Below are 57,177 nucleotides of genomic sequence, written 5' to 3'. Positions count from 1 at the left end.
GCCGAGCCAGGCCATCAGCTCCGCCGTGATCCGGCGCGAGGTGCGCACCGAGACGCCGAGCTTGCGGGCCACCACCTCGTCGGTGTGGCCCTGGGCGAGCAGGCTGAGCACCGCCATCGCCTGCGGGTTGAGGCCCTCGGCCCCCTTGGCCGGGGCCTTTCCGAACGGGGCGGCGTTCTCCCAGACGTACTCGAACAGCGCGCAGAGCGCGGAGACCAGTCCGGGACCGGACAGCACCAGGGCCCCCACGCTGGTGTCGTCCGGATCGGTGGGCACGACGGCGACCTTGCGGTCGAATATCACCAGGCGCATCGGGAGCGACGGGGCGACCCGCACCCGGGCGCCCCGCTCGGTGAGCCAGTCCAGGTGGGAGATGGTGCCGCCGTCGTTGGCGGCGCTCTCCAGGTAGATGCTGCGCATCTGCACGCCGCGGTCGAAGACCTCCTGGTCGGCGACCTGCCCGGCTCTGCGGGCGGCCGGCGACTGTCCGCCGCCGGTCGCGAAGCCCATGATCTCGCTGGTGCAGGAGTGCGAGAGCTCCTCCAGCCGCAGCCGGATCTGGTCGACGCCCTCCAACTGCTCGACGCCCAGGCCCCGTTCACCCTTGCGGTTCTCCGCGTACTGGGCGACGAGCTTGGCGGCCTCCAGCCTGCTCTGGGCGATCTGGCGCTGCCGCTCGGCGAGTTCGGCCTCCTGGCGGCCGATCAGCATGGCCAGGCTGACCTCGGGGTTGACCAGGAGGAGGTGCCCGGGCTCCAGTTCGGAGTGCCTGATCAGGGTGAGCCGGGCCAGCCCGTCCAGGGCGTCCCGGACCCGTTGTTCGGGCCAGTCGAGGTCCTGCGCCACCGCCGCGATGCCGAGTTCGGGACGGGTCAGCACCGTCCGGTACACGGCCTCGGCGTCGGGATCCAGTCCTAACACTGACAGCACCGCCTGCCCCCCCGATGTTTCGAGCCTGATGACGCCACGTCATTGCCGGATCTCGGGGGCATGCTACGACACCCTGCCCACAACCACCCGCCGTTTCGGGGCCATGCCCTTTCCTGCGGACTTCGCGCGGGTCCACCCACGAGAGGATTTGACATGTATATCACTGTCGGACGTCTGGTTCGGGGTAAGGTCGGACCGGAACAGGTCACGCCCGACAAACTCGTCGAACTGCTTCGGAAGGCCGCCCAGCCGGCCGACGGACTGGAGCACGTTTACGTCGAGATCGACCCCCTCGGTGCCGATCTTGTCTTCTTTCTCGGCCCGCCCAAATCCGGAGAGTTGGATTCCGCCGCGCAACGGATCACCCGCCGTTGCCTACGTGACGCGCCTGAACTGCGCGGATGGCGGCTGGCGGCCGAATTCAGCGACGACCGGCTGCCGTTGTTGGAGGAGTGACCCGCGGTGCCGGCGCTGTGCAGGGTGCTGCCAGGGCAGGACCCTGACATGGAGAACTGTGGCACGGAACGTGTGTGCGAGACAGACTTGGTCATGCCGAAGGGGGCCGGAACCCCCTTCCGGAGGATTCGAGAGCCGGTCCCGCGCGGTCATTCACCGCGGGAATTGAACCAGGCACAGCACTCATCCGTATCACCTGTCTCGCCGCCGCCGATTTAACGGCCCGCGGCTCCATTGTCACCGGGGGTTCATCATGAGCAGCATCACCGTTGTCGCCGCCCGTACCGCCGCCGTCCTCGGCCTGCTGGTCGCCGGCGTCGCCCTCACCGCGCCGGTCGCCGGCGCCGTCACTGCGGCGGCTGCCCCGGTCGCCAAGGGCGCCGGTTCCGTGCACGGTGACGACATCATCTGGGACGGCCCGGTCGGCAAGGGCGCCGGTTCCGTGCACGGCGACGACATCATCTGGGACTGACATCCCGTCACCCGGCGCGAAGGGGCCCGAAGCCCTTTCGCCGGATTCGGGATCCGGGTCCGCCCCGCATTCAGCGCGGAAGCCGGATCCGGCAGAGCGCTCATCCGTTCCAGCCGATTCGCCGCCGTCGATTCCACGGCCCGCGACTCCATTTGTCACCGGGGGTTCATCATGAGCAGCATCACCGTTGTCGCCGCCCGCGCCGCCGCCGTCCCGGCCGCCACGGGCACCGGTTCCGTGCGGGGCGACGACATCATCTGGGACTGACGTCCCGTCACTCACTCCACTGCGAAGGGGGACGGGCGATGCCCATCATCAGAACGCCGCAGGAGTTCAACGAGGATGAACTCTTCGTCGACCTGCGGGCGATGTTCGACTACCCGCTGTACCTCAAGTGCGAGGGCTTCAACTTCGCCGGCTCCGTCAAGCTCAAGGCGGCCCTCAGCATGGTCGACGCCGCCGAGCGCGACGGGCGGCTGAACGAGGGCTCCATCCTGGTGGAGTCCTCCTCGGGGAACCTCGGGATGGCGCTGAGCATGATCGCCTCCGTCCGGGGCTATCAGTTCATCTGCGTCGTCGACCCACGTACCAATCTGTCCACGCGTCAGCTCATCGAAACACTCGGCGGCAAGGTGCACATGATCACCGAGCCCTCGCCGGAGACCGGGTTCCTGGGTGCCCGGCTCGACTACGTCCGTGAGCTGTGCGCTTCCTCGCCGCGCTACGTCTGGCTGAACCAGCACGCCAACCCGGACAACTGGCGGGCCCACTACCGCACCACGGCTCCGGCGATCCTCCGGCAGTTCCCGGACCTGGAAATGCTGTTCATCGGCGCCGGCACCACCGGCACGCTGATGGGCTGCGCCCGTTACTTCAAGGAGCACCGGCCCGCCACCCGGATCGTCGCGGTGGACAGCGTCGGCTCCGTCACCTTCGGCGGCGAGCCCGGACCGCGGATGCTCCCCGGCCTCGGCGCCGGCGTCCGGCCCGCCCTGCTGGACGAGACGTTCGTCGACGACGTGGTGCACGTGCCCGAGATCGACACCGTCCGCACCTGTCACCGGCTCGCCCGCGGCGGCTTCCTGTTCGGCGGCTCCACCGGCACGGTGGTCAGCGGAGCGGCGGCCTGGCTGGCGGAGCACCGGGCCGGCCGGGACGACGTCGTCGCCGTCGCCGTCTCGCCCGACCTGGGTGACCGCTACCTCGACACCATCTACCAGAGCGCGTGGGTGCGCGACATCTACGGCGTCGACGCACTGGATGCGGTCGAACGCCTGGCGCCGCCCAACGCCATTGCCACGGGGGTAAGATGACGATGCGTCATATCGCGCGTCTTTTTGAAGCAGTGCATCCCGAAGAACTGCCGCTGTCCGATGCCCAGCGCGAGATGTGGTTCGCCCAGCAGCTCGACCCGGGCAACCCGGTGTTCACCATGGCGGACTGCCTGGAGCTGACCGGCCCGCTGGACCACGGCCGGCTGCGCGCCGCCTGGCAGCGCGTGCAGGACCGCACCGAGTGCCTGCGGGTGCGCTTCGCCGAGCGCGACGGCCAACCGGTGCAGATCGTCGAGCCACCCCGTGAGCGTCCCCTCCCCGTGCTCGACCTGACCGGCGAGTCCGACCCGCTGGCCGCCGCTGAAACGTTTCTGGAGACCGACCGGCAGCTGCCGTCCACCCTCGGCCCCGACTCCCTCGCTGCCACCCTGCTGCTGATCGGCCCCGAACTGGCCTGGCTGTACGTCAAGGCCAACCACATCCTGCTGGACGGCTTCAGCCGCACCCTGGTCTACCGCCGGCTCGCCGCCGAGTACGACCTGCCCGACGCCGAGCCCGCCACCGACCCGACCCTGGCCGAACTGCTCGCCGAGGAGCGCGACTACCTCGCCTCCCCCACCCACGACCGCGACCGCGCCTACTGGGCCGAGCGGCTGGCCGACGGCATTGAACCCACCGTGCTCTCCGGCCACCTCGGTTCGCCCGCCCGCGCCACCCTGCGCAGCACCGGCCTCATCCCGGCCGACACCGTCACCAGGCTGCAGGACGCCGCCTGGGCCGAGCGGGTCACCTGGCAGACCCTGCTCATCGGCGCCACCGCCGGCTGCCTGGCCCAGCTCTGCGGCACCGACCGGGTCGTCCTGACCCTGCCGGTCGCCGCCCGGACCACCCCGCTCGCCCAGTCCGTCCCCGGCATGCGCGCCAACTTCCTGCCGCTGCCGGTCTCCGCCCACCCCGCGCTCGGCCGCGACGGCCTGCTCACCCAGGTCGCCGCCGCTCTGCGCGGCACGCTGCGCCACCAGCGCCACCGGCACGACGCGATCCGCCGCGAGCTCGGACTCACCGGCGACGCCGGCCGCACCTTCGGCCCGACCGTCAACGTGCTGCAGACCGGCGGCGAGTTCGCCCTCGGCGACTGCCGCGCCGAGGTCCGCAACCTGTCCACCGGCCCCGTCCCGGACCTCCAGATCCTCTTCCTGGACAACGGCACGGAGGGCTGCGAACTGCGGGTCGACGGCGACGCCGACCGCTACCCGCAGGACCGGCTGGACCTCTTCCGCGACGCCCTGCTCGGCTACCTCGCCGAGTTCGCCACCGTCTCCACCGAACTGCCCGTCGGCCGGATCACCGCGCTGCCCGAGCCCGAGCGCGAGCGCGTCCTGGTCGAGTGGAACAGCTACGGGCAGCAGCCCGAGGTCTTCACCGACGTGCTGCCCCGGATCCGCGCCCTCGCCCTGGCCCGGCCGGACGCCGTCGCCGTCCAGGACGACGCCGGCCGACTCGAGTACGCCGAACTGGTCGCCCGGGCCAGCGCCCTCTCCCGCCGGCTGCTCGCCGCCGGCGCCGGACCGGACCGGCTGGTGGCGATCGCCGCCGCCCCCGGCACCGGCTTCGTGACCGCCGTCCTCGGCGTGCTCGGTGCCGGCGCCGCCTGGCTGCCGCTGGACGTCCAGGCCCCGGCCGCCCGCGGCGCCGCCCTGGTCGAGGCCGCCGGCGCCGCCGTCCTGCTGCACGGCGCGGACCAGCGGCCCTACGTCGACACCCTGCTCGGCGCCCTGCCGGAGCACCCCGCCGTCCTCACCCTCGACGACACCCGCGACGAGCAGCTGCTGCCACCCGCCGGCGGCCCCGCCGAACTGGCCTACGTCATCTACACCTCGGGCTCCACCGGCCGCCCCAAGGGCGCCATGGTGCACCGCGACGGCATGGTCAACCACCTGCTCGCCAAGCACGCCGACCTGGAGCTGTCCGAGGCCGACACCGTGGTGCACAACGCCCCGGTCACCTTCGACATCTCGGTCTGGCAGATGCTCAGCCCGCTGGTCGCGGGGGGCCGGCTGCGGGTGGTCTCCCGCGAACTCGCCGCCGACCCGGGCGCGCTGTTCACCCTCGCCGACGCCGAGGGCGTCACCGTGCTGGAGGTCGTCCCCTCGCTGCTGCGCGCCGCCCTGGACGCCTGGGAGGCCGGCGCCGCGCTGCCCGGACTCGCCGCGCTGCGGCGGCTGGTGGTCACCGGCGAGGCGCTGCCCGCCGACCTGGCCCGGCGCTGGTTCGCGCTGCGCCCCGGCATCCCGCTGGTCAACGCCTTCGGCCCGACCGAGTGCTCGGACGACGTCACCCACGCCGTGATCGGCTCCCCGGCCGAACTGGACTCGGTGCGCGCCCCGATCGGCCGCCCGGTCCGCGACACCCGGCTCTACGTGCTCGGCGACTCGCTGCAGCCCGTCCCGGCCGGCCAGCCCGGCGAACTGTACGTGGGCGGGCGCGGCGTCGGCCGCGGCTACCTGAACGACCCGCGGCGCACCGCCGGCGCCTTCGTGGCCGACCCGTACGCGCAGGCCCCCGGCGCCCGGATGTACCGCACCGGCGACCGGGTGGTGCACCGGGCCGACGGCCAGCTGGAGTTCCTGGAGCGGGTCGACCACCAGGTCAAGATCCGCGGCCACCGGATCGAGCCCGGCGAGGTCGAGGCCGCGCTGCGCGCCGTGCCCGGCGTGGCCGACGCGGTGGTCACCGTCGCCCGGGACCCGTCCGGCGGCACCCGGCTGGTCGCCCACCTGACCGGCGGCGCCGACCCGGCCGGCGTCCGCGCCGACCTGGCCCGCACGCTGCCCGACTACATGGTCCCGGCCGTCCTGGTGCCGCTGACCGCGCTGCCGCTGACCCCCAACGGCAAGGTGGACCGCAAGGCCCTGCCGCAGCCGGACTTCAGCGCGCTGCGCCGCGAGCGGCGGGCCCCGGCCACCGAGCGCGAGGCGCTGCTGTGCGCGCTGTTCGCCGAGGTGCTGGAGCTCGACGAGGTCGGCGCCGACGAGGACTTCTTCCAGCTCGGCGGGCACTCGCTGCTGGCCGGCCGGGTGGTCACCGGGCTGCGCGCCCGGCTCGGCGTCGAACTGCCGATCCGCGTCCTGTTCGAGGCGCCCACCCCGTGCGCGCTGGCCCTCGCCCTGGACGGCGCCGAGGCGGCCCGGGAGAAGCTGGTGGCCGGCCCCCGGCCGGAGCCGATCCCGCTCTCCCCGGGGCAGCAACGGCTCTGGTTCCTCTCCCAGTTGGACGCCGCCGGCGCCACCTACCACCTCTCGCACGCGGTCCGGCTGACCGGCCCGCTGGAGCGGGCGGCCCTCGCCGAGGCGCTGGCCGACGTGGTGGCCCGGCACGAGAGCCTGCGCACCGTCTTCCCCGCCGAGGACGGCCGCCCGCACCAGCGGGTGCTGCCGGTCGGCGAGGCCGGCCCCGAGCTGCCGGTGGTGCCCTTCTCCGGCCGTCCGGCCGAGGAGCTGGACGCCGAGCTGGCCGCCCGGGCCGGCGCGCCCTTCGACCTGGCCGCCGAACCGCCGCTGCGCGCGGTGCTGTTCGAGACCGGCGTCGAGGAGCACGTGCTGCTGCTGGTGCAGCACCACATCGCGGCCGACGGCTGGTCGGTGCGCCCGCTGGTCGGCGACCTCCAGGCCGCCTACCGGGCCCGGCTGGCCGGCGGCGCGCCGGAGTGGGCCGAACTGCCCGTCCAGTACGCCGACTACACGCTCTGGCAGCGCCGACTGCTCGGCGAGCCGGACGATCCCGCCAGTCTGATGAACCGCCAGCTTGACTACTGGGCAAGCCAGTTGGCCGACCTGCCGGAAGAGCTGGCACTGCCCGTCGACTTCCCCCGCCCGGCGGTGCCCAGCTACCGGGGCGCCACCGTGCCGCTGCGGCTGGACGCCGAGGCGCACCGCACCCTGACCGCGCTGGCCCGCGAGGCCGGCGCCAGCCCGTTCATGGTGGTGCAGGCGGCGCTGGCCGTCCTGCTCGGCAAGCTCGGCGCCGGCACCGACATCCCGCTCGGCACCCCGGTCGCCGGCCGCACCGACGACGCCCTGGACGACCTGGTCGGCTTCTTCGTCAACACCCTGGTGCTGCGCACCGACCTGGGCGGCGACCCGACCTTCCGCACCCTGGTCGGCCGGGCCCGGGAGACCGTCCTCGCCGCCCTGGCCCACCAGGACGTGCCCTTCGAGAAGCTGGTCGACCGGCTCGGGGCCGGCCGCTCGCTGGCCCGCCAGCCGCTCTTCCAGGTGATGCTGGCCTTCCAGAACAACACCGGGGCCCGCCCCGAACTGCCCGGGATCACCGCCGAGGTGAGCCCGGTCGGCAACGGCACCGCCAAGTTCGACCTGGCCTTCGAACTCGTCGAGCAGTACGGCGGATCGGGCGAGCCGGACGGCCTCACCGGCACCCTGGAGTACAGCACCGACCTGTTCACCGAGCGGACGGCACAGGGCCTGGCGGACCGCCTGGCCCACCTGCTCCGGCTGCTCACCGGCGAGCCCGACCGGCCGCTCAGCGGCCTGGACGCCCTGCTGCCCGAGGAGCGCGAGCGGCTGCTCGGCTCCTGGAGCGGGGCCGCCACCCCGACCACCGTCGGCGCGGTCCGGCTGCCGGAGCTGTTCCAGGCCCAGGCCCGGCGCGCGCCCGAGCGGCCCGCGCTGCGCTGGTTCGAGGACGGCGCCGTGCGCGCCGAACTCGGCTACGGCGAGCTGAACGAGCGCGCCAACCGGCTCGCCCACCACCTGATCGCCCTGGGCGCGGGCCCCGGACGGATCGTCGCCCTGGCGCTGCCGCGCACGGTCGACGCGGTCGTCGCGGTGCTCGCGGTCCTCAAGACGGGCGCGGCCTACCTGCCCGTCGACCCGGCGTACCCGCGCGAGCGGATCGCCTACCTGCTGGAGGACTCCGCTCCGCTGGCGGTGCTCAGCCACGGCTCGGTGGCCGGCCGCCTTCCCGAACAGCCCGGACGCCTTCCCGGACGGCAGAGCGCACCCGTGCTGCTGCTGGACGACCCGGCGACCACCGCCGCGATCGCCGGCGCCCCGGCGCACGACCCGGGCGACGCCGAGCGGACCGCCCCGCTGGGGCCCGACCACCCGGCGTACGTCATCTACACCTCCGGCTCCACCGGCCGCCCCAAGGGCGTGCTGGTACCGCACCGGGCGGTGGCCGCGCTGGCCGCCGAGCACGACCGCTTCGGCGTCGGCGCGGGCACCCGGCTGCTGCAGTTCGCCTCCTTCAGCTTCGACGCCGCCGCCTGGGAGCTGCTCACCGCGCTGCTGAGCGGCGCCGTCCTGGTGCTGGCCGCCGAGGCGGACCGGGCCCCCGGCGAGCCGCTCGCCCGGCTGGTCGCCGAGGCCGGCGTCGAGGTGGTCTGCCTGCCGCCGACGGTGCTCGCCGCCTGGCCGGTCGGGCTGCCGATGCCCGAGGGGCTGACCCTCATCACGGCCGGCGAGGCCTGCCCGCCCGAGCTGGTCGAACGCTGGTCCGCGGGCCGGCGGATGCTCAACGCGTACGGTCCGACCGAGACCACGGTCTGCGCCACCGTCAGCGAACCACTGGCCGGAGCGGTCAAGCCGCCGATCGGCCGACCGCTGGCCGGCGCCCGGGTGTACGTGCTGGACGAGGCGCTGCGCCCCGTCCCGCCGGGCGTGATCGGCGAGCTGTACGTGGCCGGCGCCGGGGTGGCCCTCGGCTACCTGCACCGGCCGGAGCTCACCGCCCAGCGCTTCACCGCCGACCCGTACGGCGGGGCCGACGACCGTATGTACCGCACCGGTGACCTGGTGCGTTGGACGGCCGACGGCCAGCTGGACTACGTCGGCCGGGTCGACGAGCAGGTCAAGCTGCGCGGCTTCCGGATCGAACTCGGCGAGATCGAGACGGCGCTGCTCGCCCAGCCGGGCGTCGAGCAGGCCGCCGCGGTGGTCCGCGAGGACCGCCCCGGCGACAAGCGGCTGGTCGCCTACGTGACCCCGGCCGGCCTGCCGGTCGGCGAGCTGCGGGCGGCGCTCGCAGCAGAGCTGCCCGACTACCTGGTGCCCTCCGCGTTCGTCCCGCTGGAGACCCTGCCGCTGACCGGCAACGGCAAGCTGGACCGCCGCGCGCTGCCCGCGCCCGACTACGCCGCCGCCTCCACCGGCCGGGCCCCCGCCGACGCCCGGGAGGCCGCGTTCTGCGCGGTCTTCGCCGAGGTGCTCGGACTGCCCGAGGTCGGCGCCGACGACGGGTTCTTCGACCTGGGCGGCGACAGCATCGTCTCCATCCAGCTGGTCAGCCGGGCCCGCGCGGCCGGGCTGGTGGTCACCGCGCAGGACGTCTTCACCCACCGGACCCCGGCGGCGCTGGCCGTGGTGGCCCGCGACGGCGACGGCGAGGGGGTGCCGGCCACCGTCGGCACCGAGGACGGCGTCGGCCCGATGGGCCAGCTGCCGATCGGGCACTGGCTGCGCGAACTCGGCGGGCCGGTGGACGGCTTCCACCAGGCCGTGTTGGTCCGCACCCCGGCCGACGCCACCCGGGAGTCGCTGACCGCCGCCCTGCAGGCCCTGCTGGACCACCACGACGGGCTGCGGATGCGGCTGCTGCCGGACTGGTCGCTGCTGATCTCCGAGCCCGGCACGGTGGACGCCGCCGCCCTGCTGCGGGTCGTCGACGGCCCGGCTCCCGACTGGCCCGCCGAGGCGGTCGCCGCCCGCGAGCGGCTGGCGCCGTGGGAGGGCGTGATGGTCCAGGCGCTCTGGCACCGGGGCACCCACGAGCTGCTGCTCACCCTGCACCACCTGGTGGTGGACGGGGTGTCCTGGCGGGTGCTGCTGCCCGACCTGGCCCACGCCCACGGGGCCGTCCGGGCCGGCGAGCCGGTGCGGCTGCAGCCGGTCGGCACCTCGCTGCGGCACTGGTCCGGGCTGCTGGAGCGCACCGCCGGCGAGCCCGGGACACGCGCCCAACTCGACTGGTGGCGCGCCGAGTCGGCCGAGGACGGCGCCCCGCTGGGGCACCGGGCCGCCGACCCGTCGGTGGACACCGTCGCCACCGCCCGTACGCTGCACCGCGTCCTGGACACCGACACCACGGCGGCGCTGCTCACCGAGGTCACCGGGGCGTTCCACGCCGAGGTGAACGACGTGCTGCTGACCGCCCTGGCGCTCGCCGTCGCGCACTGGCGGCGGCGCACCGGGCGGCCGGAGGGGCCGGTACCGGTCGAGCTGGAGGGCCACGGGCGCGAGGAGTTCGCCCCCGGGGTGGACCTCTCCCGCACGGTCGGCTGGTTCACCACCGCCTACCCGCTGCGGCTGGACCCGGGCGCGGTGGACCTGGCGGAGGCACTGGCCGGCGGTCCCGCCGCCGGGCACAGCCTCAAGCTGGTCAAGGAGCACCTGCGGATGGTGCCCGCGCACGGGCTCGGCTGGGGCCTGCTGCGGTATTTGGACAAGCACAGCCTGGACGGGGAGAGCGCCAAGGAGCTGTCCGCCGCCGCCCGGCCGCAGCTCGGCTTCAACTACCTGGGCCGGCTGCCCGCCCCCACCGGCGAGGACTGGTCGCTGACCGGGCAGTCCGCCGCCCTGGCCGCCGGGGCCGACCCGGGGATGCCGCTGCCGCACGTCCTGGACGTCAACGCGGTGACCGAGGACGGACCGGACGGACCGCGGCTCAGCGCCCGCTGGACCTGGGCCGGCCAGGCCCTGGCGCAGGCCGACGCCGAGGACCTCGCCGAGGGCTGGTTCGCCGCCCTGCGGGCCCTGGTACGGCACACCCGGGAGCCCGGGGCCGGCGGCTGGACGCCGTCCGACCTCGACCTGGTGGCACTCAGCCAGGACGAGATCGACGAATTCGAGGACGAGATGGACGACTGGGGGGACGAGCTGTGACCACGGCCTCGGCCGAGCCCCGCACCGGGCGACGACCCGGGCGGAGCTCCAATCTGAGCGACATCCTGCCGGTGGCGCCACTGCAGGAAGGACTGATGTTCCACGCGCAGTACCACCGCGAGGAACTCGACGTCTACACCGTGCAGTTGGTGCTGGACCTGGCCGGCGAACTGGACCCGGCGCGGCTGCGCGGCGCGGTCGCCGCCCTGCTGGAGCGCCACCCCAACCTGCGGGCGGCCTTCCGCTACCGCAAGAGCGGCGACCCGGTGCAGGTCGTGCCGCGCGAAGTCCCGCTCGACTGGCGGGAGGCCGACCTGCGGGCCGTCCCCGCCGCCGCCCAGGAGGCCGAGAGCGAGGAGCTCTGCCGGCGCGACCGGCTGCGCCCCTTCGACCTGGCCCGCCCGCCGCTGCTGCGCTTCAGCCTGCTGCGGCTGGCCGACCGGCAGCACCGGCTGGTGCTGACCTCCCACCAGATCGTCTTCGACGGCTGGTCCATGCCCATCGTGGTGCGCGAACTGTTCGCCTGCTACGCCGACGGCGGCGTCTCGCTGCCCCGCCCCGCCCCGTACAAGTCCTACCTGGCCCACCTGGCCCGGCAGGACCGCGCGGCGGCCGAGGCAGCCTGGACGGCCGCGCTGGACGGCTTCACCGAGCCCACCCGGCTGACCGGCGCGACCGGCTCCCCGGAAGCCCGCAGGGGCATGCCCGGCGAGCACGCCGTGGAGCTGGACGAGCGGGAGTTCGCCGCGCTCACCGGCTGGGCCCGCAGCCGGGGCCTGACCGTCAACACCGTGGTGCAGGGCGCCTGGGCGACCGTCCTGGGCACCCTGACCGGGCTGCGCGACATCGTCTTCGGCGGCACCGTCTCCGGCCGCCCGCCGGAGCTGCCCGGGGTCGAGGGCATGGTCGGGCTCTTCATCAACACCCTGCCCGTCCGGGTCGACCTGGACCCCGCGCAGAGCTTCACCGAGCTGCTGTCCGCCCTCCAGGACCGCCAGTCCCTGCTGCTCCCGCACCAGCACCTCGGCCTCAACACCATCCAGCGCATCGCCGGGGTCGGGGACCTCTTCGACAGCGTGCTGGTCTTCGAGAACTACCCGCTCGACCCGAAGGCGCTGGCCGGCGAGGTCGCCGGGCTGCGGCTCACCGGCCTGCGGGCCGGCGACGCCAACCACTACCCGCTCAGCCTGATGGCCCTGCCCGGCGAGCGGCTGCGGCTCCAAGTCGGCTACGACACCGCCCGGTTCACCCCGGCCGAGGCCGCCGTCGTCACCGAGCGGCTGCTGCACGTGCTGCGCACCGCCCAGGCCGAACCGGACCGCCCGCTCGGGCAGCTGGACCTGCTGCTGCCCGGCGAGCGCACCCGGCTGGCCGTCCCCGCCCCGGAGCCGGCCGAGGCCGATCCGTGGACGGACGTGGTGGCGCGGGTCCAGGAGTTCGCCCGCACCACCCCCGCCGCGATCGCCGTCTCCGACGGCACCGAGCGGCTGACCTACCGCGAGCTGGCCGGCCGGGCCGGCGCCCTCTCCCGGGCGCTGGTCGCCGCGGGCGCCGCGACCGGACCGGTCGGCGTCCTGGCCCAGCCCGGCTGCGGCTTCGTCACCGCCGTGCTCGGCGTGCTCGGTGCGGGCGCCGCCTGGCTGCCGCTGGACGTCGCCGCCCCGGTCAGGCGCGGCGCCGTGCTGGCCGGCGAGGCGCACATCAGCGCCCTGCTGGCCGGCCCCGGCGAGCGGGCCATGGCCGCCGAACTGCTGGCCGAGGCCGGGCTGGACGTCCCGGTGCTGGAGCTGGGCACGGACGCCGCCAAGCGGCTGCCCGCCCCGCGCGGCGCCGGCGACGACCTGGCGTACGTCATCTTCACCTCGGGTTCCACCGGCCGCCCCAAGGGCGCCATGGTGCACCGGGCGGGCATGGTCAACCACCTGTTCGCCAAGATCGCCGACCTGGAGCTGGACGGGCACACCGTGCTGGTCCACAACGCCCCGGTCACCTTCGACATCTCGGTCTGGCAGATGCTCTCCGCGTTGGTCGTCGGCGGGCGGCTGCGGGTCACCGGCCGCGAACTCGCCGCAGACCCCCGGGCACTGTTCGGCCTGGTCGCCCCCGAGGGCGTCACCGTGCTGGAGGTCGTCCCCTCGCTGCTGCGCACCGCCCTGGACAGCTGGGACGACGGCGCCGAGCCGCCCGTCCTGGACGGGCTGCGCAAGCTGGTCGTCACCGGCGAGGCGCTGCCCGCCGACCTGGCGCACCGCTGGTTCGCCCGCTACCCGGCGATCCCGCTGGTCAACGCGTACGGGCCGACCGAGTGCTCGGACGACGTCACCCACGCCGTGATCGGCTCCCCGGCCGAACTGGACTCGGTGCGCGCCCCGATCGGCCGGGCGGTGCGCGGCACCGGCCTGTACGTCCTGGACCACGCGCTGCGCCCCGTCCCGGACGGCGTCCCCGGCGAGCTGTACGTGGGCGGGCGCGGCGTCGGCCGCGGCTACCTCGACCAGCCCGGCCGCACCGCCGCGGTGTTCGTCGCCGACCCGTTCAGCCCGCTGCCGGGCGCCCGGATGTACCGCACCGGCGACCGGGTGATCCGGCGGCCGGACGGCCGGCTGGAGTTCCTGGAGCGGGTCGACCACCAGGTCAAGATCCGCGGCCACCGGATCGAGCCCGGCGAGGTCGAGGCCGCGCTGCGCTCGATCGACCGGATCGGCGACGCCGTGGTGGTGGTCCGCCGCGGCGGGGCCGGTGACGCCCGGCTGGTCGGCTACGTCACCGGCGACCTCGACCCGGCCTGGGGCCGGGCGGCGGCCGCCGCGATCCTGCCCGAGTACATGGTGCCCTCGGCCCTGGTGGTGCTGGACGCCCTGCCGCTGACCCCCAACGGCAAGGTGGACCGCACGGCGCTGCCCGAGGCCGACCTCGCCGCCTCGACCGGCCGCGGCCCGCGCACCCCCCAGGAGGAGGTGCTGTGCGCCGCCTTCGCCGAGGTGCTCGACCTGCCGAAGGTCGGCATCGACGAGGACTTCTTCCAGCTCGGCGGCCACTCGCTGCTCGCCACCCGGCTGGTCAGCCGGGTGCGCACGCTGCTCGGCGCCGAACTGGCGATCCGCACCCTGTTCGAGGCCCCCACGGTGGCCTCGCTGGCCGGCCGGCTCACCCAGGACGCCGTCCGCCCCGCGCTGACCGCCGGGCGGCGCCCGGACCTGCTGCCGCTGTCGTACGCCCAGCAGCGGCTCTGGTTCCTGGACCGGCTGGAGGGCCCCTCCGCCACCTACAACCTGCCCTGGACGCTGCGGCTGCGCGGACCACTGGACCGCGCCGCGCTGACCGCCGCGCTCACCGACGTGGTCGAGCGGCACGAGAGCCTGCGCACCGTCTTCCCGGACCGCGACGGGCTGCCGTACCAGCGCGTCCTGTCGGTCGGACAGGCCGCCGTCGAACTGCCGGTCCGCGAGCTGCCCGTCCGCGAGCCGGCCTCGGCCGAACCGCTCGAGGCCGAACTCGCCAGGGCCGCCGAGGAGTTCGCCGCCGACGGCTTCGACCTGGCGAACCGCCCGCCGATCCGCGCCACCCTGCTCGCGGCCGGCCCCGAGGACCACCTGCTGGTCGTGGTGATCCACCACATCGCCGGCGACGGCTGGTCCAACGGCCCGCTCGCCCGGGACCTCTCCACCGCCTACGCCGCCCGGCTGGCCGGCCGCGCGCCCGCCTGGACGCCGCTGCCGGTGCAGTACGCCGACTACGCGCTCTGGCAGCGCGAACTGCTCGGCGCGGAGGGCGACCACGAGTCCCTCGTCGCCCGCCAGATCGCCTACTGGAAGGAACAGTTGGCCGGGCTCCCGGACGAGCTCCAGCTGCCGGTGGAGAACGCCCGCCGGGCCACCGCCGGTTACCGCGGCGCCGGCGTCCGCTTCGCCGTCCCGGCCGAGCTGCACCAACGGGCGGTCGCCCTGGCCCGGCAGAGCGGGGCCAGCCTGTTCATGGTGCTCCAGGCCGCGCTGGCCACCCTGTACGGCCGACTCGGTGCGGGTGAGGACATCCCGCTCGGCACCCCGATCGCCGGCCGCACCGACGACGCCCTGGACGACCTGGTCGGGATGTTCGTCAACACCCTGGTGCTGCGCACCGACCTGGGCGGCGACCCGACCTTCCGCGAACTGCTGGACCGGGTCAAGGCCACCGACCTGGCCGCCTACGCCCACCAGGACCTGCCGTTCGAGAAGCTGGTCGACGCCCTCGGCCCCGAGCGCGCCCCGGCCCGCAACCCGCTGTTCCAGACCCTGCTGGCGCTGCACAACAACGCCGCCGCCCGGCTGGAGCTGCCCGGCATCACCGCGGAGGCGGGCGCGGCCGAGCTGGGCGTGGCCCGGCTCGACCTCAGTTTCGAGCTCGCCGAGCAGTCCGGGCCGGACGGCCCCGCCGGCCTGACCGGCCGGCTGGAGTACAGCACCGACCTGTTCAGCGCGGCCGGCGCCCAGCGCCTCGCCGACCGGCTGGTGCACCTGCTGGGCGCCCTGGTCGACCAGCCGGACCGGCCGATCAGCGCCGCCCCGGTGCTGCTGCCCGGCGAACAGCGGGAGCTGACGGCCGCCGGGAGCGGTGCCGACGCCCTGGGCGACGGGCAGTCGCTGGCCGCCCTGCTGGAGGCCACCGCGGACGCCCACCCGGACGCCATCGCGCTCGACTTCGCCGACCAGCGGCTCGACTTCGCCGAGCTGCACCGGCGCGCCAACCGGCTCGCCCGCACCCTGGTCGCCCGGGGCGCGGCCCCGGACGAGCTGGTGGCGATCGCGCTGCCGCGCTCGGTCGACCTGGTGGTGACGGCGCTCGCGGTGATCAAGTCCGGAGCCGCCTACCTGCCGATCGACCCGTCCTACCCGGCCGACCGGATCGCCGGGATGGTCAAGGACGCCCGGCCGGTGCTGACCGTCACCACGGCTGAGGCGGCCGCCGCCGTCCCCGGCCTGGACGCCGGCCCGCTCCTCCTCCTGGACGACCCGGCCACCCGTACCGCCCAGGCCGCCCTGGACGCGGACCACCTGCGCCCGGCCGAACTGGCCGCACCGGTACGGCCCGCGCACGCCGCGTACGTCATCTACACCTCGGGCTCCACCGGCCGCCCCAAGGGCGTCGTGGTGCCGCGCGGCGCGCTGCTCAACCACCTGCTGGACCTGGCGGGCCGGCTCGACCTCACCCCGGGTCGCACCCTGCTGGCCGTCACCACCTTCGGCTTCGACATCGCCAACCTGGAGCTGCTGGCCCCGCTGCTCGGCGGCGCCCGACTGGTGGTCGCCCCGCTGGAGACGGTCCGCGACCCGGACCTGCTCGCCGGACTGATCGGCAGCAGCCGACCGGACGTCCTCCAGGCCACCCCGACACTGTGGCACGCACTGGTCACCACCCGGCCGCAGTCCCTGGCCGGGCTGCACGTCCTGACCGGCGGCGAGGCGCTGTCCCCGACCCTGGCCACGGCGCTGACCGGCGCCGCCGCGAAGGTCAGCAACCTGTACGGCCCGACCGAGGCCACCATCTGGTCGCTGGCCGCGGACGTCCCGCCCGGCCACACCGGCACCCCGCCGATCGGCCGCCCGCTGGCCGGCAACCAGGTCCGGCTGCTGGACGCCGCGCTGCGCCCGGTGCCACCGGGGGTCGTCGGAGAGCTGTACCTGTCCGGCACCGGCCTCGCCCGGGGCTACCTGGACCGCCCCGGCCTGACCGCCGAACGCTTCACGGCCGACCCGTACGGGCCGCCCGGCTCCCGGACGTACCGCACCGGGGACCTCGCCCGCTGGCGGCCGGACGGCTCGGTCGACTACCTCGGCCGGGTCGACCACCAGGTGAAGATTCGCGGCTTCCGGATCGAACTCGGCGAGATCGAGGCAGTGCTGACCGACCATCCGCTGGTCGAACGGGCCGCCGTGATCGACCGGGAGGATTCCCCCGGCGAACGCCGGCTGGTCGCCTACCTGGTGCCCGCCGGCCCCGAACGGCCCGAACCCGCCGCGCTACGGGCCCACTTGGCGGCCGCGCTGCCGGAGTACATGCTCCCGGCCGCCTACGTCCCGCTGGAAGCCCTGCCGCTCACCCCGAACGCCAAGGTGGACCGCAAGGCGCTGCCCGCGCCCGGGGCCGACGACCGGGCGGTGGCCCGCTCGGACGGCCGCGCCCCCAGCGGGCCGGTGGAACTCGCGCTCGGCCGGGTGTTCGCCGAGGTGCTCGGCCTGGACCGGGTCGGGGCCGAGGACGGCTTCTTCGAGCTGGGCGGCGACAGCCTGAAGTCCATCCAGCTGGTCAGCCGGGCCCGCGCGGCCGGGCTGTCGCTCACCCCCGCCGACGTCTTCGCGCACCGCACCGTGGCCGGGCTGGCCCTGGTGGCCGGCACGGTCGACGGCACCGGTGTGCCCGAGGACCCGTTCGCGCCCGTCCTGGCCGTCCGCCCGACCGGCACCGGCCGGCCGCTGTTCTGCGTGCACGGTGCCGTCGGACTCGGCTGGCCTTTCCTGACCCTCGCCGCGGAAATTGACACGGACATTCCCGTGTACGCATTCCAGGCGGCTGGGGTACGCTCCTCGGAAAAGGCCCCGGAGTCCGTCCGGGAAATCGCCGGAAAATATCTCGGCGAAATGCTGGAAATCCAGCCGCAGGGGCCCTATCGTATTCTCGGCTGGTCGTTCGGAGGGGTCGTCGCCCACGAGATCGCCGTCCAGTTGCAGGCCCGCGGCGAACAGGTCGAACTGCTCGCGGACCTGGACGGCTACCCCGGCAGCGGCTCGCCGGCCGAGGACGCGCCGGCCGGGGACGCGCCGGACGACGCGACCGTCCTGGCCGAACTGCTCGAACGGGCCGGCCTCCCCGGCGACGGCCCGGCCGACCTCACCGCCGCCCGCAAGCGCCTCGCCGAAGCCGGCAACGCACTCGCGGAGCTGGACGAGACCGAGCTGGTCAGGCTGCTCGGGGTGATCCGCACCCACAGCCTGCTGGGCGACGCCCACCGGCCCGGCCGCTACCAGGGCGACCTGCTGCTGTTCACGGCCACCCGCGGCCTCGCTCCCGGCGACCCGGACGCCGAGTCCTGGCGGGAGCACGTGACCGGCGACATCCTCCGGCACCCGGTCGACAGCGACCACGACTCGATGCTCGAACCGGCGCCGGCCGCATTCATCGGAAAGACCCTGACGGCCGTCCTGACCTAAAGGCGGCCGCCCCGGAAACCACCCCGGGGGCACTGCGCCCGAAAACCGGACGATTTCCGGGAATTCCGAAAGGACCGAGAAATCATGAGTAATCCGTTCGACGACGAGCAGGGCACCTTCCTCGTCCTCGCCAACCACGAGAACCAGCACAGCCTCTGGCCCGCCTTCGCGGAGGTCCCGGCCGGCTGGCGGACCGTCAAGGGCGCGAGCACCCGGCAGGAGGCGCTGGACCACATCGAGCGCACCTGGACCGACCTGCGCCCGCAGAGCCTGATCGACGCCACCGCCTGATCGACGCCACCGCCTGAGCACCGCACCCGCCCGGGCACCGCACCCGCCCGGGCACCGCACCCGCACCACCCACCCAACACCCGAGGAGCACCCCATGAGCACCGTCGCCATCTCCGAGCCCAAGGTCCGCGAGATCGTCGCCGACTGCCTCGACCTCGAGCTCGACGAGCTGACCCTCACCGACCACTTCATCGACCACTACGGCGCCGACTCGCTGAACGCCATCGAGGTCCTCGCCCGCCTGGAGAAGGAGTTCCACGTCACCATCCCCCAGGAGGAGCTGCCCAACATGGTCAACCTGGCCGCCGTGCTGGAGGTCCTCTCCCGGGCGACCGCCCGATGAGCGGGCGGAGCGATCGAGCCATCAAGAGGCGCGCGTGGGCGCATGCCCCCGCCGAGCGTAGGGAGGCGGGCGCATGAGCACCCCGCAGCGCGTGGTGGTGACCGGTATCGGCGTCCTGTCGAGCATCGGCAACGGCGTCGAGGACTTCACCTCGGCCCTGCGCGAGGGCCGCTGCGGCGCCGGTCCGATCACCAGCTTCGACACCACGGGCTTCCTGCGCACCAACGGCCACGAGGTCGACGGCTTCGAACCGGAGCAGTGGATCCACCGCCTCGACATCGAACAGCTCGGCCGCGCCACCCAGTTCGCCGTCGCGGCGGCCCGGATGGCCGTCCAGGACGCCGGCCTCGACGAGCAGGAGCTCGCCGGACTGCGCGCCCAGGTCACCATCGGCACCACCGACGGCGAGGCCCCCGAGCTGGACAAGCTGATGGCGGAGTCGGTCGCGGAGGGGCCGGAGCACCCGGCCGACCAGCTGGTGGCCGGCCGTCTGCCGGCCCACCAGCTGGCCCTGGCGATCGCCCGGGAGCTGCGGCTCCCCCGGGTCGTCCCGGCCGTCCTCGGCACCGCCTGCGCGGCCGGCAACTACGCGATCGGCGACGGCTTCGACGCGGTGCGCACCGGCGAGGCGGACATCGCCGTCGTCGGCGGCGCGGACGCGCTCTGCCGCCGCACCTTCGCCGGGTTCAGCCGGCTCGGCCTGGTCTCCTCCGACGTCTGCCGTCCCTTCGACGCCGACCGCGAGGGACTGCTCACGGCCGAGGGCGCGGGGGTCCTCGTCCTGGAGACGCTCGAGTCCGCCCGGCGCCGCGGCGCCCGGATCTACGCCGAACTGCTCGGCTACGGGCTCAACTGCGACGCCCACCACCCGACCGCGCCCGACCAGTCGAGCGTCGCCCGCTGCATGGAGCTGGCGCTCGCCGACGCCGGGGTCAAGGCGGCCGAGGTGGACCTCGTCTCCGCCCACGGCACCGGCACCCCCACCAACGACATCACCGAGACCCGCGCGATCCGCGAGGTCTTCGGCGACACCCCGCCGCGCACCGTCGCCCTCAAGGCGATGCTCGGCCACTCGATGGGCGCGGCGAGCGCGCTCGGTGCGGCCGCCGCGGCGCTCGCGCTGACCCACGGGTTCATCCCGCCCACCGTCAACCACCGCACCACCGACCCCCAGTGCCAGATCGACTGCGTGCCCAACCACTCCGTCCCCGCGGACCTCCGGGTGGTGGTCAACAACGGACTGGCTTTCGGCGGCAACAACGCCTCCGTCGTCCTGGGGCGCCACGAGGAGGAGTCCAGCCGATGAGCGAGCGCAGCGAGCGAACCGTCAAGTGGAGCGCGTGGGCGAATGCCCCCCGCCGAGCGCAGCGAGGTGGGCGCATGAGCGAGCGCAGCGAGGTGGGCGCATGAGCTCCACGACGATCCACCGGGACCGGCCGCTGATCACCGCGTGGTCCGCCGTCTCCCCGTTCGGCCTCGGCCGCGACGCGTTCGCGGCCGGGGTCGGCCGGGGGGAACCGGCCCACGAGGTCCCCGACTTCGACACCCGCAAGGTGCTCGGGAAGGCCGGCACCCGCACCTTCGACCGGGCCACCGGCCTGGCCGTCACCGCCGTCCGCGAACTCCTCGGCGAGGCCGAGGCCGCGCGGAACCCGATCGCCACCGGCGGTGGCACCGCCCTCGTCCTCGGCACCACCCTCGGCAGCGCCCAGAGCGCCGCCGGGTTCAGCCGGGCCTCCTTCGAGGGCGACAAGCCCTACGACGTGCCCGCCCAGCTGATGCCCAACGTGCTGATGAACGGCCCGGCCGCGGCCACCGCCATCCGCTTCGACCTCAAGGGCCCCAACACCACCCTGGCCGGCGGCGCCGCCGGCGGCCTGCTCGCCCTCGGCTACGCCCGCCGTCTGCTGGCGGCCGGCCGCGCCGAGCGCGCCGTGGTCGGCGCGGTGGAGGAGCAGTCCGAGACCCGCGAGTGGCTGGCCGGCGACCACCACCAGCCGATCGGCGAGGGCAGCGCCGTGCTGCTGCTGGAGACCGAGCGGACGCTGCCGCCCGGCCGCCGGGTGCTGGCCGAACTGCTCGCCCTGGACGTCCGGTTGGACATCGACGACGACCCCTCGACGGCCCTGGCCGCCACCGTCCGCGACGCCCTCGCCCAGGCCGACGCGACGCCCGACCAGGTCTGGGCCGCGGCCGTCACCGGGCAGCCGGCCGAGGCACAGCTCGCCGCACTGGTCGGCACCGAGGCCGTCAGCCGGATCCGCACGGCTGAACTCCTCGGCGACACCGGCTCCGCGGGCACCGTCTTCTCCCTCGCCACCGTCCTGTCCCTGGCCGAGCACGACCCCGCGGCCGCCGGCCGCCTCGCCGTGATCGCCTCGCTCGACCACCAGGGCCTGGCCGCCTGCGCCGTCCTGCGCCTCACCGGCGGTGGCCGATGAGCACCCCCGGCATCGCCCTGATCAGCGGCGGCTCGCGCGGCATCGGCAAGGCGGCCGCCCTGCGGCTGGCCGCCGAGGGCCACGCGATCAGCTTCTGCTACCAGTCCGACCAGCAGGCCGCCGACCTCCTGGCCAAGGAACTCGACGCCCTCGGTGTCGGCGTCCTGGCCGCGAAGGTCGACGTCACCGACGCCGCCGCGGTCCGCGCCTGGGTCACCCGCACCGAACAGGAACTCGGCCCGATCACCGTCGCGATCGCCAGCGCCGGTATCACCAAGGACAAGCCCCTGCTGCTGATGGCCGACGAGGACTGGCGGAGCGTCACCGACACCAACCTGAACGGCACCGCCAACCTCTGCCGCGCGGTGGCCTTCCCGATGGTCAAGCGCCGCAGCGGCTCGATCATCACCCTCTCCTCGGTCTCCGGCGTCTACGGCAACCCCGGCCAGAGCAACTACGCGGCCTCCAAGGCCGGCATCATCGCGCTCACCCGCGCCCTGGCCAAGGAGGTCGGCCGGTACGGGGTCCGGGTCAACGCCGTCGCCCCCGGCATGATCGAGACCGACATGACCTCGGTGCTCACCGACAGCCAGCGCACCGACGCCCTCAAGCACATCCCGCTCGGCCGCTTCGGCACGGCGGACGAGGTGGCCGACTCGGTCGCCTTCCTGGCGGGCCCGCAATCCGCCTACCTCACCGGCTCGGTCCTGCAGATCGACGGCGGAATCGTCCTGTGACCGGACGTACCAGATGCACCGGACACACCAGATGCACCAGACGCGCCGGACGAACCAGACGCACCGTCAACTTCGACTAGGAGAAACGACCATGACCATTCCCGCCGTGCGCACCTTCGACAACCACACCCCGCTGGTCGACACCGAGCTGCTCCCCGGCCGCGGCAGCGGCGTCAACGCCGCCCACCGGATGTACGAGCACCTCATCGGCATCTGGGCCACCGGCGTCATCGAGGCCGCCCACGACCTCGGCGCCTTCACCGCCCTGATCGGCGCCCCCGCCACCGCCGGCGAGCTGTCCACCCGCCTGGGCACCGACCTGCGCGCCACCCGCGTCCTGCTCGACGGCCTGGCCGCCTACGACGTGGTCGAGCGCAGCCGCGCGGCGGACGGCCAGGCCGTCTACACCCTGCCACCGGAGATGCACGACATCTTCGCCCCCGAGGGCCTGTACAGCCTGGTCGGCAAGATCCGGCACGACCGCAACGTCGCGTGGGGCGCCTGGCGCAACCTCGCCGGCAACGTCCGCACCGGTGCCCGCAACTCCGAGGGATCCCAGCAGCTCAACCAGATCTCCGAGGAGGACTACACCTCCCTCGTCCGCGGCATCAACTTCTGGGCCCCGCCGATCGCCGCCACCCTCGCCACCGCCCTGCGCGAGCAGGGCTGGACCGACGGCGCCGGCCGCACCCTGCTGGACGTCGGCTGCGGCACCGGCATCTACAGCCAGCTGCTGCTCCAGGAGTTCAGCGGCCTCAACGCCCGTGCCCTGGACGCCGAGCGGATCATCCCGATCGCCAACGCCCAGGCCCACCGCCTCGGCGTCGCCGAGCGCTTCAACCCCGAGGTCGTCGACTTCTGGGCGGACGACTGGGGCACCGGCGTCGACGTCGCCCTGTTCGTCAACATCTTCCACCTCCAGACCCCCGAGTCGGCCCGCGAGCTCCTGCTCCGCTCCGCCAAGGCGCTCACCGAGGACGGCGTCATCGCCATCGCCGACCACATCGTCGACGAGGACAGCACCGACGGGAACACCCAGAACCGGTTCTTCCGCCTCTTCGCCGCCTCCATGCTCGCCACCGGCGGCGGCGACGCCTTCACCGTGCAGGACTACGACCAGTGGCTCGCCGACGCCGGCCTGCGCCGCGTCGCCCTGCTCGACACCCCCATGCACCGCCTGCTGCTCGTCAAGCACGCCTGACGGGCCGGCCCCCGCACCCACCCACCCCTCGACGGCCCCGACGCCCCGCGTCGGGGCCGTCGGGGTTCCCCGCACCCGGAGGCCCAGATGCCCGAGCAGCCCGTCCTCTTCCGCACCGACCGCACCGACCTCACCCCCGAGGAGATCGCCACCCTCACCGTGCTCCTGCTCCGAGGAGCCCGCACCACCGCCCCCGCCCCCCGGCCGACCCGCCGCACCGTCCGCTGGCACGACGTCTCCCTCCGCCCCCCGATCCCCACCACCTCCTGGCAGATCGTCGCCTGACGCCGCCCCGCCCCCACCCGTCGCCGCCCCGCCCCGCCGGAGCGGCGACCTCTGCTTCCGGTCCGTCAGCCGCGCGAAAGGCGTTCGGTGAGGCGGGACTTGGCGGCGGGCCACTCGTCGGTGAGCATCGAGAAGTAGGCGGTGTCGCGCCAGGTGCCGGTGGGGCGGCGGCGGTGGCGCCGGTGGACGCCCTCGAACTGGGCGCCGAGCCGCAGGACGGCGTTGCGGGAGCGGTCGTTGGTGGCGTCGGTCTTCCAGTAGACGCGGCCCATGCCGAGGTCCTCGAAGGCGTGGGTGAGCAGCAGCAGCTTGGCCTCGGTGTTGACCGCGGTGCGCCAGTGGGAGCGGGCGTAGAAGGTGGCGCCGATCTCGAGGGACTCGTTGTGGGTGTCGAGGTCGTGGTAGCCGGTGATGCCGATGGCGGTGCCGCTGGTGAGTTCGACGGCGGCGAAGTAGACGCACTCGCCGGTGGCGGCCTCGGCGATGCGGGCGTCGAGGTCCCGGCCGAGTTCCTCCTCGGTGGCGGGCGGGAGGGACATGGTCCAGCGCCAGACCTCGGGGTCGGGGCCGACGGTGGCCCAGAGGTCGGCGGTGTGGCGGCGCTCCAGCGGCTCCAGGCGGATGTGCCGGCCGGTGAGGGTAACGGGGACGGGCTGCTTCGCGGTCATGGTCCGAACGTAGCGCCACTCTGCACTAGAGGCAATGCATGTATGCACTAGTTCAATAGTCGGGACGCGGGGCGTCACGGCCGGGAGGCGGGGCACAACGAAGGGCCCCGCGGGACGGGTGCGTCCTGCGGGGCCCTTCGCGAAGAGCGGGCTCGGCGAGCGGTCAGATGAACGAGTTGATCTGGATCGTCTCGTCCCGGCCGGGGCCGACGCCGATGGCGGAGATCGGCGCGCCCGACATCTCCTCCAGTGCCTTCACGTAGGCCTGGGCGTTCTTCGGCAGCTCGGCGAAGGTCTTCGCCTTGCTGATGTCCTCGGTCCAGCCCGGCAGCGTCTCGTAGATCGGCTTGGCGTGGTGGAAGTCGGACTGGTTGTAGGGGAGTTCCTCGACCCGGCGGCCGTCGATCTCGTACGCGACGCAGACCGGGATCTGCTCCCAGCCGGTCAGCACGTCGAGCTTGGTGAGGAAGAAGTCGGTGAGGCCGTTGACCCGGGTCGCGTAGCGGGCGATGACGGCGTCGAACCAGCCGCAGCGGCGGTCGCGGCCGGTGGTCACGCCGCGCTCGCCGCCGATGCGGCGCAGCGCCTCGCCGTCCTCGTCGAGCAGCTCGGTCGGGAACGGGCCGGAGCCGACACGGGTGGTGTAGGCCTTGAGGATGCCGATGACCCGGTCGATCTTGGTGGGGCCGATGCCGGCGCCGGTGCAGGCGCCGCCCGCGGTCGGGTTCGACGAGGTCACGAAGGGGTACGTGCCGTGGTCGACGTCGAGCAGGGTGCCCTGGCCGCCCTCCAGCAGGACGACCTTGTCGGCCTTGAGGGCCTCGTCCAGGACGAGGGTGGTGTCGGCGAGGAAGGGCTTGATCTTCTCCGCGTAGCCCAGGTACTCCTCGACCACCAGGTCGGCCGGGATGGCGCGGCGGTTGTAGAGCTTGACCAGGATCTGGTTCTTGTCGTGCAGCGCCGCTTCGATCTTCTGGCGCAGGATCGACTCGTCGAAGAGGTCCTGGACCCGGATGCCCACGCGGTTGATCTTGTCCGCGTAGGTCGGGCCGATGCCGCGGCCGGTGGTGCCGATCCGGCGCTTGCCGAGGAAGCGCTCGGCGACCTTGTCGATGGTGCGGTGGTACGGGGTGATCAGGTGGGCGTTGCCCGAGACCAGGAGCTTGGAGGTGTCGATGCCGCGCTCGTTCAGGCCGTTGAGCTCGGAGAGCAGCACGCCCGGGTCGATGACGACGCCGTTGCCGATCACCGGCGTCACGTTCGGGCTGAGGATGCCGGAGGGGAGCAGGTGCAGGGCGTACTTCTGGTCGCCGATGACCACCGTGTGACCGGCGTTGTTGCCACCCTGGTAGCGGACGACGTAGTCGACGGAACCGCCGAGGAGGTCGGTGGCCTTCCCCTTGCCCTCGTCCCCCCACTGAGCGCCAACGAGCACGAGTGCCGGCACAGGCGTACACCCCTTCCGGTTGGGGCATCCTGCGTAGGCCGCAGTCTGCCCCGAGATAGACGAAGCCCCTGGCGCAATGGCGCAAGGGGCTCTTGCACCGAGAGATTACCTGAGGAAGGACCGGTCGTGTCGTCCCTGTCCACGCCTGCTACCGGCGGTCCCGAGCCCCTTCTGCTGCTGCTCGACCCGGTGGCCCGGCAGACCGACGGGGAGTCGGTGCGGATCGCGAAGGACGTGTTGTGCGGGGGTGCGGACGTCAAGGTGGCCTATCCGGAGAGCCCGTCCGAACTCGACCGGATGCTTTCGCACCGGGGTCGGCGGCGACCGGTGGTGATCGGTTCCGACCTCGCCCTGCAGCGGGTGCTGCAGGCCCTGCACCGGCAGCGTGAGCTGGGTGCCGATCCGGTGGGGATGGTTCCGGTCGGCCGGGCGGAGGAGCTGGCTACGGCCCGCGCGCTCGGCGTGCCGGGGGAGCCGGTACGGGCGGCGCGGGCGGTGCTGTCGGGTGCGCCGCGGACCTTCGACCTGCTGGTGGACGACGGCGGCGGGGTGGCGCTGGGCGGGGTGCGGATCATCGGTGGCGGCGGGCGCCGTCCGGGGGGCCGTTCGGGTGGCTGGCGTTCGCTATGGGCGAAACTGGCTGCGGCCGAGCAGGCGAACGCACTCACCCCGGAGCCCGTCGACCACAGCCCCCGGATCCGGGTCGAGGCGGACGGCCGGCTGCTCGCCGACGTGCACCGCCCGGTCCGGCTGGTGCAGCTGACCCTGACGGGCGCCGGGGGCGCGGCCGGCGCGGGCGTGCTGGAGGTGGTGGTCCGCGCCCCCGGCGCACTGGTGCGGGCGCGCGCGGCGAGCGTCTCGGTGGTCGGGCGCGGCTTCGGCTACGAGGCGGACGGCCACCCGGTCGGCCCGGTCCGCGCCCGCACCTGGACGGTGCACCCGGACGCCTGGGGCCTGCTGCTGCCCGCGGCGGAACACCGGCGGCCGCCCGCCGCGTGAACGCCCGCCGAACGCCGGGTGAGCAGGCTCACGTTCGGGACCGCCCGCCGAGCACCGTTCCGCACACGGAAAGCCCCAACGGGCGCGAACCGCAAGGCCAACCGCCGTCCGCCGGAATTCCCCCACCCGAATTCCCCGCCCCGTAAGGGGTTTTGTCTACGCGCGTTACTTCGCGATCGCCGTCCTGACCGGACCTCCCGGGTTCCGGAAGCCCTGGTCAACTGCCCTAGACTCGAAGGCGTGCCACGTGGTGACGGAAGACTCAACCACGATCTTCTTCCCGGTGAGAAAGGCCCCCAGGACGCGTGTGGCGTCTTCGGTGTCTGGGCTCCCGGCGAGGAGGTCGCCAAGCTCACGTTCTTCGGCCTTTACGCCCTGCAGCACCGCGGTCAGGAATCCGCGGGCATCGCAGTGAGCAATGGCTCCCAGATTCTCGTCTTCAAGGACATGGGGCTCGTGTCCCAGGTCTTCGACGAGGCCTCGCTGGGGTCGTTGCACGGGCATATCGCCGTCGGACACGCCCGCTACTCGACCACCGGGTCCTCGGTCTGGGAGAACGCCCAGCCGACCTTCCGGGCGACCGTTCACGGTTCGCTGGCCCTCGGGCACAACGGAAACCTGGTGAACACCGCCGAACTGGCGGCCATGGTCGCCGAACTGCCCGGTGAGGAGCACGTCTCGCGCTCCGGCCGGACGGCCGCGACCAACGACACCGACCTGGTGACCGCCCTGCTGGCCGGCCACCCGGACCTCTCCATCGAGGAGACGGCCAAGGTCGTGCTGCCGAAGGTCAAGGGCGCCTTCTCGCTCGTCTTCATGGACGAGCACACCCTCTACGCCGCCCGCGACCCCCAGGGCATCCGCCCGCTGGTGCTCGGCCGGCTGGAGCGCGGCTGGGTGGTCGCCTCCGAGACGGCGGCGCTGGACATCTGCGGCGCCTCCTTCATCCGCGAGGTCGAGCCCGGCGAGCTGATCGCCATCGACGAGAACGGCATGCGCACCTCGCGGTTCGCCGAGGCCAAGCCCAAGGGCTGCGTCTTCGAGTACGTGTACCTGGCCCGCCCCGACACCTCCATCGCCGGCCGCAACGTGCACCTCTCCCGGGTGGAGATGGGCCGTCGGCTGGCCGCGGAGGCGCCCGTCGAGGCGGACCTGGTGATAGCCACGCCCGAGTCCGGCACCCCCGCCGCGATCGGGTACGCCGAGGCCAGCGGCATCCCGTACGGCTCGGGCCTGGTGAAGAACGCCTACGTGGGCCGCACCTTCATCCAGCCCAGCCAGACGATCCGCCAGCTCGGCATCCGGCTCAAGCTGAACCCGCTGCGCGAGGTCATCGCCGGCAAGCGCCTGGTGGTCGTGGACGACTCGATCGTGCGCGGCAACACCCAGCGCGCGCTGGTGAAGATGCTGCGCGAGGCGGGCGCCGCCGAGGTGCACATCCGGATCTCCTCGCCGCCGGTGAAGTGGCCCTGCTTCTTCGGCATCGACTTCGCCACCCGCGCGGAGCTGATCGCCAACGGCATGACCATCGAGGAGATCGGCCGCACGCTCGGGGCCGACTCGCTCTCGTACATCTCGATCGACGGCATGATCGAGGCCACCAAGCAGCCCAAGGACAAGCTCTGCCGGGCCTGTTTCGACGGCGAGTACCCGATGGAGCTGCCGGACCCGGCGCTGCTCGGCAAGCTCCTGCTGGAGGCCGAGATCAAGGGCGGCCAGCAGCAGCCCGCCGTCCGCGGCAAGCCGACCAGCGGCAGCGACCTGGACGGCGTCCAGTCGCTGCTCGGCGGGGCGGGCGCGGCCGACGCGCTGCGCCGCCCGTAACGAACGCACGGTGGGGTCCCGCGAACCGGGGCCCCACCGCTGTCTCCGGACCACCCCCACCTGACCCGAAAGGGCCGCACGCAGTGACCAGCAACCAGAACGGCGCCACCTACGCCGCCGCCGGTGTCGACATCGAGGCGGGCGACCGCGCCGTCGAGCTCATGAAGCAGTGGGTGAAGAAGGCCAACCGCCCCGAGGTGGTCGGCGGTCTCGGCGGCTTCGCCGGCCTCTTCGACGTGTCGGCCTTCAAGAACTACGAGCGGCCGCTGCTGGCTTCGGCCACCGACGGCGTGGGGACCAAGGTGGCCATCGCGGCCGCCATGGACAAGCACGACACCATCGGCCACGACCTGGTCGGCATGGTCGTGGACGACCTCGTGGTGTGCGGCGCCGAGCCGCTGTTCATGACCGACTACATCTGCGTCGGCAAGGTCGTCCCGGAGCGGGTCGCCTCGATCGTCAAGGGCATCGCCGAGGGCTGCGCGCTGGCCGGCTGCGCCCTGGTGGGCGGCGAGACGGCCGAGCACCCGGGCCTGCTCGGCCCGGACGAGTACGACGTCGCGGGCGCCGGCACCGGCGTGGTCGAGGCCGACGCGCTGCTGGGCTCCGAGCGGGTCCGGGCCGGCGACGTGGTGATCGCGATGGCCGCCTCCGGCCTGCACTCCAACGGCTACTCGCTGGTCCGCCACGTGCTGCTGAACGAGGCCGGCTGGAAGCTGGACCGCAAGGTCGAGGAGTTCGGCCGCACCCTCGGCGAGGAACTGCTGGAGCCGACCCGGATCTACTCGCTGGACTGCCTGGCGCTCACCCGCGCGACCGAGGTGCACGCCTTCTCGCACGTCACCGGCGGCGGCCTGGCGGCCAACCTGGCCCGGGTCATCCCGGACGGCCTGCACGCGCGCCTGGACCGCGGCACCTGGACCCCGCTGCCGGTCTTCCGGACCGTCGCCGAGGTCGGCCGGGTGGCCACCCTGGAGCTGGAGAAGACGCTCAACATGGGCGTCGGCATGGTCGCGGTCGTCCCGCCGCACTCGGTGGACGCGGTGCTGTCGATCCTGGAGGACCGCGGCGTCGAGGCCTGGCTGCTCGGCGACATCGTGGAGCGCACCGACGAGCACGGGGCAGGTGCGGCCCTGTACAACGCCTACGAGGGCTTCACCGCGGGCTGACCGGCCCGCGGACGCGAGAGGGCCCCTCCGGTGCGCCGGAGGGGCCCTCTCGTACGTCGGGGGCGTTCGACCGGGCCCCGAGAGCCACGCGAAAGCCGAAGCCGAAGCCGTAGCCCCACCCGCCTACCCGCCCGCGGGAACGCCGAAGACCGGTCCGGCGCCCAGGGGCGTCAGGACCGGTCCGGCGAAGCTGCGGTCTACGAGCGGCGGGAGGCCTGCGACGGCCCGGTGCCCGGTCCGGTGTCGTCCTCGTCGTCGAGGTCGGCGTAGCGGGCGGCGTACTCCGCGTACGGGTCGTCGTCCTCTTCCTCCTCCTCGATCGGCTCAGGGTCGATCGAAGCAGTGGACGGCGATACGCCCAGCTCGTTGGACAGACGGTTAGCGTCGAACCCGCCGCTGTTGTACTTCAGCTCGCGGGCGACCTTCGTCTGCTTGGCCTTGGCCCGGCCGCGCCCCATGGGTCGACCCCCTCAACGATGGGGCTCACGGCCCCGAGTCTGACACGTGTTCATGATCAGGACCGGCCTGCCCGAATGGGAGGACCGTCCCTTGGAGCATTAACGGTACCTGTTTCCGCCGCTGGACGGTACGTCGTCGGTGTGACGTGGCGCGCACCGCCTGCACCCGAGACCAGGTCTTCCCAGGTCAGGGGAGGTTTTGCGGCGTGTGGCACGCTGTCCGGAGGTGATCGGGGTCCGTCGTTCCAGGACTGATTATCCCCCCTAGGGGGGCGTCGGATCACCCGTTCGGGCGGAGAAGTGAGAATCCGGTTCCACATCGTGATGCGCGGGGGGCCGGAGGTGACGGCCCCCCGCGCACCGGGTCACCGGAGGGAGCCCGGTCAGCCCCGGCGGCTGCCCGGCAGCAGGACCGAGCGCAGCGCGCTGATCTCGCGCATCCGCTTCTCCGCCAGGCGGTCGGCGGCGACCGCCGGCGGGATGCCGTCGGAGGCGGCCCGGGTGAAGATCTCCAGGGTGGTGTCGAAGATCTTGGTGGCCTTGTTCTTGGCCCGCTCGAAGTTGAAGCCGTCGATCTCGTCGGCGACCTGGATCACGCCGCCGGAGTTCACCAGGTAGTCGGGGGCGTAGAGGATGCCGCGGTCGGCCAGGTCCTTCTCGACGCCCGGGTGGGCCAGCTGGTTGTTGGCCGCGCCGCAGACGACCGAGGTGCCGAACTCGCCGAGCGCCGAGACCACGGAGTCGGTCAGCGCGCCGCCGAGGGCGCAGGGGGCGTAGACGTCCAGCTTGGCCTGGAGCAGGGCGGCGGTGTCGGCGACCACCTCCACCTCCGGGTGGGCGGCGCGGACGCGGTTGACGGCGGCCTCGAAGGGGTCGGTGACGACGACGGTGGCGCCGTCCGCGACCAGGTGGCCGACCAGGTAGTGGCCGACCTTGCCGACGCCCGCGACGCCGACCCGCTTGCCGCGCAGCGTGGGCTGGCCCCAGCGGGCCTGGGCGCTGGCGCGCATGCCCTGGAAGACGCCGAAGGCGGTGAGGATGGACGAGTCGCCGGCGCCGCCGTGCTCGGGCGAGCGGCCGGTCACGGACTCGGTCTCGCGCGCGATGACGTCCATGTCCTGGACGTAGGTGCCCACGTCGCAGGCGGTGATGTAGCGGCCGCGCAGGGACTCCACGAAGCGGCCGTAGGCCCGGAGCATGGCCTCGTTCTTGTCCTTGTTCGGGTCGCCGATGATGACGGCCTTGCCGCCGCCGAGGTCGAGCCCGGCCAGCGCGTTCTTGTAGGACATGCCGCGGGACAGGTTCAGCGCGTCCTCCAGGGCCGCCTCTTCGGAGGCGTACGGGAAGAAGCGGGTGCCGCCGAGGGCGGGGCCGAGCGCGGTGGAGTGGATGGCGATGATCGCCTTGAGTCCGGAGCTGCGGTCGTGGCAGAGGACGACCTGCTCGTGGCCGTCGCCGGGGGCGCCGTCCTGCTCGGTGCGGAAGATCCTGCTGAGCACGCCGGGTGCGGGGTGCGTGGCGGGGGTCTGTACGTCGGTCACTGTGGTGACTCCAGTATCGCGGGCCCGCTGCTGTGGTGCGGGCGTCTGGGGCGAAGCGTAGTCGCGCCGGAGCCGCCGATCAGCCGTCTTGTCCGAGCTTGTGCCGGTTGTCCGAAGGGTGAGACGGGAAGGGGGCCGGGGTGCGGGCGCGAACGGTTCGGGGTCGCGCCCTCCCCGGGCCGTGCGGCTCGTGCGACCATGCAGGACGTGACCGTCGTACGTACTTCCGTACTGCCGCCCTACGCCGCCCACCTGCGGGTCTACGAGCCGCTGGCGGCCTATCCGGAGCCCGAGCGGGCGCGCTGGCAGGCCTATGCCGCCGAGCACGGGCCGGACGCGGCGGTGGCGGAGCAGTCGGTGGCGGAGGCGGGGCTGGAGGAGCAGCGGGAGGCCCTGGCGGAGCTGGCCGCCCGCACGCCCCGGGCCCTGCCGGAGCAGGAGAGCGGGCGGGCGTACCTGCGGATCGTGGACGGCGTACTGTACGTGTGCCCGTGGGCGACCAGGCTGCGCAGTTGGCAGGCGCTGGAGGAGCTGCGGGCGGGGGCTCCGGTGGCGCTGCTGGACACCGCGGTGCCGCCGGTGACCCGGGCGGCCGCCGAGGCGGACCGGGAGCGCTGGCGGGCCGGGCACCCGGACGCCCGGCCGTGGATCCTCACCAGCCGGTGGGAGGTGCCGGTGCGCTGGTTCCTGCCGTTCGGGGACGAGGACCGGTGCTTCGTTCCGGGGGGAGCGGGCACGGGAGGGGGAGAAGAGGGGGAGGGGGAGCGGGGGAGGCCGGCGGCGCTGTTCTACCTGGTGCCGATGGCCCAGGCCCGGCGCCGGGTGGCACGCGCCTACCGGGCGCTGCGCGAGGCGGTGCCGGACGGGGAGCTGGTGCGCGGGGCGGAGCAGGTCGGGCGCTGGCTGGAGGAGTTCCATCCGCGTTCGCTGGTGGAGTTGGACTACGGGGGGCTGGTGCATCTGCTGGGGCCGGAGCGGCTGTTGGCGGACCGTTCGGCGGGGGAGCTGGAGGAGGGGCTGCGCGCCCTGCGGGCGGGGGACGCCGACGGGGCGTTGCGCGCGTACGGGGAACTGACGGGGCGCTGGCGGCGGGTGCTGGCCCTGCGGCACGCGAACTGACGTCCGACCGCCCGTGTATGACTGTGAGGGGTCTTTGGTCCACAACGGTGCCGACCAAGGTCCTGGTTCGGGTCAATAGCTGTCGAACGTGACACTACTCACCGTTGACGCGAACTTACCCCTATGTGCAAAAATGGGACAACCAGCCCAACTTCACGTGAGCGTGCCCACTTTTGGGTGGTTCTGGAGTCGATGCGTGCTTTGCGGGGAAACAGGGGGTCTGGTCCCCTCGTAACCGGACGTCACTGCCGTGTGACTGTCCGTTATGGGGTGGTCCATCGCCATCCGTCAGCCTTGAACCCGTGAGGGGTCAATTTTGGCGGTTTGGTCGATAGGGCTGGACGGATGGTGTAGTTGTAGACACCAGGACAAGCCGTTCGTCCTATAACCGACTCGGCCCGTCTATGCCATTTCGGGCATCGCGGGCCAAGGTGCAGAATTTGAAGGATAGAACCGCCCTGGTTCGGTTCTCCCGAGGAGGCCGCTCATGACCGCTCGTACCCCTGATGCTGAACCGCTGCTGACGCCGGCGGAAGTTGCCACCATGTTCCGCGTTGACCCGAAGACGGTCACCCGCTGGGCCAAGGCGGGCAAGCTGACGTCGATCCGCACGCTCGGTGGTCACCGTCGTTACCGTGAGGCGGAGGTGCGCGCACTGCTGGCCGGGATTCCCGCTCAGCGCACTGAAGCCTGATAGGCCGAAGGCTCTTTCGAAGGGGCCGCTAACCGGACTCCGCCGGGTCCGGTTAGCGGCCCCTTTGTCGTACCCGCGATCGGGCTTCCGGGCCGTCTTCCGGTCGCCTTCCGGTACCGTCCGGCCGGTCGGAATGCCGAACTCCGGATAACGATTTGATGCGCATGAGGCGGGGGGGATTTACAGTGAATAACAGTGCAATTTTACATATTAAATTAGTGCTGTACGAGAGAGGGGGCTTCGGGGGTGATTCCCGGGGGGTTCAGGTGACGACGGTCACACGGTCCGTCACTTGTGGGCCGGACCTGGTCCGGGGTAGGCGACGGACGGTCAAAAGCGAGAGGCCCGGAACCTGACGGTTCCGGGCCTCTCGCACTGCGGCGATCCCGACGGGACTTGAACCCGCGACCTCCACCTTGACAGGGTGGCGAGCTAACCAACTGCTCCACGGGACCAGAGTTTTCTGATCTCGTTCACTCGCTTGCCGCGCTGCGAACAAGACAGACTGTAGCCCATGGTGGGCCCCCAGGTCGAACTGGCTCCTGAAGGCCCACCACGCACCCGCAGCTCAGGGCGCCGCCCGGGTCACAGGGACGCCCGGGCCGCCTCCATCGCCTTCATGATCCGCTTCTCCGAGACCGGGCTCGGCGTGCCCAGCCCCTGGGCGAAGAAGCTGACCCGCAGCTCCTCGATCATCCAGCGGATCGCCCGCACCTCCTGCGACGGCTGCCGCCCGGCCGGCACCGCCGCCAGCAGCTCCCCGTACGCCTGCTGCACCTGCTGGACCTTCAGCAGCTGCTGGGCGTCCCGCTGGGGGTGGTTGGGCAGCGCCTCCAGCCGGCGGTCCACCGCCAGCAGGTAGCGCTTGAGGTCGGGCAGCCGCTGCCAGCCGGTGGCCGTCACGAAGCCCGGGTGCACCAGCGAGGCCAGGTGCAGCCGGACGTCGTTCACGGCGCTCAGCAGCACCGGGCTGCTCACCGACTTCAGCCGGGTCGACGCCCTGTGGAAGGCGATCAGCGCGGTGGCCGTCTTCAGCGTGGTGTCCGCGGACAGGTCGTAGAGGTCCGCCCGCACCCTGTCGTGCACCTTGGCGAAGGCCGCCTCGTCCCAGGCCGGGCCGCCGGAGAGGGTCATCAGCCGGTCCGTCGCGGCGGCGACGACGTCCTCGAACAGGGCGGCGATCGAGCCGTGCGGGCTGTGCGAGAGCGCCAGCTTCGCCTGGTTGCCCAGCCGGCCCTGGATCGACTTGGCCGGGGAGGTGGTGGTCAGCATCAGCAGCCGGCGCGTCCCCTCCCACATCGCCCGCGCCTGCGCCTCCGGGGTGTCGAACAGCTTCACGCCGACCGACGCGCCCTCGTCCACCAGCGCCGGGTAGGCGCGCAGCGAGTGGCCGCGGGAGCGCTGCTCGAAGGTGCGCTGGAGCACCGGCAGCCCGGCCGGCCAGGCGGTCAGCCCGCTCTGCTCGATGCCCTGGCCGGAGGCCGCCGAGGAGAGCGTCTCCTTCAGCTTGGGCTTGAGCTTCAGCCGCAGCTCCTCCAGGTCCTTGGACTCGGCGAGCCGGCGCTTGCCGTCCACCACCCGGAAGGTCACCTTGAGGTGGTCCGGCACCCGCTCGTCGTCCCAGGCCTCCGGCGGCACGGTGACGGCCGTCAGACGCTTCAGGGCGTGCTCCAGGGACGGCAGCAGTGGCTCCTGGCGGTCCTTCACCGCCCGCAGCGCCGCCTTGGCGAAGTCCGGGGCCGGCACGAAGTTGCGCCGGATCGCCTTGGGCAGCGACTTGATGTACGCGGTGACCAGTTCCTCCCGCAGCCCCGGGATCTGCCAGTCGAAGCCCTCCGCGGTGACCTGGTTGAGCACCGGCAGCGGGATGTGGACGGTCACGCCGTCCGCGTCGCTGCCCGGCTCGAACTGGTAGGTCAGCGTGAAGCGCAGCTTGCCCTGCTGCCAGTGGTCCGGGTAGTCGGCCTCGGTGACGCCGCCGGCGGCGTCGTTGATCAGCATCGACTTCTCGAAGTTCAGCAGGTCCGGCTGGTCGTGCCGGGCCTTCTTCCACCAGGAGTCGAAGTGCCGGGTGGAGACGATCTCCTCGGGCAGCCGGGCGTCGTAGAAGTCGAACAGGGTCTGGTCGTCCACCATGATGTCCCGGCGGCGGGCCCGGTTCTCCAGCTCCTCGACCTCGCCGAGCAGCCTGCGGTTCTCGCCGAAGAACTTGTGGTGGGTCTCCCAGTCGCCCTCGACCAGCGCGTTGCGGATGAACAGCTCGCGACAGAGCCCGGCGTCGATCTTCCCGTAGTTGATCTTGCGCTGGGCGACGATCGGCACCCCGTAGAGGGTCACCTTCTCGTACGCCAGCACGGCGCCGGCCTTCTTCTCCCAGTGCGGCTCGCTGTAGCTGCGCTTGATCAGGTGCCCGGCCAGCGGCTCGACCCACTCCGGCTCGATCTTGGCGTTGATCCGCGCCCACAGCCGGGAGGTCTCCACCAGCTCGGCCGACATCAGCCAGCGCGGCGGCTTCTTGAACAGGCCGGAGCCCGGGAACACCGCGAAACGGGCGCCGCGGGCGCCGCCGTACTCGCGCTTCTCCACGTCGAACAGGCCGATGTGGGACAGCAGTCCGGCCAGCAGCGACTGGTGGATCCGGTCCGCGTCCGGCTCGGCGTCGGGGTGTTGCTCCTCGATCGTCACGCCCAACTGCTTCGCGACGGTGCGCAGCTGGGTGTAGACGTCCTGCCACTCCCGTATCCGCAGGTAGTTCAGGAACTCGGACTTGCACATCCGGCGGAAGGCCGAGGAGGACAGCTCCTTCTGCTGCTCCCGGACGTAGCGCCACATCGCCAGGTAGGAGAGGAAGTCGGAGGTCTCCGAGGTGAACCGGCGGTGCCGCTCGTCGGCGGCCTGGCGCTTCTCGGCGGGGCGCTCGCGCGGGTCCTGGATGGACAGCGCGGCGGCGATCACCATGACGTCGCGCACGCAGCCGTTCTTGTCCGCCTCCAGCACCATCCGGGCCATCCGCGGGTCCACCGGGAGCTGGGCGAGCTTGCGGCCGAGCGCGGTCAGCCGCTTGCGCGGGTCCTTCTCCTCCGGGTCGAGCGCGCCCAGCTCGTGCAGCAGGTGCACGCCGTCCTTGATGTTGCGCGAGTCCGGCGGGTCCAGGAACGGGAAGGCGGAGATGTCGCCCAGACCGGCCGCGGTCATCTGCAGGATCACCGAGGCCAGGTTGGTGCGCAGGATCTCGGCGTCGGTGAACTCGGGGCGGGAGAGGAAGTCCTCCTCCGAGTACAGCCGGATGCAGATGCCGTCCGAGGTGCGGCCGCAGCGGCCCTTGCGCTGGTTGGCGCTGGCCTGGCTGACCGCCTCGATCGGCAGTCGCTGCACCTTGGTGCGGTGGCTGTAGCGGGAGATCCGGGCGGTGCCCGGGTCGATCACGTACTTGATGCCGGGGACGGTCAGCGAGGTCTCGGCCACGTTGGTGGCCAGCACGATCCGGCGGCTGTGGGAGCGCTGGAACACCCGGTGCTGCTCGGCCGAGCTGAGCCGGGCGTACAGCGGCAGGATCTCGGTGTTCCTGAGCTTCAGCTTGGTGAGGGCGTCGGCGGTGTCGCGGATCTCGCGCTCGCCGGAGAGGAAGACCAGGATGTCGCCCGGGCCCTCGTCCTGCAGCTCCTGGGCGGCCTCGCAGATCGCCTGGATCTGGTCGCGGTCGCGGTCGTTCTCGTCCTGGTCCTCGTCGCCCTCGTCGACGACCGGGCGGTAGCGCACCTCGACCGGGTAGGTACGGCCGGAGACCTCGATGACCGGGGCGTCGCCGAAGTGCCGGGCGAAGCGCTCCGGGTCGATGGTCGCGGAGGTGATCACGACCTTGAGGTCGGGGCGGCGCGGGAGCAGCTGCTTGAGGTAGCCGAGCAGGAAGTCGATGTTGAGGCTGCGCTCGTGCGCCTCGTCGATGATCAGGGTGTCGTACTGGCGCAGATCCCGGTCGGTCTGGATCTCCGCCAGCAGGATGCCGTCCGTCATCAGCTTGACCAGGGTGTCCTGGCCGACCTGGTCGGTGAACCGGACCTTCCAGCCGACCGCCTCGCCGAGCGGGGTGTCCAGCTCCTCCGCGACGCGCTCCGCCACCGTGCGGGCGGCGATCCGGCGCGGCTGGGTGTGGCCGACCAGACCGCGGATGCCGCGGCCCAGCTCCAGACAGATCTTCGGGATCTGGGTGGTCTTGCCGGAACCGGTCTCACCGGCGACGATCACCACCTGGTGGTCCCGGATCGCCGCCAGGATGTCGTCCTTCTTCTGGCTGACCGGGAGCTCGGCGGGATACGTGATCTTCGGCACGGCGCCCCGGCGCTGCTCGACCAGCAGCTCGGCGCGATCGATGTCGGCGGCGATCTCGGCGGCGACCTTCTGCCGGGCCTCCGGCTTGCGGACCCGGCGGGCCCCCTCCAGCCGGCGCCCGATCCGCACCTCGTCGCGCAGGGTCAGCTCGGGCAGGCGGGCGGCCAGCTCACCGATTCCGGGACCCTCGGCGGGAACGGAGGCGGACTGGACTGCGGGAGAACTCACTGCGGGCATCCCTCTAGGTTCGCAAGGAGGCACGGCGGAGCGCACCTCGGTTTTCGAGCCCCTCCAGTGTCACAGCCGCCGGCGGGGAATCGCGAACGCCGGGCAACGGTCCACTGCGGTTCCGGACTCTGGAGGGACGAGGAGGTGCTCATGGGAGCCCAGAAGGCTGCCCGGGACGAGGAGTTCCGGGAGTTCACCGGCAGTGCGTGGTCACGGCTGCTGCGCACCGCATACCTGCTCGCAGGGGACCGGCACGGCGCCGAGGACCTGGTCCAGCAGGCACTGGAACGGGCCTACGTCCACTGGAACAAGGTCCGGGCGGCCGACGACCCGAACGCCTACGTGCGCCGCATCCTGATCAACGAGCACGCCCGGCGGTACCGGCGCAGACCCGCCGAGTACCTGGTCGAGGCCTTCCCCGACCGGCCCGCCCCGACCGGCCCCGACCCGGACGACCGGGCCGTGCTGCTCGGCGCGCTCTCCGCCCTGCCGCCGCGCCAGCGCGAGGCCGTCGTCCTGCGGTACTGGGAGGACCTCAGCGAGTCCCAGACCGCCGCGGCGATGGACTGCTCGATCGGCACGGTGAAGAGCCAGGCGGCCAGGGGACTGGCCAAGCTGCGGGCGGCCTCCTCAATCAACGGACTGACCAGCATCGGAGGTAGCAGATGAGCACGGAGTCCATGCCCGGGCACGAGGACGTGGAGGCGGCCGAGGTCGAGGCCGCCATCTCCTGGGAACTGGGTGATCTGGCCGACAGCGTCGAGGCCGGGCCGGTGCCGTACGACCGGCTGCTCGCCGGCGGGCAGCGCCGACTGAGGCGCCGGCGGCTGCTCACCGCCGCGCTGGGCGCGGCGCTGGTGGTGGCGGTCGGCGGGACGGGGGCGGTGCTCGGCGGGTCCGGGCACAGGGCGTCCTCGGCGGTCGCCCCGGCGGCGTCCGGCGTCTCCCCGACGGCGTCGGCCTCCCCGTCCGGGAACGCCACGCCGGTCGCCGGAGCCGCCACGCCGGTCAGCGCCGCCGCTTCGGCGGTCGCCGGAGCCGCTTCGGCCGGGCCGACCCGGGACCCGTTCACACCGACCCGGGTCAAGGCCGGTGAGGGCACCGTGAACGGCCACACCCTGGAGGCCTGGATCGCCCTGTGGCCGGCGGCCCCCACCGCGGACGACGGCCTCAAGCAGGACAAGCTGATCTGGGAGGAGCGGCACGCCGCCGACCCGGTCCTGTCGTCGAGCGACCAGCCGAACCCCGACGCGCGCTGGGACCCGCACATGGACCGGTCCGACGTCTACCTGACCGTGGACGGCAAACGGCAGCCCGGCGACCACGTGCAGTCGATCCCCGCCCCGGGCGGGACGGAGAAGGACCCTTCGCCGGCCATCATCAGCGGCGAGGTGCTCAACCGGGTGGTCGGGGCGGTGGGCATCCCGGACATGGTGGTCGTCCGGGTCCGGCCCGACGTCGCGAGGGTCGTGGTCACCTGGAAGAACGGCGGCTCCGTCGACGCGGTGCCGGTCGCGGTCGGGGACTCCACGTCCCGCTGGTACGCCGTCGTCCGCAAGCCGGGCTCCAGCGACAACGCCGCCACCTCCTACGCCGCGGACGGGTCGGTGCTGCGGACCCAGACCACCTGGTGGTGATCCGGCGTCGGGTCACGGAGTGAGTCGCCGGTTGTGGGCGCCGGGCGGCACCGTGGATCCCGCGGCGCGACGGATCGTCAAGAACGGGCCGGCCGCCGCCGTCGTGCGGCATCCGCTCGCTGCCTGGGCCGTGGCGGGGTGGCCGGGCCGTGGCGGGGCGCCCGGGCTGTGCGGGGCGCCCGGGCCGTGGCGGGGTGGCCGGGCCGTGCGGGGCGACCGGGCGGACTCACGGTTGGAGGGCGGCCTCGTCGGCGTCCGGAAGCCAGTCCCGGGCCGGGTCGTACTCCAGCCACCGGCAGCGGGCCGCCTCGGCGGCGAACGCCCTTAGAAGGACGTCCAGTTGACCGTCCCGGTCGGTCCGCCAGAGCAGTGACCAGGCGTACAGCGGGGTCGGGCCGACCAGCGGCACGGCGCGGACGTCCGGACGGTCGGGCAGCGGGGCGTCGGCGGGGACGAGCGAGAAGCAGCTCGGATCGGCGGCCACCTGGTCGAGGAAGTGCTCCAGACCCAGATTGGTCGAACCGACCCGGCCGGTGATGCCGAACCGGGTGGCGAAACGGGTCAGGAAGTCCAAGCGGTCCACCGCCGCCGGGTAGCGCAGCACACTGCCGCGCAGCTCGGCCGGCGCCAGGGCGTCCCGGCCCGCCAACGGGTGGTCGACGCTCAGCATGGCGTCCACCGGCTCCAGCCGGACCAGCCGGTGCGTCAACCCGGCGTCGGCACCGTCCTGGAGGGCGTGCACCCGGCCGAACCCCGCGTCCGACTCCCCGCGCAGCAACGCCGCCGCGACCGACGGCAGGTCCCGGCCCGGCACCGGCTCCACCTCCAGCCCCGGGGCGGCGTCCACCGTCTGGGCGAGGGTGCGCATCGGGGCGTACAGGTGGCCCCAGACGTCGATCCGCAGTGGCCGTCCGGCGGCCCCGCGTACGGCTGATACCGCTTGCTCGCCCTGTGCCAGCACCCGGCGGGCGGGCTCCAGGAAGCGGGCACCCGCGCCGGTCAGCCCCACGCCTCGGGCGTCGCGTTCCAGCAGTCTTGCGCCGAGGGCGGCTTCCAGGCGGGCGATGCGCTTGGACAGGCCTTGTTGGCTGATGCCCAGGCGGGTGGCTGCGCGGCCGAAGTGGGATTCCTCGGCGGTGGTGACGAAGGCTCGTACCTGTCCTAGATCCAGATCCACGGGGGGCACCTTAGCGGGGGGTGTGTTCGTGGGGGTGGGCTCTCGGGAGGGTGGGTGGGTGCCGGGGGCGGCTCCGGGGGTGGCCGCTCCGGGGGCTGGGTGATTTTCCGACTGCCGACCCTCATCGCGGGGGCCGAGCGCCGTTGGCAGTCTGAAAATCACCCGTCACGCCCCTCTCCGCAGCCACCCCCTGCGCCTCCCCCTCCCGCAGCGCGTCCCTCTCGCCTGGTGAGGAGGGGGAGGTGGGTGGGTGGGTGGGTGCGGGTGGGGTGGCTGGGGGTGGGTGCGGGTGGGGGGTTTGGGGGTGGGTGGGGGGTGGGGGAGTTGCGGGCGCGCGGGCTTTCGCCCTGCGCGCCCGCTGGGGTGGGGGGGGGGTGACAGCTGGTGGTTGTCGTTGCTCCGGGTCGGTTGTTGGACCGGGCGTTGTCGGGCGGGGTGAGGTGGGGGCATGGCGAGTGGAGGGAGTGCGGGGATGAAGGCGCTGGTGGCGACGGGGGACGCGGCGGAGCCGGTGCGGTTCGCGGAGGTGGAGCAGCCGCAGCCGGGGCCGGGGGAGGTGCTGGTGAAGGTGGAGGCGTTCTCGGTGAACCGGGGGGAGACCTTCCAGTTGGAGGCGCCCAGGGCCGGGTGGCGGCCGGGGAAGGACGTCGCCGGGCTGGTCGTGCAGGCCGCCGCCGACGGGTCGGGGCCCGCGGTGTGTCGGCGGGTGGTGGCTCATCCGCCGGCGGCCGGGTGGGCCGAGTACGTGTGTGTGCCGGCCACGTCGCTGGCCGAGTTGCCGGACAGCCTGGATGCCGTACGGGCCGCGGCGTTGCCGTTGGCGGGGCTCACCGCGTTGCGGTTGCTGCGCACGGTGGGGGCGGTGGCCGGGCGGCGGGTGCTGCTGACCGGGGCGTCCGGCGGGGTCGGGCACTACTTCACCGAGTTGGCCGCGGTGTCCGGGGCCGAGCTGACGGTGGTCACCGCCTCGGCGGAGCGCGGCCGTCGGCTGGCCGAGCTGGGGGCGGCCGAGGTGGTGCACGACCTCGGGGCGGCGCGCGGCCCGTACGACCTGGTGCTGGAGTCCACCGGCGGTGCCGGTCTGCCGCTGGCGCTGGCCCGGCTGGCCCGCCGCGGCACCCTGGTCTGGTTCGGCCAGGCCTCCCGGACGCCCGCCACCCTGGACTTCTTCGACTTCTTCAAGGGCCCCGAGTCGGCCACCCTGCGGCACTTCCACTACGCGGACTCCGATGTCCCGGACGGCGAGGACCTGGCCACCCTGGTGCGCCTGGCGGCGGCCGGCCGGCTGACCCCGGAGATCGGCCGGGTCGCGCCCTGGGCGCAGACCGCGACCGCCCTCACCGACCTGCGCGAGCGCCGGATCCGCGGCAAGGCCGTGCTGACCGTCGCCTGATTACGCCTCCGGAAAGGAACTCCTGTCGTGTCCTTCTTCGACACCCCCGGTCTGCTGCCCGAGTTCGTCGCGCTGGTCCGCCCGCGCGCCCACGGCGCCGGCCTCGACCTCTACGAGTACGACCGGGTGACCGCCGGGCTGACCTCCCTGCTGGACTGGCCCGCCGCCTTCGACGCCGCCGGCCGGCGCCACCTCGCCGAGGCAGGGCGCGCGGCCGCCGAGGGCCGTACGGTCACCGCCGGCGCCGCCTACCGCTGCGCCGCCCGCTGGTTCCACGCCGCCGGGGTGCTGCCGCACCCCGACCGGGCCGCCGCCGCCCGGCTCGCCGCCGAGGCCGACGGGGCGATGCGGCGGTCGCTGGCGCTGCTGGAGCCGGACGCCCGGCGGGTCGAGGGCGAGGGCTTCGCCGGCTGGCTGCGTCGACCGGCGGCGGACGGCGGCGGTACGGGCACCCCGGTGGTGCTGGTGGTGCCGGGCATGGACTCCTCGAAGGAGGAGTTCCACCTCCTCACCGAGGCCCTGCTGGACCGTGGGGTCGCCGTGCTGGCGATGGACGGGCCAGGCCAGGGCGTCCTGGCGGCGGGCAGCGCGCCGGAGCCGGACTACCACCGGGTGGTGGGCCGGGCCCTGGACGCGCTCGCGGCCCATGACGGCCTGGACCTCGACCGCACCGCCGTGGTCGGCCTCAGCATGGGCGGCTACTACGCGGCGAAGGCCGCCGCCCACGAGCCGCGGCTGCGGGCCGCCGTGACGGTCAGCGGCCCGTTCCGGCTGGACTGGGACGCCCTGCCCCCGTTCGTCACCGAGACCCTGATCCAGCGCTGCGGCGGACCGGAGACGGCCCGCGGCTACGCCGACCGGCTCGACCTGACCGCCCTCGCCCCGACGATCACCCTCCCGCTGCTGGTGGTCGAGGGCGGCGAGGACCGCATCCCGGGCGTCACCAACGCCACCGTCCTCGCCGAGCACGCCCCGAACGCCGAACTGCTGCTCGTCCCCCACGGCAACCACCTGCTCGGCACCGCCCTCCCCGACTGGCTCCCGACCACCGCCGACTGGCTCACCACCCGCCTGGCCGGCTGAAACGGCGAAGCCCCCGCGGCGGATCCGCCACGGGGGCTTCGTGCTGTCCGCAACTGCCCGGCCGGGTGGGGGAGTTCGGCGCGGTGGGCGGGTACGGCAAAGGCCCCGGAGAGCGAACTCTCCGGGGCCTTGCTGATTGTGGCCAGGGCCGGGGTCGAACCGGCGACCTTCCGCTTTTCAGGCGGACGCTCGTACCAACTGAGCTACCTGGCCGTACTGCACCGTCTCTTGCGAGACGAGCGATCCCGACGGGACTTGAACCCGCGACCTCCACCTTGACAGGGTGGCGAGCTAACCAACTGCTCCACGGGACCTTACGGTGGCGGACCACCGAGGTCTTGCGGCACTGCACTTTACAACGGTACTGCGTGCCCCCAACGGGATTCGAACCCGTGCTACCGCCTTGAAAGGGCGGCGTCCTGGGCCACTAGACGATGAGGGCTTGTGGTCCGTTCGGCTGTTTCCAGCGTTCCCGGGGACGTCGAGAAGCATATGGGATGCGGGGCGGATCGCCAAAACGGGTTTGGGCCGGGTGGGGGTGGGGCCCGCGGCGGGTCGGTCGGCGGTGGGGTCAGGACCAGCCGAGTTCGTCCAGCTCGTGGTCGTCGAAGCCGAAGTGGTGGGCGACCTCGTGGATGACGGTGGTGCGGACCTCGTCGACCACCTGCTCGCGGGTCTCGCAGTGCCGCAGGGTGGGGCCGCGGTAGATCAGGATGCGGTCGGGCAGGACGCCGGCGTACCACTCGCCGCGCTCGGTGAGCGGGGTGCCCTCGTAGAGGCCGAGGAGTTCGGGGTCGCTCGGGTCGGGCTCGTCCTCGACGAAGATCGCGACGTTGTCCATCATGGCGGCGAGCTGCGGGGGGATCTGGTCCAGGGCGTCACTGACCAGCGTCTCGAACTCTTCCCGGGTCATCTCCACCGGATCATTGTCGGGGCTGGGATGACGGTGTGCCAGGCGGCGGACACCGGTGTTTGATGGGGTGATGACGACCTCGGAGGACGCGTTGGACGACACTGCGGAGAGTCCGGCCCGGGCCGCCGCGGCGGTGCCCGGCCGGCCGCCGGTGCTGCGCGGGCAGGGGCCGGCGGTGGCGGTGGTCGCGGTGGGCGGGGCGATCGGGGCGGTGACCCGGTACGCGGCGGGGCTCGGCTGGGAGACCGGGCCGTCGGCCTTCCCGTGGACGACGCTGCTGATCAACGTGGCCGGCTGCGCGGTGATCGGGGTGTTCCTGGTGGCGATCACCGAGGGGCGGCCCGCGCATCCGCTGCTGCGGCCGTTCTTCGGCACCGGGGTGCTGGGCGGGTTCACCACCTTCTCGACGTACGCGGTGGACGTCCGCCGGCTGCTGGAGGCCGGGCGGCTCGGCCCCGGGCTGGTGTACCTGGGGCTGACCCTGGTGGCCGCGCTCGGCGCGGTGTGGGCGGCGGCGACGCTGACCCGGCGGCTGATCCACCGCGGGGGCGCCCGGTGAGCCGGCTGAGCGGGCCGGCGCTGCGGCTGACCGTCCTGGTGGGGGAGAGCGACACCTGGCACCACCGCCCGCTGTACAGCGAGATCGTGCACCGGGCGCGGGCGGCCGGGCTGGCCGGGGCGAGCGTGTTCCGGGGGATCGAGGGGTTCGGCGCCTCGTCGCTGGTGCACACCGCGCGACTGCTGTCGCTGAGCGAGGACCTGCCGGTGGCGGTGCTGATCGTGGACGAGGAGGAGCGGGTGCGGGCGTTCCTGCCGCAGCTGGAGGAGCTGGTCGCGGAGGGGCTGGTGCTGCTGGACCGCTGCGAGGTCGTCCACTACCGGGGTCGGGGCGCGGGGGAGGCCGGGCGGTGAACTAGCTGCTGGTGGTGGCGGGCGCCGTGGTCGGCGCGCCGCTGCGGTACCTGACCGACCGGGCGGTGCAGTCCCGGCACGACTCGGTGTTCCCGTGGGGCACCTTCACGGTCAATGTGTTCGGCTGCCTGGTGCTCGGTCTGCTGGCCGGGGCGGTGACGGCCGGAGCGGCGTCCTCGCACGTCCAACTGCTGGTCGGCACGGGCTTCTGCGGGGCGCTGACCACCTATTCGACCTTCTCGTACGAGACGCTGCGGCTGGCCGAGTCCGGTGCCGGGCGGTACGCGCTGGCGAACGTGGCGGGGAGCCTGGCCGCCGGGCTGACCGCGGTGTACGCCGGGGCGGAGCTGGCCTCGGCGCTCTGGGGCTGAGTCCTGTCGCGGGCCTCCGTGCGGGCCCTCCGGCCGGGCCTTCCGTGGGGGCGGTCGCCGAGAACCGCGCCACCGACCCGTGTCCCGGTGCGCCCGGCGCGCGTTGGGCACCGAAAGCGGCCGCGCGTCAGTGGGCGGCCCGGGTGGGGCGATGGAGAGGGAGCTCGGTGGCTTCGGTGCGGGCGGTGCGTTCGGGCGCGGTGGTACGGGCGGCGGCGGTGCTGGCGGTGGCCGGGCTGGGGCTGACCGGGTGCATGTCGGTCGGTCCGGCGGCGGAGGAGAAGCACGGCGGGGTGGCGCCGGTCGGGCAGGCCGGTCCGGCGGCCCGGCCGGGGGCGACGGGCGGCCCGTCGGCGTCGGCGGGCGCCGGGCACCCGGGGGGCGCGTCGGGGCGCCCGGAGCACCAGGGGGGCCTGCAGGCCGAGAACGCGCCGGCCGGGGCCACGGCCAGCGCGCCCGGTGAGCTCGCGCCCGGCGCGAACGGCGCGGTGCCCGGTGTGGTCCCGGTGCCGGGGGCGGGCGCTCCCGAGGGCGCGCCGGGCGGCGGAGCTCCGGGCGGCGCGAACGTCAGCCCCGCGCCCCACCCGGGCGGCTCCTCGGCCGGCGGTCCGGCGGGCTCCGGCGGTACCGGTGAGGGCCGCTCCGGCGGCGGTACGGCCGGGAGCCCGTCGGCGCCGCCGAGCGGCCGCCCTTCCGGCTCCCCCGAGCCGGAGCACACCACGCCCGCCGCGACCGTCCCGCCGGGCCCGGAACCGTCCGCCGGCAGCTCCGGTTCCTCGGCGCCGAGCCCGCACGCGGGTACGCATTAGCGGGCTGGCCAGGGCATTTGCCTCTGATCCCGAGGGTCGTCTATGGTGGTAGATCGTTCGTTTGATTCATTTGACTGGCGCCCTATTCCCATCTGGCGCCCTTGGCGCGTTCCGGCGATCCGTGGCTGACCGCATAGAGGCGGTTGTGAAACAGAACCCCGGACTTTGGCGCGTGCCACTTCCGGAAGGTTTTGCATGTCTCTCGTTGACGACGCCCGCTTCGCCATGCCCGCGAACGAGGCTGCCGCCGATGTCACCGACACCACCGACACCACCGACCTGACTGCCGAGGCTGCGGAGATCGCCGCCGAGGTCACCGAGGTCACCGAGACCGCCGACGCCGCCGAGACCGTCGAGGAGCCGGCGGAGGCCGCCGAGCCCACCATCACCTTCGGCGACCTGGGCCTGCACGACGATGTCGTGCGCGCCCTCGCCAAGCGCGGCGTCACCACCCCGTTCCCGATCCAGGCCGCGACCATCCCGGACGCCCTGGCCGGCAAGGACGTGCTGGGCCGTGGCCGTACCGGCTCCGGCAAGACCCTCAGCTTCGGCCTGCCGCTGCTGACCCGCCTCGCCGACGGCGAGCGCACCAAGCCCAAGCACCCGCGCGGCCTGATCCTGGTCCCGACCCGCGAGCTGGCCATGCAGGTCGCCGACGCCCTGGAGCCCTTCGGCTCGGTGCTCGGCCTCAAGCTCAAGGTCGTCTGCGGCGGCACCTCGATGTCGAACCAGATCTACGCGCTGGAGCGCGGCGTCGACGTCCTGGTCGCCACCCCCGGCCGACTGCGTGACCTGCTGAACCGCGGCTCCGCGAAGCTCGCCGACGTCAAGACCGTCGTGCTCGACGAGGCCGACCAGATGGCCGACATGGGCTTCCTGCCCGAGGTCACCGAGATCCTCGACCAGGTGCCGGCCGGCGGCCAGCGCCTGCTGTTCTCCGCCACCCTGGAGAACGAGATCGACACCCTGGTCAAGCGCTACCTGAAGAACCCGGTCACCCACGAGGTCGACCCGTCGGCCGGCGCGGTCACCACCATGACCCACCACATCCTCGTGGTGAAGCCCAAGGACAAGGCGCCGATCACCAACGCGATCGCCGCCCGCAAGGGCCGCACGATCATCTTCGTCCGCACCCAGATGGGCGCCGACCGCGTCGCCGAGCAGCTCCTCGAGGCCGGCGTGAAGGCCGACGCGCTGCACGGCGGCATGACCCAGGGCGCCCGTACCCGCGTCCTCGGCGACTTCAAGGACGGCTACGTCAACGTCGTCGTCGCCACCGACGTCGCCGCCCGCGGTATCCACGTCGACGGCATCGACCTGGTCCTCAACGTGGACCCGGCCGGCGACCACAAGGACTACCTGCACCGCTCCGGCCGCACCGCGCGTGCCGGCCGCTCCGGCGCCGTCGTCACCCTGGTGCTGCCGCACCAGCGCCGCGGCGTGTTCCGCCTGATGGAGGACGCGGGCGTCGACGCCAGCCGCCACATCCTGGACCACGCCTTCGACGCCGAGGTCGCCAAGATCACCGGCGCCCGCTCGCTCACCGAGGTCCAGGCCGAGAGCGCCGCCAACATCGCCGGTGCCGCCGAGCGCGAGCTCGCCGACATGACCCGTCAGCTGGAGCGCGCGCAGCGCCGCGCCACCGAGCTGCGCGAGGAGGCCGACCGCCTGGCCTCCCGTGCGGCGCGCGAGCGGGCCGAGCTGGGCATCGAGGACGAGGCCCCGGCCGCGTCCGAGGAGGCCGGCGAGGAGACCGCCAAGGCCGCCGCCCCGGCCGCCGCCGAGGCTCCCGCCGCCAAGACCGAGGAGCGCACCCCGGCCTACCGCGAGGCGCGCACCGAGCGTCCGGCCTTCGGCCGCGACCGTGACCGGGACCGTGACGACCGCCGCTCCGGTGGTTTCAACCGGGACCGTGACGACCGTCGCTCGGGCGGTTTCAACCGTGACGACCGCGGCGACCGTGGCGCCCGCTCGGGCGGTTTCAACCGTGACGACCGCGGCGACCGCGGCCCCCGCTCGGGTGGCTTCAACCGTGACGACCGTGGTGGCTTCGGTGCCGGCCGTGACCGTGACGACCGTGGCGCCCGCTCGGGCGGTTTCAACCGTGACGACCGCGGCGACCGCGGCCCCCGCTCGGGTGGCTTCAACCGTGACGACCGTGGTGGCTTCGGTGCCGGCCGTGACCGTGACGACCGTGGCGCCCGCTCGGGTGGCTTCAACCGTGACGACCGCGGCGACCGCGGTGGCTTCAACCGTGACCGCGACGACCGCGGCGGCCGCTCCTTCGGCGACCGTCCGGCCCGCTCCTTCGGCGACCGCCCGGCCTTCGGCCGGGACCGCGACGAGCGCGGCGGCAGCAGCAGCCGGCCGTTCGCCCGCCGCGACGACCACCGCTCCGGCGGCCGTCCGCAGGCCTCCGGCGGCTTCAACCGTGACCGTGACGACCGTGGCGCCCGCTCGGGCGGCTTCAACCGTGACGACCGCGGTGGCTTCAACGGCGGCGGCTTCAACCGCGACGACCGCAAGCCGCGCTGGAAGAACTGACGTCGTACGGCCGGTGATCGATCGCCGGCCGACTGACTGACTGAACCCACGATGGTCGGACCGCATGGTCGGACCACACACGAAGGGCCCGCTCCGTCCCCCGGAGCGGGCCCTTCGTGCTTCCCCCGTATCCCCCGATACCCCCCCGAACACCTCGCTGTCGCTCGCCCCCCGAGGTGTTGTTCTGGAGGTGAGAATAACCTGTGGCGCGCCCTGAGGGTAGTCCCGTAGCGTCACGGACATGAGCAGCAGACTGCATGACGTGGCACGGGTGAACGAGGAGATCGCCGAGCGGGGGAGCTACCGGACGGCCGGGGGCGAAACCGTGCGGGTGGGGGAGCAGTTGGCGGCGGCGCGGGCCGGCACGGTGTCGTACACACCCAAGGACCTGGACGCGCTGCTGGCCGAAGGCGGCAGGGGAGCGCTGACCGGCCGGATCGAGGTGACGGCCGAGGGGAGCATGGAGGCCGCCGGGCGGCTGGTCGCGGCCGGCGCCGGGCCGGTCGGGGTGCTGAACTTCGCCTCCGCGCGCAACCCCGGCGGCGGCTACCTGCGCGGCGCCCGCGCCCAGGAGGAGGACCTGTGCCGCAGCGCGCTGCTGTACAGCTGCCTGGTGGAGGCGCCGGACTACTACGAGGCGCACCGGGCCTCGACGGACCTGCGGTACAGCCACCGGGTGATCGCCTCGCCCGCGGTGCCGGTGATCCGGGGCCGCCGGGGCGACCTGCTGGCCCGGCCGTACCCGGTCACCTTCCTGACCTCGCCCGCCCCCAACGCCGGTCAGCTGGAACGGCGTTCGGCCGGGGTGGACGTCCGGGGCGTGCTCGCCGAGCGGGCCGTCCGGGTGCTCGCCGCGGCGGCCCGGCACGAGGTCCGGGCCCTGGTGCTCGGCGCCTGGGGCTGCGGGGTGTTCCGCAACGACCCGGCCCAGGTCGCCGAGGCCTTCGAGGGCGCGCTGGCCCGCTACGGGGGCGCGTTCGAGCAGGTGGTGTTCGCGGTGTGGGACCGCTCACCGGTCTCGGCGAACCGGGCGGCCTTCGAGGCGCGGTTCGGCGCGGCGGTCGTCCCGTCCTGACCGGGGGCGCGACTCAGCGCTTGCGGGCGGACAGCACCGTCGCGGCCGTGGACGCCGCCGCGACCACCCCGGTGACGGCGAAGACGGACGGCCAGGCGCCGATCCGCTTCGCCAGCGGGTGCGAACCGCCGAAGGCCGCCACGTACAGGCCGGTCAGCGCCGCCGCGGCCACCGGGCCCGAACGGCGGCGCCACTGCGCGGCCGCCCCGGCACCGGCCACCGCCAGCACCGCGCCGCCCAGTTCGCGCCGGCCGCTCCAGCGGGCGACACCGTAACCGCCGACCAGACCGCTCGCCGCGGTCAGCGCGGCGGGCGCGGCGGCCGCGAGCGCGTTCGGGACCTTCGCCATCGTCGACTCCACTCGTAGGGGTTCGCGTTCCGGCTTCCGACCATAACCCGGTGAACGGGACGGCCGTCCGGGGGCCTCCGGGCCGTCGGCCCGCTACCCGAAGGCCGACACCGTGGACATCCCCGGCACCATCCGGGCCAGCCGCTCCGCCGTCTCCGCCCGGTCCAGCACCCGCTCCAGCCGTAGGTCGCCCGGGAGCTCCTCGATGAAGCGCCCGGCCGACCAACTGCGCTCGTACGGCAGCGGCTCCAGCACCAGGGTGCGCACACCGTCCAGCACCGGGATGTCGCTGGGCGTGCCCTCGTTCCAGAGCCAGGAGCCGTCCGGCGCGACCAGGTTGAAGGCGCCGGTGGCGATCAGCCGGCGGCCGTCCGGGGACTCCGTCCGGGCCAGCGCCACCACCTCCGGGTCCTGCGGGGTGCCGGGCAGGTGGCCGCCGCCGATCAGCACGTCGGCGAGCAGGGTGTGCAACTGGAAGGTGTCGCTCAGGCCGCTCATCCGCAGCAGGTAGCCGGTGCCGGTGGGGCGGTCGAGGACCAGCAGCGGCTCGTCGTCGAGCACCAGGGCCAGGTGGGTCAGGCCCTTGAAGTCGTGCCGCTCGCCCTCGTACCGGTCGAACAGCTCCAGCAGCACCCCGGTGACGCCCGAGGCGCGGGCCTCGGCCCGGACCGGCGCGTGGGCGTACACCGCCCAGGCGGCCTGCTGCCACAGGTGCAGCGTCCACCAGGCGACCACGGCCAGGTGGGCGTTCCAGGCGTCGAGGAGCTCCGGGTCCTCGATCCGGGCGTGCGCCTCGGCCGGATCGTCCGTCTCCTGGTCCGGCAGCGGCCCGCCGCCGGTCCGCGCCCAGTGCTCGACCAGCCGCTGGGCGCCGGTCAGCGCCCCGCGCAGCCCGGCCAGCACCGGCCCGGCGCAGGCCACCGGATCGGCGCCGGACTCCACGCAGGCGCCCACCACCATCGCCAGGTGCGCCCGGGGGAACGGCGGCGCGTCCGGCAGCAGTGCGGCCAGCCGGGGCCCGGCCGCCCGCCGCTCGGCCGGTCCGGCCGGGCCGAACAGCCCGCCGACCAGGCCCAGGGCGGGGCCGAAGCGCTCGTCGTCGCCGGCCGCGACCACCGCCTCCAGTTCGGCCACCGCTTCGAGGAGGGCGGGCTGCTGACGGGTCGACGAGGTGCTCGGGGTGGACATTCGCCGCAGCATAGGCGGCGCCGCCCGTCCACCGGAAACGCACCCGCGCTTCGGCCGGACCGGCGCCGCCCCGCGCCGCCGCGGTCGCGGTGCCGGCCGCCGTCCTCGGCCACCGGGCCCGCTGTCGGTCCCGGATGGGAGACTCCGAGCGTGACTGACAACGCGAGCGCGGCGATCACCGACGGCCGCTACCGGATCCGCAACGTCGGCAGCGGCCTGCTGCTGGCGGTCGCCGAAGCGTCCCGGCGCAGCGGCGCCCGGATCCGCCTGGGCGCGGACGACGGCTCCGACGCCCAGCTCTGGCAGCTCACCGCCGTCCACCCCGGTGGCGCGCTCTTCCACATCGAGAACGCCGGCAGCGGCAAGCGCCTCGACGTCACCGGCGCCTCCCCGGACGACGGCGTCCCGATCCAGCAGTGGTCCGCCAACGCCTTCGGCGCCCAGGAATGGCTGCTGGAGGCCCACGTCGACGCCCCGGGGACGTACACCGTCACCAGCTTCATCAGCGGCAAGCCGCTCACCGCGACGCAGGCCCCGGACGCGGGCGTCCAGCAGTGGGAGGACACCGACTCGCCCACCCAGTGGTGGCGCTTCGAGCGGCAGTAGCGGCGGTAGGCGATTCCTAGGCGGACAGGTTGGCCCGGAGGGCGTCCAGGTCGGCTTCGGTGATGCCGTGGGTGTGCAGGTAGGCGGGGACGGTGCCGTGGCGGGTGCGGATCCAGCCGAGGGAGGAGGCGAGGAGTTCGGCGCTGACCGGGCGGGAGATCCGCTCGGTGCCGGTCTCGTCGATGTACGGGGCCGGGCCCTCGTTCAGGCCGAGGCCGAGGTTGGAGAGCAGGAAGTCGGCGATGATGTCGGCGTCCGGGGCGCCCAGCAGGGACTGCAGGACGGCGATGGTGAGGCCGGTGCGGTCCTTGCCGACGGCGCAGTGCACGATCACCGGCAGCGCCTCCGGGGCGGCGAGCCGGCGGACCACCGCGGCAAGCGAGGGTCCGGCGGTCTCCGGCATGAAGGTGTAGAGCTCGGCCTGCCCCTCGGGCCAGGGCCGGTCGAGGTCGCCGCGGTTGGCGGGCAGGGTCGGCAGGTTGAACGTCTCGTGGTCGAGGCCGTGCCGCTGGTCCGGCCAGACCTCCAGCTCGAACGGGCTGCGCAGGTCGATGACCGTCCGCAGACCGAGGCCCTTCAGCTTCCGGGCGCCCTCCCCGGTGAGCGTGTGGAGGGAGCCGGAGCGGTACAGGACGCCCCGGCGCAGGGCGCCGATCCCGCCCGCGTCACGGAAGTTGCGCACACCGGGGATGTCGATGAAGGCATCGGTCATGGCGTCCACCGTACGGGCGCGGCCGGACCGGGGGAAGGAAACCGGAGAAGGCCGTTCGCCTGGGCGCCGCCCCCGGCAGGGGGTCTCAGCGCCCGCCGGAGACCTCCAGGAACGCCCCCGTGGTGTACGAGGCGGCCGGGGACAGCAGGAACAGGACCGCCTCGGCGACCTCCTCCGGCTCCCCGCCGCGCCGCATCGGCAGTCCCGGCGCGACCCGGTCGACCCGGCCCGGCTCGCCGCCGAGCGCGTGGATGCCGGTGTGGATCAGGCCCGGCCGGACGCAGTTGACCCGGATCCCCTCGGCCGCGACCTCCAGGGCGAGCCCACGGGTCATCGAGTCCACCGCGCCCTTGGCCGCCGCGTAGTCGACGTACTCGTTCGGCGAGCCGATCCGGGAGGCGGCCGAGCCGACGTTGACGATCGCGCCGCCGCGCCCGCCGTGCCGGGTGGACATCCGGCGGACGGCCCGGGCCGCGCACAGGAACGGGCCGGTGATGTTGGCGGCCCAGATCCGGTTCAGCCGGTCCTCGTCGATGTCCTCCAGCCGGCACTGGCGCTCCAGGGTGCCCGCGTTGTTCACCAGCCCGGTGAGCGGCCCGAGTTCGGCGTCCACGGTGGCGAACAGCCGGTCCACCTCGGCGCTGCGGCTGACGTCGGCCCGGACGGCGATCGCGGTGCCGCCCTCGGCCCGGATCGCGTCCACGACGGCGGCGGCCGAGGCCTCGTCCGTACGGTAGTTGACGCAGACCCGGTGGCCGCGGCGGGCGGCCAGCAGGGCGGTGGCCGCGCCGATGCCGCGGCCGGCGCCGGTGACGAGCAGGACTTCGTCGGTGCTGGTGGTCGACATGTCCCGTACGCTACCCGGCCGCCGTTACCCGGACCGCTGCCCGGACCGCCGTCCCGCCGCGGCGGCCTGCCGCAGTGCGGCGACCTTCGGCGCGCGGCTCTTCGGCGAGTCCAGGCTGAAGCCGCGGGCGTCGCCCAGGTCGTCCCGGACGAACGCCTCGGTGCGGGCCACCGCCTCGCGCAGCGCGTCGTCCGGCGGGACGAAGCACTGGTGGACGATCTCGGCCCGTTCGGTGTCGTACTCCCACAGGCCGACGATCCGGCCGCGGTCCAGCACCAGGTGGGTCTGCGGGTCGGCCTCGCCGCCGAAGGTGCGGCCGGCCCGGCCGGCCGGCAGCGGGCGGGCGGCGTCGGCCGGGTCGAGCAGCCGGGGCAGGTCGCGGTGCAGCAGGTGGATGCCGTCGATGCCGGCCAGCAGGGTGTAGTGCGGCTCGGCCGGCGCCTCGAACTCATGGAACTCAGCGGCGAGTTCGGGCAGCATCAGGAGGTCCGAGCCGGGGGTGAGCGGGGCGGTGCCGGCCTCGGCGACGGCCCGGCGGGCGGTGGCCGCGGAGAAGCCGGAGAACCAGCGGAAGTGCCCGAGGGTGGCCGGCCCGGCCCAGGAGAAGTAGCGGCGGGCGAAGTCGACGGCGTCCCCCGCGACCGGCTGGTCCCAGCCGACGTAGCCGTAACGCTGTTGGTCCAGACGGCCGTTGACCGGCACCCGGCGGATCCGGCCGCGCGACTGCAGCAGCCCGAGGGCGAGCGGCAGGGTGGTCGACAGGCCGCGCTTCCGGCCCGCCTCGCCGAGCGACCGGACGGCGTCGCCGACCGCCTCCCGGATCGTGGTCGGGTCCAGCGGCCCACCGCCGGACAGCGCCCGCTCGATGGCCAGGCAGAGCTGCTCCACCTCGTCCCGGCCGACCCCCAGGTGCTTGGCCGCGGTGGCCAGTTCACCCGCCGGGGCGGCCGCGCCCACCGCCAGGCCGAGCGCGAAGTCGGCGGCCGGCAGCACGTACGTACAGCCGCGCGCGGACGGCAGCTCGTGCACCTCCAGGCCCGCCACCGCCGCGTCCACCGCCGCCCGCCCCAGCCCGGCCCGGGCGAACAGGCCCAGGTACGGTGCCGCGCCGCCGACCGAACGGGCCCAGCCGGTGGCGGCCAGCACCTCGGCGGCGGACGCCCCGGTGTGCGGGCGGTCCAGCCACTGCCGGTGCGACCACCAGGCCCGCAACTTCTCGGTATCGATCCCGTGGCTGTGCTCCATGCGCCCAGTATCGGCGCCGGGTCGGGCCCCGGACCGGAAATCGCTCGCCCGGCGCGGTCCGTTCCGGAGATGATGCGGTACCCGTCGGCACCGGTGATCGAGAGGAGAACACATGCCCACCACCGCCGCGCCCGGCACCGTACTGGCCTCCGGCACGGTGCTGCTCTCCGGAATCGTCGGCTCCACCGCCTACGGCTTCGCCCACGCCGGCTCCGACCTCGACCGGCTGGGCCTGTTCGCCGTCCCCACCGAGGAGTTGCACGGCCTGCACCGCCCGGCCGAGTCGCACGTCACCACCGAGCCGGACGTCACCCTGCACGAGGCCGCCAAGTGGTGCCGGCTGGCGCTGTCCTGCAACCCGACCGCCTCCGAACTGGTCTGGCTGCCCGAGGACCTGTACGAGACCGCCACCCCGCTCGGCCGCGAACTGGTCGGGATCCGGTCGAGCTTCCTCAGTGCACCGGCCGTCCGCAAGGCCTATCTCGGCTACGCGGACCAGCAGTTCCGCAAACTGCTGACCCGCGACACCACCGACCCGGCCACCCGCCGCCGGGCCGCCAAGCACGCCCGGCACCTCGTCCGGCTGGTCGAGCAGGCCGTCCGGCTGCACCGCACCGGCCGCAACCTGATCCGGCTGCCCGACCCGGACCGCGTCCGCGACCTCGGTGAACGCATCGCCGACCGCCCCGCCGCCGCCGAACAACTGCTCGCCGACGCCGCCGACCGGCTTGCCCGCCCCGGCGTCCTGCCCGACGCCCCCGACCCCCGCCCCGCCGAGGCCTGGCTGCGCCGCGTCCGCGCCGCCCACTACAGCCCGCCTCAAGCCCCGCCCCCCGCCCCCGGCGCGCCCACCCAATCCACTGGCGGAGCCCTGGGGCCCACCGGGTAGGATCGCCGTGACCCTCCCCACCCGGGACCACCCCGGCACGGAGGGCCGCGGGCCGCTAGCTCAATTGGCAGAGCTGCGGACTTTTAATCCGTAGGTTCAGGGTTCGAGCCCCTGGCGGCCCACACGAACGATCCGGTCAGGCCTAGGGCGTTCTCCCCGTCGGGGAGGGCGCCCTTCGTCGTGCCCGGGGGCGGCAGAGGTGAGTGATGGAGGCTCAACTACCTTGGGACCATGGGACCTTTGAAGCCGGAACTTCCAGAACTCGTGGTCGGACTCGTCTGTTTCTTCCTGATTTTCGGGATCCTCGGGGTGGTGGTGCTGCCGCGGATCGAGAAGCTGCTGGCGGAGCGCCGGGACGCCACCGAGGGGGGTGTCGAGCGGGCCGAGGCGGCGCGGGCGGAGGCCCTGCGGGTCTACGAGGAGTTCCAGGCGGAGCTCACCGCGGCGCGGCACGAGGCGGCGGTGATCCGGCAGACGGCCACCGAGGAGGGGGCGGCGCTGATCGCGCGGCTGCGGGCCGAGGGGCAGGAGCTGCGGGACGGGATGGTCGCGCAGGCGCAGGTGCAGCTGGCGGCGGACCGGGTGCTGGCCGAGGCCGCGCTGCGGGAGGACGTGGTCCGGCTGGCCGGTGAGCTGGCGGGCCGGGTGATCGGCGAGCCGGTCGCCGAGCTGCCGCGCACCCGTGCGATCGCCGACGAGTTCTTCGCCGCGCAGGACGCCCGGGCGGGCGCCGGCGCCTGACGCCCCGGACCGGTCGGGACTTCCCCCGTCCTGCGGCCCGGGTCCCGGTCGGTGGTTCAGCCACCGACCGGGACCCGGGCCGTTTCCGCTGTCGGGGCTCCGACCATGACGTCTGTCATGTCGGAGAGGTGGCGGCAGGCACTGACGGCGGTTCAGCGGCGGGCCGTAGGTTTTGGGGCATGGAGATCACGAAGGACACCGAGACCCCGGCCCGCCGCACCGAGTGGAGCCTGGCCCTGCTGGGCGGGCTGAAGCACCGGGGCGACTTCGCGGCGCGGGAGCGCACGGTGCACGTGGCCGCGGTGGGCGGGGCCAAGCTGGACCACACCCAGGCGGCGCTGCCGGCGGACGGGACGCACCTGGTGAAGGCGGCCCTGGTCGGCGGTGCGGAGCTGGCCTACCCGCAGGGCGCCTCGGCCGAGGTGGACGCGTTCTCGGTGTTCGGCGGGGTCGACCTGACCGTCCCGGCCGGGACGGCGGTGGAGGTCAGCGGGTTCTCGCTGCTCGGCGGCCGCAGCAGGGGCGTGGCCGGCGAGCCGGGCGGCCCGGTGGTGAAGGTCCGCTCGTACTCGCTGGTCGGCGGCGTCAAGGTCCGGCAGGCCGGCTGACCCGGGAGGGTCACCGCCGGGCCGGGACCGGGGCCGCCGCAGGGGCCGGGGAGGGCACGGGGGCGGCGGTGGCGCGGGAGAGGCGGA

Annotated in this window: 45 protein-coding genes and 5 tRNA genes (2 of these 50 running past the window's edge); 32 read left to right on the top strand and 18 right to left on the bottom strand. The window is 73.7% G+C overall.

The features are described from left to right. Positions 1–921, bottom strand: the 5' portion of a protein-coding gene (locus ACZ3YL_RS30940; protein ID WP_465660537.1) for a LuxR family transcriptional regulator. It extends 84 nt beyond the left edge of the window; the window shows 921 of its 1,005 coding nt (coding positions 1–921); its start codon is at positions 919–921; its stop codon lies beyond the left edge, outside the window. 162 nt (positions 922–1,083) lie between these two features. Between ACZ3YL_RS30940 and ACZ3YL_RS30935 the strand changes: the two genes are divergently transcribed. The 12 genes from ACZ3YL_RS30935 to ACZ3YL_RS30880 all read left to right on the top strand — a co-directional run bounded on the left by ACZ3YL_RS30935 (position 1,084) and on the right by ACZ3YL_RS30880 (position 23,515). Next, a complete protein-coding gene (locus ACZ3YL_RS30935; protein WP_188302839.1) occupies positions 1,084–1,386 on the top strand; it encodes a hypothetical protein in 303 nt (100 codons plus the stop codon). Positions 1,387–1,639: 253 nt separating this feature from the next. After that, positions 1,640–1,858 (top strand): hypothetical protein, encoded by a 219-nt coding sequence (locus ACZ3YL_RS30930; protein WP_188302838.1) that lies wholly within the window; start codon positions 1,640–1,642, stop codon positions 1,856–1,858. Between the two features lie 305 nt (positions 1,859–2,163). Beyond that, positions 2,164–3,171 (top strand): 2,3-diaminopropionate biosynthesis protein SbnA, encoded by a 1,008-nt coding sequence (sbnA, locus tag ACZ3YL_RS30925; RefSeq protein ID WP_188302837.1) that lies wholly within the window; start codon positions 2,164–2,166, stop codon positions 3,169–3,171. Positions 3,172–3,203: 32 nt separating this feature from the next. Continuing rightward, entirely contained in the window at positions 3,204–11,030 is a 7,827-nt protein-coding gene (locus ACZ3YL_RS30920) for an amino acid adenylation domain-containing protein (RefSeq protein ID WP_465660536.1), read from the top strand. Then, positions 11,027–18,217 carry an amino acid adenylation domain-containing protein gene (locus ACZ3YL_RS30915; protein ID WP_465660535.1) on the top strand — a complete coding sequence of 2,397 codons (7,191 nt, stop codon included), beginning with the start codon at positions 11,027–11,029 and terminating at the stop codon, positions 18,215–18,217. Before ACZ3YL_RS30920 ends, ACZ3YL_RS30915 begins: the two co-directional genes overlap by 4 nt. Before the next feature lie 84 nt (positions 18,218–18,301). Beyond that, on the top strand, positions 18,302–18,508 hold the full coding sequence (locus ACZ3YL_RS30910; protein ID WP_030289532.1) for an MbtH family protein: 207 nt from the start codon (positions 18,302–18,304) through the stop codon (positions 18,506–18,508). 94 nt (positions 18,509–18,602) lie between these two features. After that, entirely contained in the window at positions 18,603–18,851 is a 249-nt protein-coding gene (locus tag ACZ3YL_RS30905) for an acyl carrier protein (protein ID WP_188309404.1), read from the top strand. A 73-nt stretch (positions 18,852–18,924) separates the two neighbouring features. Beyond that, entirely contained in the window at positions 18,925–20,157 is a 1,233-nt protein-coding gene (locus ACZ3YL_RS30900; protein WP_188309405.1) for a beta-ketoacyl-[acyl-carrier-protein] synthase family protein, read from the top strand. A 100-nt stretch (positions 20,158–20,257) separates the two neighbouring features. Beyond that, positions 20,258–21,292, top strand: coding sequence for a beta-ketoacyl synthase N-terminal-like domain-containing protein (locus ACZ3YL_RS30895; RefSeq protein ID WP_465660534.1), 1,035 nt, complete (start codon positions 20,258–20,260; stop codon positions 21,290–21,292). Next, complete coding sequence (fabG, locus tag ACZ3YL_RS30890) at positions 21,289–22,029, top strand: 3-oxoacyl-ACP reductase FabG (RefSeq protein WP_188309407.1); 741 nt, start codon at positions 21,289–21,291, stop codon at positions 22,027–22,029. Before ACZ3YL_RS30895 ends, fabG begins: the two co-directional genes overlap by 4 nt. A 91-nt stretch (positions 22,030–22,120) precedes the next feature. Next, positions 22,121–23,230, top strand: coding sequence for a class I SAM-dependent methyltransferase (locus ACZ3YL_RS30885; protein ID WP_188309408.1), 1,110 nt, complete (start codon positions 22,121–22,123; stop codon positions 23,228–23,230). Positions 23,231–23,317: 87 nt separating this feature from the next. Further along, positions 23,318–23,515, top strand: coding sequence for an acyl-CoA carboxylase subunit epsilon (locus ACZ3YL_RS30880; protein ID WP_188309409.1), 198 nt, complete (start codon positions 23,318–23,320; stop codon positions 23,513–23,515). Between the two features lie 65 nt (positions 23,516–23,580). Here the strand turns inward: ACZ3YL_RS30880 and ACZ3YL_RS30875 are convergent, their stop codons facing one another. Next, positions 23,581–24,183, bottom strand: coding sequence for a GNAT family N-acetyltransferase (locus ACZ3YL_RS30875; RefSeq protein ID WP_188309410.1), 603 nt, complete (start codon positions 24,181–24,183; stop codon positions 23,581–23,583). A gap of 163 nt (positions 24,184–24,346) precedes the next feature. Beyond that, entirely contained in the window at positions 24,347–25,630 is a 1,284-nt protein-coding gene (locus ACZ3YL_RS30870) for an adenylosuccinate synthase (RefSeq protein ID WP_188309411.1), read from the bottom strand. Between the two features lie 126 nt (positions 25,631–25,756). Here ACZ3YL_RS30870 and ACZ3YL_RS30865 point away from each other — a divergent pair, with 126 nt between their 5' ends. From ACZ3YL_RS30865 to purM, 3 genes are all read left to right on the top strand, one after another. Then, positions 25,757–26,629, top strand: coding sequence for a diacylglycerol kinase catalytic domain-containing protein (locus ACZ3YL_RS30865; RefSeq protein WP_317621467.1), 873 nt, complete (start codon positions 25,757–25,759; stop codon positions 26,627–26,629). Positions 26,630–26,869: 240 nt separating this feature from the next. Continuing rightward, a complete protein-coding gene (purF, locus tag ACZ3YL_RS30860) occupies positions 26,870–28,453 on the top strand; it encodes an amidophosphoribosyltransferase (protein ID WP_188309412.1) in 1,584 nt (527 codons plus the stop codon). Positions 28,454–28,536: 83 nt separating this feature from the next. Next, positions 28,537–29,622: a phosphoribosylformylglycinamidine cyclo-ligase gene (purM, locus tag ACZ3YL_RS30855; protein WP_188309413.1), complete on the top strand. Its 1,086-nt coding sequence runs from the start codon at positions 28,537–28,539 to the stop codon at positions 29,620–29,622. A gap of 197 nt (positions 29,623–29,819) precedes the next feature. Here the strand turns inward: purM and ACZ3YL_RS30850 are convergent, their stop codons facing one another. After that, complete coding sequence (locus tag ACZ3YL_RS30850; protein WP_188309414.1) at positions 29,820–30,080, bottom strand: DUF3073 domain-containing protein; 261 nt, start codon at positions 30,078–30,080, stop codon at positions 29,820–29,822. Positions 30,081–30,463: 383 nt separating this feature from the next. Beyond that, positions 30,464–31,621 carry a Glu/Leu/Phe/Val dehydrogenase dimerization domain-containing protein gene (locus ACZ3YL_RS30845; RefSeq protein ID WP_465660533.1) on the bottom strand — a complete coding sequence of 386 codons (1,158 nt, stop codon included), beginning with the start codon at positions 31,619–31,621 and terminating at the stop codon, positions 30,464–30,466. A gap of 207 nt (positions 31,622–31,828) precedes the next feature. On the opposite strand from ACZ3YL_RS30845, the gene ACZ3YL_RS30840 reads away from it, so the two are divergent. Continuing rightward, the gene (locus tag ACZ3YL_RS30840; RefSeq protein WP_465660532.1) at positions 31,829–32,740 is read left to right on the top strand and encodes a DUF8083 family protein; all 912 of its coding nucleotides are present in this window, start codon (positions 31,829–31,831) and stop codon (positions 32,738–32,740) included. 487 nt (positions 32,741–33,227) lie between these two features. Beyond that, positions 33,228–33,434: a developmental transcriptional regulator BldC gene (gene bldC, locus ACZ3YL_RS30835; protein ID WP_014137253.1), complete on the top strand. Its 207-nt coding sequence runs from the start codon at positions 33,228–33,230 to the stop codon at positions 33,432–33,434. Between the two features lie 381 nt (positions 33,435–33,815). On the opposite strand, the gene ACZ3YL_RS30830 is transcribed toward bldC, so the two are convergent. Beyond that, positions 33,816–33,889 (bottom strand) — tRNA-Asp (locus tag ACZ3YL_RS30830). Positions 33,890–34,019: 130 nt separating this feature from the next. Beyond that, on the bottom strand, positions 34,020–38,000 hold the full coding sequence (hrpA, locus tag ACZ3YL_RS30825) for an ATP-dependent RNA helicase HrpA (RefSeq protein WP_465660531.1): 3,981 nt from the start codon (positions 37,998–38,000) through the stop codon (positions 34,020–34,022). 141 nt (positions 38,001–38,141) lie between these two features. Between hrpA and ACZ3YL_RS30820 the strand changes: the two genes are divergently transcribed. Together ACZ3YL_RS30820 and ACZ3YL_RS30815 are read left to right on the top strand one after the other, a co-directional pair. After that, positions 38,142–38,660, top strand: a complete 519-nt coding sequence (locus ACZ3YL_RS30820) for a SigE family RNA polymerase sigma factor (RefSeq protein WP_188309418.1) — start codon at positions 38,142–38,144, stop codon at positions 38,658–38,660. Continuing rightward, positions 38,657–39,628 carry a hypothetical protein gene (locus ACZ3YL_RS30815; protein ID WP_188309419.1) on the top strand — a complete coding sequence of 324 codons (972 nt, stop codon included), beginning with the start codon at positions 38,657–38,659 and terminating at the stop codon, positions 39,626–39,628. The genes ACZ3YL_RS30820 and ACZ3YL_RS30815 overlap by 4 nt, the downstream gene beginning before the upstream one ends. A gap of 226 nt (positions 39,629–39,854) precedes the next feature. Here ACZ3YL_RS30815 and ACZ3YL_RS30810 read toward each other — a convergent pair whose 3' ends face one another. Continuing rightward, on the bottom strand, positions 39,855–40,805 hold the full coding sequence (locus ACZ3YL_RS30810) for a LysR family transcriptional regulator (protein WP_465660530.1): 951 nt from the start codon (positions 40,803–40,805) through the stop codon (positions 39,855–39,857). A 472-nt stretch (positions 40,806–41,277) separates the two neighbouring features. Here ACZ3YL_RS30810 and ACZ3YL_RS30805 point away from each other — a divergent pair, with 472 nt between their 5' ends. Together ACZ3YL_RS30805 and ACZ3YL_RS30800 are read left to right on the top strand one after the other, a co-directional pair. Next, positions 41,278–42,198: a zinc-binding dehydrogenase gene (locus ACZ3YL_RS30805; RefSeq protein ID WP_465660549.1), complete on the top strand. Its 921-nt coding sequence runs from the start codon at positions 41,278–41,280 to the stop codon at positions 42,196–42,198. A gap of 27 nt (positions 42,199–42,225) precedes the next feature. Continuing rightward, positions 42,226–43,281, top strand: a complete 1,056-nt coding sequence (locus ACZ3YL_RS30800) for an alpha/beta hydrolase family protein (protein WP_465660529.1) — start codon at positions 42,226–42,228, stop codon at positions 43,279–43,281. A 139-nt stretch (positions 43,282–43,420) separates the two neighbouring features. On the opposite strand, the gene ACZ3YL_RS30795 is transcribed toward ACZ3YL_RS30800, so the two are convergent. The 4 genes from ACZ3YL_RS30795 to ACZ3YL_RS30780 all read right to left on the bottom strand — a co-directional run bounded on the left by ACZ3YL_RS30795 (position 43,421) and on the right by ACZ3YL_RS30780 (position 44,194). Then, a tRNA-Phe gene (locus tag ACZ3YL_RS30795) sits at positions 43,421–43,494 on the bottom strand. A 27-nt stretch (positions 43,495–43,521) separates the two neighbouring features. Further along, a tRNA-Asp gene (locus tag ACZ3YL_RS30790) sits at positions 43,522–43,595 on the bottom strand. Positions 43,596–43,650: 55 nt separating this feature from the next. After that, positions 43,651–43,723 (bottom strand) — tRNA-Glu (locus ACZ3YL_RS30785). Positions 43,724–43,852: 129 nt separating this feature from the next. Further along, positions 43,853–44,194: a metallopeptidase family protein gene (locus ACZ3YL_RS30780; protein WP_188307848.1), complete on the bottom strand. Its 342-nt coding sequence runs from the start codon at positions 44,192–44,194 to the stop codon at positions 43,853–43,855. A gap of 70 nt (positions 44,195–44,264) precedes the next feature. Between ACZ3YL_RS30780 and crcB (ACZ3YL_RS30775) the strand changes: the two genes are divergently transcribed. The 6 genes from crcB (ACZ3YL_RS30775) to ACZ3YL_RS30750 all read left to right on the top strand — a co-directional run bounded on the left by crcB (ACZ3YL_RS30775) (position 44,265) and on the right by ACZ3YL_RS30750 (position 49,905). Further along, a complete protein-coding gene (crcB, locus tag ACZ3YL_RS30775) occupies positions 44,265–44,753 on the top strand; it encodes a fluoride efflux transporter CrcB (RefSeq protein ID WP_188307846.1) in 489 nt (162 codons plus the stop codon). Beyond that, positions 44,750–45,106 (top strand): DUF190 domain-containing protein, encoded by a 357-nt coding sequence (locus ACZ3YL_RS30770; protein ID WP_188307845.1) that lies wholly within the window; start codon positions 44,750–44,752, stop codon positions 45,104–45,106. The genes crcB (ACZ3YL_RS30775) and ACZ3YL_RS30770 overlap by 4 nt, the downstream gene beginning before the upstream one ends. Positions 45,107–45,111: 5 nt before the next feature. Beyond that, complete coding sequence (gene crcB / locus ACZ3YL_RS30765) at positions 45,112–45,477, top strand: fluoride efflux transporter CrcB (RefSeq protein ID WP_223243020.1); 366 nt, start codon at positions 45,112–45,114, stop codon at positions 45,475–45,477. A gap of 167 nt (positions 45,478–45,644) precedes the next feature. After that, positions 45,645–46,286: a hypothetical protein gene (locus ACZ3YL_RS30760; RefSeq protein WP_465660528.1), complete on the top strand. Its 642-nt coding sequence runs from the start codon at positions 45,645–45,647 to the stop codon at positions 46,284–46,286. A gap of 195 nt (positions 46,287–46,481) precedes the next feature. Continuing rightward, entirely contained in the window at positions 46,482–48,830 is a 2,349-nt protein-coding gene (locus ACZ3YL_RS30755; protein WP_465660527.1) for a DEAD/DEAH box helicase, read from the top strand. 241 nt (positions 48,831–49,071) lie between these two features. Further along, positions 49,072–49,905 carry a TIGR02452 family protein gene (locus ACZ3YL_RS30750; protein WP_188307453.1) on the top strand — a complete coding sequence of 278 codons (834 nt, stop codon included), beginning with the start codon at positions 49,072–49,074 and terminating at the stop codon, positions 49,903–49,905. Between the two features lie 13 nt (positions 49,906–49,918). On the opposite strand, the gene ACZ3YL_RS30745 is transcribed toward ACZ3YL_RS30750, so the two are convergent. Next, positions 49,919–50,254 carry a hypothetical protein gene (locus ACZ3YL_RS30745; protein ID WP_188307454.1) on the bottom strand — a complete coding sequence of 112 codons (336 nt, stop codon included), beginning with the start codon at positions 50,252–50,254 and terminating at the stop codon, positions 49,919–49,921. 93 nt (positions 50,255–50,347) lie between these two features. Continuing rightward, entirely contained in the window at positions 50,348–51,442 is a 1,095-nt protein-coding gene (locus ACZ3YL_RS30740) for a hypothetical protein (protein WP_465660526.1), read from the bottom strand. Between the two features lie 150 nt (positions 51,443–51,592). Here ACZ3YL_RS30740 and ACZ3YL_RS30735 point away from each other — a divergent pair, with 150 nt between their 5' ends. Beyond that, on the top strand, positions 51,593–52,048 hold the full coding sequence (locus ACZ3YL_RS30735) for an RICIN domain-containing protein (RefSeq protein WP_465660525.1): 456 nt from the start codon (positions 51,593–51,595) through the stop codon (positions 52,046–52,048). A 16-nt stretch (positions 52,049–52,064) separates the two neighbouring features. Here ACZ3YL_RS30735 and ACZ3YL_RS30730 read toward each other — a convergent pair whose 3' ends face one another. The 3 genes from ACZ3YL_RS30730 to ACZ3YL_RS30720 all read right to left on the bottom strand — a co-directional run bounded on the left by ACZ3YL_RS30730 (position 52,065) and on the right by ACZ3YL_RS30720 (position 54,852). Continuing rightward, entirely contained in the window at positions 52,065–52,760 is a 696-nt protein-coding gene (locus tag ACZ3YL_RS30730; RefSeq protein ID WP_465660524.1) for a tyrosine-protein phosphatase, read from the bottom strand. Positions 52,761–52,845: 85 nt separating this feature from the next. Continuing rightward, a complete protein-coding gene (locus tag ACZ3YL_RS30725) occupies positions 52,846–53,607 on the bottom strand; it encodes an SDR family oxidoreductase (protein WP_188304061.1) in 762 nt (253 codons plus the stop codon). A 24-nt stretch (positions 53,608–53,631) separates the two neighbouring features. After that, positions 53,632–54,852 carry a DNA glycosylase AlkZ-like family protein gene (locus ACZ3YL_RS30720; RefSeq protein ID WP_465660523.1) on the bottom strand — a complete coding sequence of 407 codons (1,221 nt, stop codon included), beginning with the start codon at positions 54,850–54,852 and terminating at the stop codon, positions 53,632–53,634. A gap of 112 nt (positions 54,853–54,964) precedes the next feature. On the opposite strand from ACZ3YL_RS30720, the gene ACZ3YL_RS30715 reads away from it, so the two are divergent. The 4 genes from ACZ3YL_RS30715 to ACZ3YL_RS30700 all read left to right on the top strand — a co-directional run bounded on the left by ACZ3YL_RS30715 (position 54,965) and on the right by ACZ3YL_RS30700 (position 57,090). Beyond that, entirely contained in the window at positions 54,965–55,741 is a 777-nt protein-coding gene (locus ACZ3YL_RS30715) for a nucleotidyltransferase domain-containing protein (protein WP_465660522.1), read from the top strand. Positions 55,742–55,790: 49 nt separating this feature from the next. Further along, positions 55,791–55,863 (top strand) — tRNA-Lys (locus tag ACZ3YL_RS30710). A 109-nt stretch (positions 55,864–55,972) separates the two neighbouring features. Next, complete coding sequence (locus ACZ3YL_RS30705) at positions 55,973–56,482, top strand: F0F1 ATP synthase subunit B family protein (protein ID WP_188304064.1); 510 nt, start codon at positions 55,973–55,975, stop codon at positions 56,480–56,482. 179 nt (positions 56,483–56,661) lie between these two features. After that, positions 56,662–57,090 (top strand): hypothetical protein, encoded by a 429-nt coding sequence (locus tag ACZ3YL_RS30700; RefSeq protein ID WP_465660521.1) that lies wholly within the window; start codon positions 56,662–56,664, stop codon positions 57,088–57,090. A gap of 10 nt (positions 57,091–57,100) precedes the next feature. Here the strand turns inward: ACZ3YL_RS30700 and ACZ3YL_RS30695 are convergent, their stop codons facing one another. After that, positions 57,101–57,177: the final stretch of an MFS transporter gene (locus tag ACZ3YL_RS30695; RefSeq protein WP_465660520.1), read on the bottom strand. 1,363 nt of this gene lie beyond the right edge of the window; 77 of the gene's 1,440 nt are visible here — the last part of the coding sequence; its start codon lies beyond the right edge, outside the window; it ends in the stop codon at positions 57,101–57,103.

The organism is Kitasatospora sp. NPDC023176 (assembly GCF_055560495.1).
The sequence above is the reverse complement of the archived record's forward strand: the minus strand, read 5'-3'. Positions and strand labels throughout refer to the sequence as shown.

Excerpts from the sequence above, each read along its gene's own strand:
- ACZ3YL_RS30875 (WP_188309410.1), bottom strand. The coding sequence starts at position 24,183 with ATGACCGCGAAGCAGCCCGTCCCCGTTACCCTCACCGGCCGGCACATC.
- bldC (WP_014137253.1), top strand. The coding sequence starts at position 33,228 with ATGACCGCTCGTACCCCTGATGCTGAACCGCTGCTGACGCCGGCGGAA.
- ACZ3YL_RS30715 (WP_465660522.1), top strand. The coding sequence starts at position 54,965 with ATGCCCACCACCGCCGCGCCCGGCACCGTACTGGCCTCCGGCACGGTG.
- ACZ3YL_RS30720 (WP_465660523.1), bottom strand. The coding sequence starts at position 54,852 with ATGGAGCACAGCCACGGGATCGATACCGAGAAGTTGCGGGCCTGGTGG.
- ACZ3YL_RS30745 (WP_188307454.1), bottom strand. The coding sequence starts at position 50,254 with ATGGCGAAGGTCCCGAACGCGCTCGCGGCCGCCGCGCCCGCCGCGCTG.
- ACZ3YL_RS30740 (WP_465660526.1), bottom strand. The coding sequence starts at position 51,442 with ATGTCCACCCCGAGCACCTCGTCGACCCGTCAGCAGCCCGCCCTCCTC.
- sbnA (WP_188302837.1), top strand. The coding sequence starts at position 2,164 with ATGCCCATCATCAGAACGCCGCAGGAGTTCAACGAGGATGAACTCTTC.
- ACZ3YL_RS30850 (WP_188309414.1), bottom strand. The coding sequence starts at position 30,080 with ATGGGGCGCGGCCGGGCCAAGGCCAAGCAGACGAAGGTCGCCCGCGAG.
- ACZ3YL_RS30780 (WP_188307848.1), bottom strand. The coding sequence starts at position 44,194 with ATGACCCGGGAAGAGTTCGAGACGCTGGTCAGTGACGCCCTGGACCAG.
- ACZ3YL_RS30805 (WP_465660549.1), top strand. The coding sequence starts at position 41,278 with ATGAAGGCGCTGGTGGCGACGGGGGACGCGGCGGAGCCGGTGCGGTTC.
- ACZ3YL_RS30725 (WP_188304061.1), bottom strand. The coding sequence starts at position 53,607 with ATGTCGACCACCAGCACCGACGAAGTCCTGCTCGTCACCGGCGCCGGC.
- ACZ3YL_RS30705 (WP_188304064.1), top strand. The coding sequence starts at position 55,973 with ATGGGACCTTTGAAGCCGGAACTTCCAGAACTCGTGGTCGGACTCGTC.
- ACZ3YL_RS30885 (WP_188309408.1), top strand. The coding sequence starts at position 22,121 with ATGACCATTCCCGCCGTGCGCACCTTCGACAACCACACCCCGCTGGTC.
- ACZ3YL_RS30750 (WP_188307453.1), top strand. The coding sequence starts at position 49,072 with ATGAGCAGCAGACTGCATGACGTGGCACGGGTGAACGAGGAGATCGCC.
- ACZ3YL_RS30905 (WP_188309404.1), top strand. The coding sequence starts at position 18,603 with ATGAGCACCGTCGCCATCTCCGAGCCCAAGGTCCGCGAGATCGTCGCC.
- ACZ3YL_RS30730 (WP_465660524.1), bottom strand. The coding sequence starts at position 52,760 with ATGACCGATGCCTTCATCGACATCCCCGGTGTGCGCAACTTCCGTGAC.
- ACZ3YL_RS30935 (WP_188302839.1), top strand. The coding sequence starts at position 1,084 with ATGTATATCACTGTCGGACGTCTGGTTCGGGGTAAGGTCGGACCGGAA.
- hrpA (WP_465660531.1), bottom strand. The coding sequence starts at position 38,000 with ATGCCCGCAGTGAGTTCTCCCGCAGTCCAGTCCGCCTCCGTTCCCGCC.
- ACZ3YL_RS30895 (WP_465660534.1), top strand. The coding sequence starts at position 20,258 with ATGAGCTCCACGACGATCCACCGGGACCGGCCGCTGATCACCGCGTGG.
- ACZ3YL_RS30930 (WP_188302838.1), top strand. The coding sequence starts at position 1,640 with ATGAGCAGCATCACCGTTGTCGCCGCCCGTACCGCCGCCGTCCTCGGC.
- ACZ3YL_RS30900 (WP_188309405.1), top strand. The coding sequence starts at position 18,925 with ATGAGCACCCCGCAGCGCGTGGTGGTGACCGGTATCGGCGTCCTGTCG.
- fabG (WP_188309407.1), top strand. The coding sequence starts at position 21,289 with ATGAGCACCCCCGGCATCGCCCTGATCAGCGGCGGCTCGCGCGGCATC.
- ACZ3YL_RS30820 (WP_188309418.1), top strand. The coding sequence starts at position 38,142 with ATGGGAGCCCAGAAGGCTGCCCGGGACGAGGAGTTCCGGGAGTTCACC.
- ACZ3YL_RS30700 (WP_465660521.1), top strand. The coding sequence starts at position 56,662 with ATGGAGATCACGAAGGACACCGAGACCCCGGCCCGCCGCACCGAGTGG.
- ACZ3YL_RS30815 (WP_188309419.1), top strand. The coding sequence starts at position 38,657 with ATGAGCACGGAGTCCATGCCCGGGCACGAGGACGTGGAGGCGGCCGAG.
- crcB (WP_188307846.1), top strand. The coding sequence starts at position 44,265 with ATGACGACCTCGGAGGACGCGTTGGACGACACTGCGGAGAGTCCGGCC.
- ACZ3YL_RS30910 (WP_030289532.1), top strand. The coding sequence starts at position 18,302 with ATGAGTAATCCGTTCGACGACGAGCAGGGCACCTTCCTCGTCCTCGCC.
- ACZ3YL_RS30880 (WP_188309409.1), top strand. The coding sequence starts at position 23,318 with ATGCCCGAGCAGCCCGTCCTCTTCCGCACCGACCGCACCGACCTCACC.
- ACZ3YL_RS30755 (WP_465660527.1), top strand. The coding sequence starts at position 46,482 with ATGTCTCTCGTTGACGACGCCCGCTTCGCCATGCCCGCGAACGAGGCT.